Genomic DNA, 53,064 nt, shown 5'->3' with positions numbered 1-53,064 from the left:
ATTGCTGAGTGGACCGCATCTGCCATTTCCAATCGAGGCGGTCATCGAAGTGTGCCTCGAGGAGCGGGTTCCAGTCCTCTTGACCTTTTGGGGCGATCCGACTCCCTTTGTAGGCCCAGCCCAAGCGGCAGGGGTGAAACTGATCGACCAAGTCGGCTCGGTTGCCCACGCGCGAAGAGCTGCTCATGCCGGGGTCGATGCCATCGTTGCTCAGGGTGTGGAAGCCGGTGGCCACCTGGCTGGCGATATTACAACAATGGCGCTGGTACCGCGGGTCGTCGACGCGGTGGCTCCAGTTCCCGTCATTGCAGCCGGAGGCATTGCGGATGCGCGGGGCTTCGCCGCCGCTCTCGCTCTCGGAGCGCAGGGCGTGATGATCGGAACGAGGCTGATCGCTACGACAGAAGCCTACGCGCATACGGTCTATAAACAGAAGGTTATCGATGCAGCGGAAGATTACACGGTGCGGACGACGCTTTTCGGTCACGGCTGGCCCAATGCCCCTCATCGCACACTGCGCACGCCCTTTGTCGAACGCTGGCTGCCAGATGAGGCGCGCGGCAGTGAGCAGCGGGCCGATGAGCCGCAGATTGGCGAGACGAAAGTCGGTGGCCGGGCGACGCCACTCTTGCGCTTCATGGGCTTTCCACCGACGCCAGACGCCTCGGGCGACCTGGACTCGATGGATTTTCTAGCGGGACAGGGCGTCGGCTTAGTGAATGAAATTAAGCCTGCAGCGGATGTCGTCCAAGAACTGGTCGATGGCGCCCGGCGGCTGGTTTTTCAGCTCGCTCAGTCAACTCGAGCACCAGACGAGTGACTGCTTTGGGGGTCAAAAGCGGCGTTGAGGCAGGCGTCGTTGCGCGTCCGGTCTACCGCCGTAGTTGCGTTCGGAAAATGGTTCTGCCTGCTATAGCTAAGGGCTAATCGCGCCGCTCTGCTCCTGATTGCGGGACTTTCGGGTTACCGCCGAGTGCGGACATGAAGCTCTCCTAACCCAGTGATGTCGCCAGTGACCGTCAATGACAGCCAGTCCTCGCGCCGCTGGGTCGCCCGAGCGTTCGGACGTCCCGGCCGTCGTCACTAAGCCGGCTGTGGCCGTCATCGAATTGATGGCGGCCTTTGGGCGTGAGATCGAGCCACATGAAGGCACCCATCAAATTTTCAATGCCACGGGAATATGCCGAGTACGTGTGGAAGATCTCGCCAGCCTCGTTTTTGGCAAATATGCTGGCGCCCATCATGTCTTCGCTGCTCTTGAGCGGGATCGTGTCGTAATTGAACTTGGCTGTGCCAGCGGCCAGGTCCTCCTTTTTGAATGACACCCCGAAATCAAAGTTGAAGTCGCTGCCATAGGATGACACCCACGGAAAGGTCCAGCCCAAAGCGCGTTTCACTTGCTCGATTCGCTCGATTGGCGCGCGTGAAATCACAGCAAATGACAGGTCGGCATCATGGAAGTGCTTGCGCGCGGCGTCGAAATGATCGGCGACGAACGAGCATCCTTTGCAAACGTGATCGGAGCCCGGGGTCAGCATGAAGTGATAGACGGCGAGTTGGCCGCGACCATTGAACAGATCGGCAAGCGTGTACTCGCCATCCGGTCCCTGGAAGACGTAGGGCTTCTCGATTTTTACCCACGGCAAATGGCGTCGCTTTTCTCTAAGTTCGTCGAGCTTGTGCGTCATCTCCTTCTCTTCGACGAACAATGCCCTACGTGCGGAAAGCCATTCCTCACGCGAGACGACTTTGGGTGGAGCGAGGGTGCCTGCTGCCATAGTCAAGACTCCTCTGATTGTGGGTTCTAAAACGTAGGTCCTCGCCGATCGGTTCCTTGCTTGCCTGGCCATTGCGCCGCCGGCTAAGCTGCCCCCCCCAGCGTCCGAGATGGCTGCTGGACGACCTGCATGTCCGAGTCGGGTCAATCGGGTCGATGAGCCGACAAATTGGCGGCGGCTCGGAGCACCTGTTCGATCTCAAATGTCAGCACGACCTCGTAGGATTGGGCCGAAATCATCGCGGACCGGGCCAATAGGAAACGTAACAGATGTGCGGTAGAATTATAAAGAGGCCACCAACTGAGGCGAGCTCAATTCAAGTGACGGCGATACTTCTTGATGATCTCGCGAAGGTCAGGACGGAAGAAGCGCGATGCGCGGTCGGCCCAGTACCTTTTCCATCCACCCGCCACGCTATATGGCCCGGTCGGAGCAAAGAGATTTCCCGTCGTCGGTGAGTCATGATCATCCTCGAATTGGAGCGCAGGTGCGGCGCGCGCAACGATGCGTTCGACCAGCATGGGTGCGAGTCGAAATCGTCTTGCACCGCACGGCCGGACTATACAGGGGTCACAACCGGCCGATCACGACCAAGCAACGTGACATCCGGTTCATCCTCCGAAGCTGACGCTGACGGCTACACACCCCACCTACGCCGCCTTCAACACCGGCGGCTGCGACGGCCGGATCAGCGCGAACGCGACCTGCACGATGCCGCCGGCGAGGCCGAGCGCGACGCCGATGCGCCAGGCCATGGTGTATGAGCCGAGCGCGTCGTAGAGCACCCCTCCTCCGTAGGCGCCGAGGAAGCTGCCGATCTGGTGGCTCATGAAGGCGAGGCCCTGGATCATGGCCTGCCAGCGCAGGCCGAACATCTCGGCGACGGCGCCCGCAACCAGCGGGCCGACGCCCATCCAGAGAAAGCCCATGATCGCGCCGAACAGTAGCGTCGAGAATGGCGTTGCCGGCAGCATGAAATACCAGGCGAGCGCCAGCGAGCGCAGGATGTAGATCGCGCCCAGCAGCGCCAGCTTGTTCCAGCGTTGGCCGGCCCAGCCGAAGAACAGCGAGCCCAGCACGTTGAAGCCGCCGATCATGCCGAGCGTCTGTGCGCTCAGCATCGGATCGAGACCGCAGATCGCCAGATACGACGGCAGATGCGTGGTGAGGAACACCAGCTGCATGCCGCAGACGAGATAGGCGCAGGTCATCACCACGAAAGACGCGTTACCGAACGCGGTCCTCGCCGCAGCCATGGCATTGGCATCGCTGATGTCATCGGCCGCGGGCTTGGGCAGCGGGATCTGGTCGACGCGTCCGGCATACCACGCCGCCGGTATCATCAGTACCGACATGATGACGAAGCCGGCAAGGCCAATGCGCCAGCCAAAGCTCTCGTTGAGCATCTGCCCGATCGGCGCCGACAACAGCGCGCCGAGCGAGCCCGCACCGGAGACGATGCCGAGCACCGTCGAGCGCACGGTTTCGGGCACAGCACGCGCCGCTACCGACATCGCGATCGCCGCCGCGGTGCAGGCCAGCGAAGTCCCGATCAGGACGCCGCCGCCAATCATCACGCTGACGAGCCCATTGGCCGTCGCCATCAGAGAGAGGCCCACGATGTACATCAGCGCGCCCACGATCATGATGGGACGGAAGCCGTAACGCACCGTCATCGCGCCGGCCAGCGGCTGGAGAAAGCCCCAGGCGAGGTTTTGCACAGCCAGCGCCAACGTGAAATCCGACACCGAGATGTGGATGTCATGCGTCAGCGGTTGCAGGAAGATGCCGAGCGACTGCCGCAGCCCCATGCTCAGGGTCAGCATGATCGAGGCGCCGATCAGGATCGGCAATGTCGGACGCAGAACCTGCAACAGGGGCATTTTTCTTCTCCCTTTTGGGCACGGCGCGAACGCCGCCGTCTGCTTTTGCCGTTGATTTTGGTTACACAGACCTGTGTACTTAGGCTATAAAGGGCCGGTGCTGTCAAGCGAACAGGACGCGCGCTACCGCATGGCTCCCCCGCCCGCCCCACAGACGATGAAAGAGCGGATCCTCGAGACCGCCGATAAGCTGTTCTACCTGCAAGGCATTCGCGCCATCGGCGTCGACACCATTGCAGCCGAGATCGGCATCTCCAAGCGCACGCTCTACAACCACTTCCCCTCCAAGAACGCGCTGATCGCGGCTTACCTCGAGCGCCGCTTCGTGCACGCGCGCGCGTCCGACAAACCGCCGGCCGAGCAGATCCTTGCGACGTTCGATTCGCTGGAGCGGCGGTTTGCGGCCAAGGATTTTCGCGGCTGCCCGTTCGTGAATGCGGTGGCCGAGCTCGGGCCACAGGACCGCGCCGTGAAGAAGATCGCGATCGCCTTCAAGGAGAGCCGCCGCGTCTGGTTTCGCGATCGCCTGAACGAGCTCGGCGTTGCGGACGCGGAGGCGCTGGCAACCCAGCTCGTGCTGCTGGTCGACGGCTCCATCGCGCAGGACCTCGTGCGCGACGATCCTGCGATGGCCAGGGCGGCGAAAGAAGCGGCGAAAGTGCTGCTGCGGAATGCAGGGGTGGATGTCGGTAGCGATGCGAAGAAACCAATGAAGGGGAGCAAGCGCGCGCCAGACTAGCTGCTGTCGCCATATCGCTTGCTGTCATCACCCGCGAAAGCGGGTGATCCAGTATTCAAGAGACACTGAGGCTAGAACCGAAAAGCCGCGGGCGTACAGGATTCCCCCGCTGGAGCCTGTCATCGGGCTCGCCGAAGGCACGACCCGTTGGCGGGGAATGACAGCGGAGTTTGTAGGATGTTCGGGATGATAGCAGAATGCGCCTGTTTTGCCCGACGTGTCAAACGGACTTGCTGTCGGCGTCAGCCGCTTTGCTACCCGCGTAGGCCATTGATCCGACTAGCGCCGGCTACTGTGCATGGGGTTGTTTTCGCAATTATTGTGTCGCAGTAGCCTTTACGCCGCCTGCGACACCACGCGGTTGCGACCGTCGTGCTTGGCGCGGTAGAGCGCGGTGTCGGCGCGCTTGAGGACGTCGCCGACCGCCTCGCCCTTCTGCTCCAGCGTAGTCAGGCCAATCGAGATCGTGACCTCGATGCGCTTCGTCCCTTTGTGGATCGCAAACGGCTCGCCCGCGATCGAGCGGCGCAGGCGCTCGGCGACCATGCCGGCGACGTGGAGATCGGTCTCCGGCATCACGATGACGAATTCCTCCCCGCCATAGCGGCAGGCAAGGTCGATGCCGCGGATCGACTTGCGCACCCGCACTGCGAATTCGCGCAGCACGTCGTCACCGGCATCGTGGCCGTAATTGTCGTTGATCGACTTGAAGTAGTCGATGTCCAGAATCATCAGCGCCAGCGGCTTGCCGCGGGTCGCGGCCTGCTCGGCGAGCGTGGCGAGATGGCTCTCCATGTAGCGGCGGTTGTGCAGGCCGGTGAGCGCGTCGGTGATCGCCATCTCGATCGAGTTCTGCACGTTGTCGCGCAAGTGATCGGTGTAGCGGCGGCGGCGAATCTGGGTGCGGGCCCGCGCCAAGAGTTCGGTCTTGTCGATCGGACGCAGCAGATAGTCGTTGACGCCGATCTCGAGGCCGCGGAGCAGCCGCGTCGAGTTCTCGGGGTCGGCGATCGCCAGGATCGGAACGTGGCGCGTGCGCTCCAGCGAGCGCGCTTGGCTGCAGAGCCGCAGGCCATCGAAATTGTTGAGATCGAGTGAGACGATCAAGAGGTCGTAATTGCCTTCCGCGGCGTGGAACAGCGCCTCCGTCGGGCTCGGCTCGACGTCGATGGTGTGCTCGGCGGCGAGGATCGTCCCCAGCCGCTCATAGGAGGATTCGCGGTCGTCGACCAGGAGGATGCGGCCGCCCCTGCCGGTGTCGGCCACGGCGCTGCGCTCCGGCGCCTGCATGCCGATCTCGAGCGAGGTGATGGCGCGCATGCGCAGCTCGTCCGTCATCATCTTCAGCCGCGTCAGCGAACGCACGCGCGCGATCAGCACGACGTCGGAGACGGGTTTGGTGAGGAAATCATCGGCGCCGGCTTCGAGCCCCCGGTTGCGGTCGGAGGGGCTGTCGAGCGCGGTGACCATCACGACAGGAATGTGGTGGGTGGCCGGATCGGTCTTCAGACGGCGGCAAACCTCGAAACCGTCCATATCGGGCATCATCACGTCGAGCAGGATGATATCGCATTCGGCGCGCCGGCTGATCGCCAGCGCCTCGGCGCCGTTCGCCGCGGTCATCACGTCGAAATATTCGGCGGACAGACGAGCTTCGAGGAGCTTCACGTTGGCAGGAACGTCATCGACAACCAGGATACGCGCGGACACTTTGAACTCACTTCCTATCCGATAAAACGCCGGACCGTCTCAATGAACTTGCCGACCGAGATCGGCTTGGACAAATAGGCCTCGCAGCCGCCCTCGCGGATACGCTCTTCGTCGCCCTTCATCGCGAACGCGGTGACCGCAACGACGGGAATGGCGCGCAACTCCGGATCGTCCTTGATCCACCGCGTCACCTCGAGTCCCGAGACCTGCGGCAATTGGATATCCATCAGCACGAGGTCCGGCCGCATCTTGCGAACGAGGTCAAGCGCCTCGTAGCCGTTGCTGGTGCCAGTGGTCTGGTAGCCGTGTGCCTCCAACAGGTCGCGGAAGAGCTTCATGTTAAGCTCGTTGTCTTCCACAATCAGGACGGTCTTAGCCATCCCGCCCTCCTGTTTGGTCCGCAGACCCATACATGTGACGCCTCAGGCGCCGCTCCCCGGCGCTTCGAAAACTGGATTCAAACTAGCCTCAGATTCGCTCTAGTTTCGTTAAACCCGAGGGCCGACTTTCTGCGATTTGGTTTCCAGTTGCTTGTCGGGGGTCGCAAGACTCGAGGCGAAGACTCGGGCATGATGATTCCAAAGTAGACACTGAAAGTTAACGGAAAGGCAAACCGGCCGCGTGAAAAAGCCTGTTCACAACCCCCGCGAAGTCGCTGAAATCGTTGCGATTCAAGCACTGTCCTTCGTCGCCGGCGAGCCCGAGCGGCTGGGCCTGTTCCTGGCTGAGACAGGGGTCGGTCCGGAGACCCTGCGCAATGCTGCCTCGGACCCCAATTTTCTCCTCAGCGTGCTCGATTTCGTGCTGCGCGATGACGAGACCGTGAAGGCCTTTGCGAAGGCCGCGGAACTACATCCGACCAACGTTGCCGCAGCACGGCAGGTGCTGGGCGACGCGCTCGGCGACCCCACCTGGGAGCGCGACGTGCCGTGACCGAACCCGATCCGGCAGGGCCCCGCTGCTTCTGCCGGGATTGTCTGGCCGATCTGGACACGGGCGTGCGGCGCTGTTCCGCTTGCGGGTCCCCTCGCCTGGTCCGCCACCGCGCGCTATCGAGCCTGACCATCGCCCACATCGACTGCGATGCCTTCTATGCGACGGTCGAGAAGCGCGACAATCCTGATATCGCCGATAAGCCCGTCATCATCGGCGGGGGCAAGCGCGGCGTGGTGTCGGCCGCCTGCTACATCGCCCGCACCTATGGCGTCCGCTCGGCCATGCCGATGTTCAAGGCCCTGGAGGCCTGCCCGCATGCGACCGTGATCCGGCCGGATATGGCGAAATATGTCCGGATCGGCCGCGAGGTGCGCCAGGCCATGCAGGCGCTGACCCCGCTGGTCGAGCCGCTGTCGATCGACGAGGCCTTCCTTGATCTGTCCGGCACCGAGCGGGTTCACGGCACGATCCCGGCAAAGGTGCTGGCGCGCTTCGCGCGCGACGTCGAGCGCGATATCGGCATCACCGTCTCCGTCGGCCTGTCCTGCAACAAGTTTTTGGCCAAGATCGCCTCCGATCTCGACAAGCCGCGCGGCTTTGCCGCGCTCGATCAGGACGAAGCGCGCTTGATGCTGTCGGAGAAGCCCGTCGGCTTCATCTTTGGCGTCGGACCAGCCACGCAGGAGCGCCTCGCGCAGCGTGGCTTCCGCATCATCGCCGACCTGCAGAAGGCCGACGAGATCGAGATGATGCGGCAGTTTCCGAGCGACGGCCGCCGGCTGTGGCGGCTCGCGCGCGGCATCGACGAACGCCGCGTGGAGCCCGATCGCGGCGCCAAGACGATTTCCAGCGAAACCACGTTCGAGACCGACATCCGCGATTTCGCGGCGCTGGAGAAGATCTTGTGGCGGCTGTGCGAGAAGACGTCGTCGCGTCTCAAGAGCGGCGAGCTCGCCGGCTCGACTGTCACGTTGAAACTGAAGACCGCCGATTTCCGCCAGCGCACGCGCTCGCAGTCGATCGCCGCCCCGACGCAGCTCGCCGCAAAGATCTTCTCGATCTGCCGCGAGATGCTGGCAAAAGAGATCGACGGCACCGCCTTCCGCCTGATGGGCGCCGGCGTCAGCGCGCTGCGTGACGGTTCGGTCTTGGACGACACCGACATGCTCGACCGCCGCGCCGCGCACGCCGAGCGCGCGGTGGACAGTCTGCGCAAGAAGTTCGGCAGCGCTGCGGTGATCCGCGGCATTGCGTATGAGGGGCCGGAGAAGGCGCAGGAGTGATCAAGTCCTGCTCAACTCAGTCGCGTTCAAATATCCGTGCACCCGGATAGGCGCGCCGGGCATACTGAACTACCAATTGCCGATCCTGAGTTTCCACGAACGGCGTTCGGATCTGACAAGACCCGACGATGAGGTGCCACAGGCCGTTGAGCTTTCGAATGACAACGTTCATTTGAGCCTCTCCCCGCAGTGACCCGAGTGGACTCAAATTGTAAGAATCTCCCGCCGTCGCTCAATTCTACCAGTGTAAGCTCAGCGCATGAGAAGGATTAGAGGAGATATACAAAGGTATGTTGACCATTGCTCCCACAGCCTCTGTCGCCGACTCTGGCGGCAATCACGGCGCGTCTTGCCGAAGCGGGGATCAACGTGAATGCGGTTTCGGCCTTCCATCACGATCACCTCTTCGTGCCGGCGGACCGAGCCAACGAGACGATGGCTGTTTTGCAAGAGATGGCCAAAGGCAAGTCGGATAGGTAGAGCGAAGCGACACCCATCAAGCTCCATCCGCACAACAAGGGCGATGGGTTTCGCTCCGCTCTAACCATCCTACCAGTCACCTCAATCCGCGACTGCCACCGCTTCGATCTCGATCAGCCACTCCGGCGCGGCCAGCGCGGAGACGCCGACGAGCGTAGAGGCCGGCGGCTCCATGCCTTCGAAGAAGACGGAGCGGGCCTTGCCGATGATGGGGCGCAGCTCCGGCTTGTAGTTCACGACGAAGGTCGTGATCTTGACGATGTTGGCGTAGCTCGCCCCCGCCGCCTTCAGCGCGTGGCCGAGATTCTGCATCACCTGCGTCGTCTGCGCGGCAATATCGCCCTCGCCGACGATCCGCCCCTCCTCGTCCACCGACACCTGGCCGGAGATGTAGATGGTGCGCGCACCGGTCGCCGTCACGACGTGGGAATAAGCCGGATTGTGATGCAGGCCGCTGGGGCGGAGATGGTCGAGCTTGGGCATGGTGCTGGCCTCCCGAAGTTTATGGTTGGGAGGAGCCTAGCCGGAGAGGACGCCGAGGACCAGCCCAGTCATTGCGAGGAGCTTTTGCGACGAAACAACCCAGACTGCCACCGTGGAAACAGTCTGGATTGCTTCGCTGCGCTTGCGATGACACGGAGGAGACCACGCCCTCAATTACAGGGCTTGCTGTCCTTCACGTCGAACTTGCCCATCGCGCCCGAAATCACGAAATCGTTGTAGTCGAGCACGAGCTGGCGCGAGACGCCGTTTTCGTAGAGCTCGAACGCCATCGCGTAGACCGGCGTCTGCTCGCCTTCCTTCTGCTGGGCGTCGCGATCGAAATAACTGACGGTGACGGGCCAGCGCTTCAGCGCTTTCATATGCTCGTCGGAGGTCGACGGATCGGACGAGGTAGCACGGTCGGCGGGGATCGGCTGGCCGATCACGGTGAGCGTGTTGTAGACCTTCTGGCCGTCGTCGGAGCCGTCATAGACGGAGAGCTCTAGCAGCGACTTGCCCTCCTTGGCGGCGGCGATGATGCGCTGGATCTGCTCGGTCGGGAATACGATCTTGCCGTCGAGGGTGAATGTCTTCGGCGCCGGCAGCTTCAGCTTGACGTTGATGTGGTCACCGTCGCGCTCGGCCGAGCCGTCGACACGGCCGGCATCCGCCTCGTTCATGCGCGTCTCGATCTTGAAGTGGTAGCTTTTTCCGGCGGCGTCCTCCCAGGAATTGGAGCGGAGGTCGCTCAGCGTGACCTTGCCCTCGCCGCTGTCGAGCTCGGAGACCTGGCGGAATTCGGAGGTGTAGCCCTCGCAAGCGTTGCCCGTGAAATTGTAGAGGATGCGGCCGCGCGCACTGTTCACCGAGTTGGAGCGCGATTTCACGAGGCTGAGGTCATAAAGCGCCTGGTGCGCGAGGAACGGACCGTTGGCGGCCTGGGCGCCACCGCCAAAGCCGACAATGGCCGCCGCGAGCGCCATTACACCGAGCGAAATCCGGAAAAGGTGCACCATGTCTGTTCCTTGAGGACGCGTCCTTGGGGAAGCGCAGATTCGACATTTTAATGACCGTTCCATTGCGTCGCAACTGAGGCCGTTTCACGTAAAGTTGCCCCGCCCGCGTTGAACCTGCTCCCCTGCCTCAACAAAGTACATCCCCCTCCAGTTGCTTGCATGTGGCGGCACGATGGGCGAAACAGGGCGCGCCCGGCCTCCCACAGACGTGCCGGGGACGAATGGAATCCTGGACATCGAGGTCGAGACATGGCGGGCACGGTCGAGCAGAAACTGGCGGAACAGGGCATCAAGCTGCACGAGGCCCCCACCCCCGTTGCCAATTACGTGCCGTTCGTGCGCACCGGCAATTTGCTGTTCGTCTCCGGCCAGGTCTGCTTCGACCCGGCCGGCAAGCTGATTGCCAAGGGCAAGCTGGGTGCCGGGGTCTCGATCGAAGACGGCGCTGCGGCCGCTCGCGGCTGCGCAGTGAACCTGCTGGCCCAGGTCAAGGCGGCCCTCGGCGATCTCGACAAGGTGGTGCGCGTGGTCCGCCTCGGCGGCTTCATCAACTCGGCGCCTGACTTCCTGGACGGGCCCAAGGTGCTGAACGGCGCCTCCGACCTGATGGTCGCGGCCTTCGGTGACAAGGGCCGTCATGCCCGCACCACCGTCGGGGTCGCCTCGCTGCCCGCGGACGCCGCGGTCGAGGTCGATGGCGTGTTCGAGGTCGCCTGACGCGAATGCGCGCTCCGGATTGGCTGACAGCCCGGCCGGTCGCCCATCGCGGCCTGCATAACATTTCACGGGGCATCGTGGAAAACATGCCAGGCGCGGTGCAGGCCGCGATCGCAGGCAATTTTTCGGTCGAGGTCGATATTCAACTCTCCGCCGACGGCGAGGCCATGGTGCATCACGACCATGCGCTCGGCCGCCTCACCGAAGCGACCGGAGAGGTGATCGACAAGACCGCCGCCGAGCTGAAATCCGTCAAGTTCAACGACACACCGGAGCGGATGATGTCGCTCGGCGACCTCTGCGCCCTGGTCGCCGGCCGGGTACCGCTGGTGATCGAGCTGAAGAGCCATTTTGGCGGCGACCGCAAGCTGGTGAAGCGGATGGTCGAAGTGCTGGCGTCCTATGACGGTCCCGCCGTCGGTATGTCCTTCGATCCTGACCAGGTGCTGGCGCTGCGCGAGCTGCTGCCCTCCCGTCCGCGCGGCATCGTCGCGCAGCGGACCTATGAGGACGAGTACTGGGCCAAGCTCACGCAGGAGCAGCGCGACAGCATGCTGTACCTCCGCCACGGCTTCCAGACCCAGCCCCACTTCGTCGCTTTCAGAGTCGACGATCTCCCCGCCCCCGCCCCTTGGCTTGCTCGCAACCTGTTCGGCTGCGCCCTGCTCGGCTGGACCGTGCGCACGCCGCAGCAGCGGACGCGGGTCGGGCGATATGCGGACCAGATGATCTTTGAAGGGTTTGTGCCGTAAGGGCACGGCACCTCTCGTGTCCCGGACAAGCCGCGACGCCTTTAGCGTTGCGGCGCAGAGCCGGGACCATCCCGCCGCGAACGCGCTGCCCGTGGGCCCCGCTCTGCAAGCGCACCGTTAGAAGAGCGCTGCGCTGCGTCAGGCATGCGAGCGCGTTCCCGACCTCTTGAAGTCGCTGCTGCAATGCACGATCTTGGGCATGATGGCATCATCGGAAATCACGCTCGAGGCCGTACCTTCGATTGGCGAAGTGACACCGGAGGATTGGGACGCCTGCGCCAATCCCGGCAAAGCTTGTAATGGGCATGGCAAGGGAACCTCATCCGCTTTTCCAGGCGATTCCGCCGGCCTCTTAAGCTCGGCCTATAACCCGTTCGTCTCACACGCATTTCTCTCCGCCGTCGAGAAATCGGGTTCGGCGACGATCCGCACCGGCTGGGGACCGCGGCATCTCGTGGCCAAGCTCGACGGCCGCGTCGCGGGAATCGTGCCCTGTTATCTGAAATCGCACTCGCAGGGCGAATACGTTTTCGACCGCGGCTGGGCGGATGCCTATGAGCGTGCCGGCGGGCGGTACTATCCGAAGCTCCAGGTCTCGGTTCCCTTCACCCCGGCAACGGGGCCGCGCCTGCTGGTCCGCGACGGTGTCGACCGCGAGCAGATCACCGAGGCCCTGGCGAGCGGGCTGGTGGCGCTGTGCGGGGTCAGCAAGGCCTCTTCGGTGCACGTCACCTTCGCGCGCGAGGCCGAGTGGAAGCTACTCGCCAGGCACGGCTTCCTTCAGCGTACCGATCAGCAGTTCCACTGGCACAATGAGGGGTTTGCGAGTTTCGACGACTTCCTGGCGACGCTGAACTCGCGCCACCGCAAGTCGATCAAGCGCGAGCGACGCGATGCGCTCGCCGCCGGCATCACCATCCACTGGCTGACGGGCAAGGACATCACCGAGGATGCCTGGGACGCATTTTTCGAATTTTACATGGAGACCGGGTCGCGCAAATGGGGCCGGCCATATCTGACGCGCGAGTTCTTCTCGCTGATCGGCGAGACCATGAGCGAGGACGTGCTGCTGGTAATGGCCCGCCGCAACAATCGTTGGATCGCGGGCGCGATTAACTTCATCGGCTCGGACACGCTGTTCGGCCGCAACTGGGGCGCGGTCGAGCATCACCCGTTCCTGCATTTCGAGGTCTGCTACTATCAGGCGATTGATTTCGCCATCAAGCGCGGCCTCCGGCACGTCGAGGCCGGCGCGCAGGGCGAGCACAAGATCGCACGCGGCTACCTGCCGACGACGACCTATTCCGCGCACTTCATTGCCGACCCGGGCCTGCGGCGCGCCATCGACGACTATCTTAAGCGCGAGCGCGCTTATGTTGCGGAAGCCGGACGTGAGCTCGCCGAACTCGGCCCGTTCCGCAAAGGGGCCGACGAGGCGTCTTGACGGTTTGCCGTGGCTGGTGACAGTAAGCGCAAAATCTCGAGGACCCACCAATGACCGCCTACGACACCAACAACATCTTCGCAAAGATCCTGCGCGGCGAGCTGCCCTGCTACAAGGTGTACGAGGACGAGCACGTCTTCGCCTTCCTCGACATCATGCCGCGCGTGCCAGGCCACACGCTGGTGATCCCGAAGGCCCCTGCCCGCAACATCCTCGACATCAAGCCTGACGACTTCGCCCATGTCGCCCGCGGCGCGCACAAGATCGCGGTGGCCGCGATGAGGGCATTCAACGCCGACGGCATCACGGTGCAGCAGTTCAACGAGCCCGCCGGCGGACAGGTGGTGTTTCACTTGCACATGCACGTGATGCCGCGCCACGACGGCGTCGCGATGCTGCCGCCCGCCAGCCGCAAGGAAGACGCCAAGGTGCTGGAAGAGCACGCGTCCAAGCTGATCGCGGCGCTGCAAGCGGCGTAGGTCTTTCCACATCGTCATTGCGAGGAGCCCTTGCGACGAAGCAATCCAGACTGTCTCTGCGGAAGCAGCCTGGATTGCTTCGCTTCGCTCGCAATGACGAAGGGGTCACAGTGCGCCCCTCACTCCGTTTCGAAATCTCCCGCTTGCGGCGCCGCCAACGGCGTGAACTCGCAACGGTCCGGCTTGATGTCGATCAGTGGCGTGTTGTCGAGGCAATCGAGCCCGCGCACCAGGATCGCATTGCCTTCGATGCCGACCAGCTTCACGACCGAGGTGCCGATCGGATTGGGCCTCACCGGCGAGCGCAGCGAAAACGTGCCGCGGGTTTTCTCGTTATTCTTCGGGCTTTGCAGGATGATATCGCGGCGCGACTTGTCGAGCCAGTACAGCACTTCGAGATTGCTGTAGAAGTCGACGCCCTTGATCGCCGGCACGAACGGCTCGAAGATCTCAAGCCGGCAGACCGGGCCGTCATGCCGCCCTTGCCGCGGCGTCTCCAGCCGCGACGTCCAGGGGGTGCGGATGCGCCCGATGAAGACGAGACCGGCATCTTGCGTCGGTGGCAGCTCGATGGCGACCTCGCCCTCGCGGAGCTCCTGTTCGCGAACCATATTTCCTGTTTCCTTGCTGTTCGCCGGTGGTTTTAGCCCAACCACCACTTGCCGGCCAGCATGAAGACTTCGCCCGTGACCACGCCGGCAAAGATCGAGCGACGGGTCAGCAGGAAGACGACGAGCCCGGCCCCGACCGCGCCATAGCGTAAGGCACCGGGGACGCTGGCAAGCGCGCCCGGCGGCTCGACCACGATCTGGGCGATGACGCCGGCCAGGATCGCGGTGGCGACTGCCCGCACCCAGACCAGCAGCTCGGAGCCCTCGTCGATGCCGCCGCCGAACCACAGGCCCAGCATGCGCCATATCTGGTTTGGAACGACGCCGGCGACGAACAGAACGGCGAGCGCGTGCCAGTCGCCAATGAGGTGCGAAAAGCTCATGCGCGCACCGCCCGCCACCAATGCACGCCATAGGCGATCGTACCGGCCACCACGCCGCTGACGAGGATGTCCACGCCGGAGTTCATATTCGCGGCCAGCGGATAGAGCAATATGCCGAGCACGAGCGCGACGACATCGGCGATCTCGCGGCTGTTGCGCGCAGTCGAGAACAGGAACGACAGCGGCGTCAGCAACAGGATCGCAGCTCCAAGCGTCTGCGTCAGGTTGGCGGCGAGGAAATAGCCGACCGTGTTGGCACAGAGGCACACCGACACAAGGCCGCAGCCGAGCCCGTGAACGAAGGCGATGCGCCGCTCGCGCGGCACAAGCGGTAGGAAGCGATGGCACTCGACCCACAGCGTCACGGCCGTGAGATGCGCGGCGAAGACCAACTCGCGTCGCTTGGTCGTCCGTGTGCGCATCAGCGGTAGCACCGAGACCACCATCGGAAACAGACGGATCGCGCTGACGGTCACCGCGAGCGCGGATTGGATGACGGTCGCGCCCGAGCCGAGCGTGGTGATCAGGATGATCTGCGCGGGACCGGCCCAGACGAACAATGTCGAGCAAAGCGCCCAGAGCAGGCTGAAATGGGTGTCGTGGGCGAGCGCGCCGATGCCGAGATAGGTCACGAACAGCACGATGGTGAGGATGGTCTGCGTAATCGAACGCAGCCCCCACGCAAATGCGCGCAAGGGGCTTTGCCATTGAGATGAATCAAGCGGAGGAAGCGCCACGGAAGCTTTGGCCGAGGAGAGGAATCGTGCCTGCATAACGGGCGACGCAGCGGCTCGCGTCAAGGAAGCCCGCGGCGGGGCTGGCATGCGCGCATCCCCTACCCGCTCACACCGCGGTTCTTCAGCACAAAGCACGCACCGCCCGCCTTGCGGATGCGGTTGCACAGATCATCCGCTTCGCTGCGCGTGTCGGCGCCGATGCGCACTTGATAGAAGGCGCGCGTGCCGCGGCTGCGCATCACGGAAGACAGCAAGCTCGGATCGCGATCACCGATCACGGTGCTCAGCCGCGTGACCGCGCGGGAATACATCGCCAGCGCCCTATTGCGGTCGAAGCCAGCGGCGAGCTGTACGCCCCAGACCTTTGCGGCGGCAAGCTCGACATGCTGCTCGAGTTCGGCCACGAACGGATTGGGAGCGCGCTTGAGCAACGCCATGAGATCGCGGCAGCCCGTCGGCGGCGCGCTCGGCGGGCCGCTTCCGGTCGCGCCGGCCTTGGCCCACGTCTCCACTGTCGCACCGGTAATGGCGAGAACGTAGTTGCGGGTCTGCTCCGGCATTGAACCGGTGCCCGCGAGCCATTCCTGCACCCGCCGCGGGCCGGCGTTGTAGGCGGCAGCCGCGAGGCCGAGATTGCCGAACTGGTTGCGCAGCTCATTGAGGAATTCGGCCGACTTGGGCAGCGCCTGCACCGGATTGAAGGGATCAAGCAGCCCGCGCTCGCCGGCGGTGCCTGGCATGAACTGTGCGATGCCCTGCGCGCGTTCGCCGTTGCGGGTCACCGGTCCGACGGCGTCGGACTGGAAGCGGCTCTCCTGCCAGATCACGCGGGCGAAGAACTCCAGCGGCAGATTGGCCTGGCGCGCGGCCGCCTCGATGATCAGGCAGAGCGACTCCCGCGTGTCGCTCTCGCGGGCATCTTTCGGTTTCTCCGCCGGTTTCTCTGGTTCCTGGGCATTCGGTGACACGACGGGCCCAGGCGCCTCCTCCGCCAGCGCCGGCGACAGCACGAGGGTCTGGCACAAGACAGCGATGATCCGAGCTATTCGCATGGCATTGCCGCTATGGGACAATTCAGACCTTGACTTGGAACCCCAGCCCTCTAGCAACGAGCAGCAATATCAATGCAGGTCGCGCCCTGATGGTGACAATCTTTTTTGATCTCGACGGCACACTGACCAACCCAAAGCCCGGGATCACCCGCTCGATCCAGTACGCGCTGGAACGGCTCGGCGTTTCGGTGCCGAGCGAGGACGAACTGACCTGGTGCATCGGCCCACCGCTGCATGCCAGCCTCAAGAAGCTCACCGGGACCGATGAACTCGCTGACCGTGCGCTCCTGCTCTATCGCGAGCGCTTCAGCGACATCGGCCTGTTCGAGAATGAGGCTTACAGCGGAATTACGGACACATTGTCGAGGCTCGCAGCGACACGTCAGCGCATGTTCGTGGCAACCAGCAAGCCTGCCGTCTACGCCACGCGCATCGTCGATCATTTCGCCCTGAAGCCCTATTTCGAGCGCGTGTTCGGCTCCGAGCTCGACGGCACGCGCGTCGACAAGCGCGACCTGCTCCGCTACGCGCTCGAGGAAGCCAGGGTTGATCCGCAGCACGCGGTCATGATCGGCGATCGCAGCCATGACGTGGTCGGCGCCCGCGCCAACGGCATAACCGCCATCGGCGTGCTCTACGGCTACGGCAGCGAGGCCGAGCTGCTCGACGCCGGCGCTCATCACATCTGCGCCGCACATCCCGAGCTGCTCCGCCACTGCGTGACCTAGCCGATCAGGCGCGGACGGCCTACACCGCCGCCAGCATGCCCGTCTTCGGATGACAGTTCAGATATTCGAAGAACTGCTCGTCGGCGGCAGCCACCGTGACTTCGTGATAGAGCCGCAACTTGGCTGACGGCCCGAGCGTCGACAGATATTTCATCGCGGCGCCGAAAATCTTGAGGTGGGTCGGATGCGACTCCGCCCAGCGTTCGAGCGCAGCGAGACTCTTCCACCAGCTCTGGCCATAGGACTTTTCGCTGACGCTGCCGTCAGCCGCGAGCATCCGCATGTAGCGATGGGCGTAACAGCCGATGCCAAGGCCGTCGTCGCGCAGGAAATCCATGCCCTGGCGCAGCACCGGCTCGACGTCGTCGAGATAGAGCTTGCGCTCGGACGTCTCGGTATCGCTCCAGTCCTGCCCAGAGCGGATCAGGCAGAGATTGTCGTGCGCCACGACGCGCAGCCGCGCGCCAGCGCGGATCAGCTCCGGTGCGCCGCCTGGCGTCATCGCATCCGTTTGGGACAGCGGAATGCGATCACGCATGCCGCCCCAATACGCGTGCTCCTGCACCTCGCCGCTCATGTCGGCGGCGATTGCGGCGACACCTTCGGGCCGGTCAGGCGAGGAGAACAGCGTCTCGTGCCGCGCCACAATGGGTCGCAGCACCTCGATGAAGGTGCCGATATCGTCTCGCTGACTTCCGGTCCACGCCTCTCGCGCAGGTGCGAACCAGGCATCGAAGCGTGCGACGTCGTCCCAATAACCGACGGAGACAACGTTCTCATGGCCGAACTGGTCGACATAATGCGCGCGGTCCCAGTGGGACGGACCGTTCTCTGCAGCGAAGAGCTCCGCAATTTCTATCAAAGCGTCCGTCGCCGCCGGTGCCACACCGCGATACTGGACACCGAGATAGGCCATCACGACGCGGTTCACGGCTGGCTTGTAGCGCGCCACGAACGACGGATATGGCGGCTGGTAGTCGTCCGGCACGCGCTTGTGGCGCGTGCGCTGGGTTTCGAGATGCAGAGGAATTGCGGATTCCATGATCATGCTTTCCCGTGGTCCCGGCGATCAGCTCGCCGCGGCGGCGATGTCCGTGGGCTCGACCATATCGACCGGCAGCGCAAACTGCTCGACCCGCTTGTACGGCTTGTTGTTGAGCAGGAGCCGCGTCACGTCGGGCCGCGAATAATGCCCGGCGGGATCGGCGGCGTTCTTTGCAACACCGATGGCGCCGAGGTCGATCTCGGCAATCAGGAGACCCTCCTGGTCCGGCGCCAGCTTCTCGCCGATCTGGCTGCCGTCGGGGCCATAGATCGCGGCAAAGCCGCCGCCGGCATGCAGCAGAGCATGCTTGTCGGGCCGGTCGCAAAGCTCGTCGATCATTCCTTGCGACACCGTCGCGCAAGGCGCGAGCACGAAGCAGGAGCCTTCCACCGCGTAAACGCGCGAAGCCGCATTGTTGACCTCGGCGCCGAGCGCCGGCGCGAAGGGATCGTAGAGCGAGAAGCTCGGCCAGGCGGCGACATGCACCTGCTCGTTCTGGGCGTACATCGCGTATTTCGACAGCGGCTGGAGATGCTCCCAGCAGCACAGTGCGCCGAGGCGGCCGATGTCGGCTCTCGCATGCACGGCAAGGTCGCTGCCGTCGCCCTCGCCATAGACGGTGCGCTCGGCATGGGTCGGCCGCAGCTTGCGGCGCTTTGCGATGGTCTCGCCGCCGGGCCCGATCAGCCATTGCGCCAGATAGAGGCTGCCGCCGTCGCGCTCGGACAGGCCGATCACGGCGGTGAGCTTTGCCTTGCGCACGGCCTCGCGCAGCTTTTCAGCCTGCGGGCTGTCATAGGACAGTGAATTGTCGAAATAGCGCTGCACGAAGCCGCGGCCGATCGCCCATGCCGGCGAGTCCATCCAGATATGCCAGGGGTAACCGGGGATGAACGCCTCAGGAAAGGCGACCAGCTTGGCGCCCTTTTCCGCGGCCTCCGTGATCAACGCGATCGACTTGGCGATCGAGGCGTCGAGGTCGAGCCAGGCCGGCGCCGCCTGTACCACTGCCACCTTGTATTTCGGATGTTCGATGCCCATTCCCGCCTCCATCGCCGGTTGATCGGAAGCCACGTCCGATGCAGTCTATTTGGCCAAGCCGGACGGCCGGGCGCTCGACCAGGGCGGAACAAAAACTCGACTGGACGCGCCCGCCAACCGGTACGGGATTTGCCTCCGGGCAGGCTGGATCCGCCAACAGGCGATTTTTGCAGGGTGTGAAAGGGAGGCTCCTCAGATGCCAATCCAGTTCACGACGGACGGCAGCCCCGGCTACCGGCGGCTGGCCCTCTGGCAGGACATTGTCTGCGACGTCTTCGTCGGGCTCGACTGCAAGTCGGACGTTGGTAGCGCCTTTCACGGCTCGGTCACGCAGGCTTCGCTCGGCAGGGCCGTGTGCTCCGAGGTCTGCTCCGACCGCCAGCATGTCTTCCGCACGCCCTCGCGCATCGCGCGCTCTGATCAGGATTTCGTCCTGGTCGCGCTCGGCAATCGCGGGAACGGCGGCGTGGTGCAGGATGGCCGCGAGACCGTGATCCATCCCGGCGAATTCGCGCTGTATGACACCACGCGGCCGTATGAGCTGAAGTTCAACGACAGCTTCACGCAGACCATCTTCAAGGTGCCGCGTGAGATGCTGCAGCGCCGGCTCGGCGGCACCGAGGCACTGACCGCGATTGCGTTCGGCGCCGATGTGCCGCTCGAACGGCTCGCCTATGATTTCATTGTCAGGCTCTGCCAGAGCGCGGACCAACTTGCTCCAAACAACGCGGCCGCACTGTCGGAGCAGGCGGTCGATCTCCTTGCGATGGCGCTCGGCGAGCGGCTCGGCAAGACGTCGCTGCCGTCCTCGACCCATCGCTCCGCCCTGCTCTACCGGCTAAAGGCGCACATCCGCGCGCATCTTGCTGATCCCGACCTCTCGCTCGCGGAGGCCGCGGCCGCGCTCGGCATCTCGCCGCGCTATGTCAACGATCTCCTCGCCGACGAGGACACCTCGTTCCAGCGCCATGTCCTCGCCGAACGCCTCGCCCAATGCAGGCGCGACCTCGCCTCGCCCGTGCTCGCCCATCGCCACATTAGCGAGATCGCCTTCGCCTGGGGCTTCAACGACCTCTCGCATTTCGGCCGCGTCTTCCGCGACCATTTCGGCATGTCGCCGCGCGACTTCCGGCAGAGCCAGTCGCGGCACTGACAGTCCAGTCAGCGATCACCTCGAGCCTTCGCTTCGAGCGAAGGCAGCGCTCGCCAATTCCAAATTGTCTTGCCTGCTGACCTGCCTCAAGCTGGCACGCATGAGGACCGACGCCACCATAAGCGGAACGGAGCTATTGCTTGGTGTGATCGCCATCCGGCTCGCGCTGCTCGTCCTGGTAGGCTGGGGGTTGACGCTCCTGCCGCGGCAGCCGGGTGACTACCAGCTCGCCTGCTTCTCCTCGTCCGCAACGACGATCGAAATCCAGCCCGAGGCGAAAGCGATCGACCCGCGCGTTGCCGACGCGGCCTTCGCTGACATGCTGCGGCACGACTAGGGCATTGCCAAGCCATGCCGGGCTCTCGCGAAAGCGCTCCCGACTCCTTTCTTTTCATGGCGGAAGCCCGGCTCCCGGCAGGGGAACTGTCCGTGTCCTGACGGGTTGCTGTCGATCCGGCAATTTCCTATTCGGAGATGAATCACGGCTCGAATCAACCGCGCCTCCATCATGTCATCCGCCCCGATCGAGCATGCCGACGGCCTGCCGCAGCCGCAGCGCAGCCAGGCGGTGCTGACCATTGCGCTTGGCATCATCATGGCGGTGGTCGACAGCGCCATCGCCAATGTGGCGCTGCCGACGATCGCGGCCGACCTCGATGCGAGCCCGGCCTTCTCGATCTGGATCGTCAACGGTTACCAGCTCGCGATCACGATCTCGCTGCTGCCGCTGGCTTCGCTTGGCGAGATCGTCGGCTATCGTCGCGTCTATCTGGTCGGGCTCGCACTGTTCACGCTCGCATCCGCGTTGTGCGCGCTGGCACACACGCTGCCGCTCCTGACAATCGCGCGCATCATCCAGGGCTTTGGCGCGGCCGGAATCATGAGCGTCAACGCGGCGCTGGTGCGCTTCACCTATCCGCGCAGCCAGCTCGGCCGCGGCATCGGGCTCAACGCGCTCGTGGTCGCCTTCTCGGCCGCGGTTGGCCCGACGCTCGCCGCCGGGATTCTCGCGATCGGAAGCTGGCCCTGGCTGTTCGCCATCAACCTCCCGCTCGGTGCGGTGACATTGCTGATCGGCTTGCGCAGCCTGCCGCACACCAGGCCCGCAAGCCGTTCCTTCGATTGGCAGAGCGCGGGGCTCTCCGCGATCACGTTCGGCGTCGGCATCGCCGCCGTCGACAGCGTCGGCCATGGCGAGGCGGCGGTCACCTGCCTCGTGCAGTTCGCCATCGCCATCGTCGCCGGCGCGCTGCTGATCTATCGCGAAACCCACATGACCTCGCCGCTGTTGCCGATCGATCTGTTGCGCATCCCGGTGTTCGCGCTGTCGATTGCGACCTCGATCGCATCGTTCTGCGGACAGATGCTGGCCTTCGTCGCGATCCCCTTTTATCTGCAGAGCCGCTTCGGCTATTCCGCCGTGCACATGGGCCTCTTGATCACGCCCTGGCCGATCGCGGTGGTTTTCGCCGCGCCCCTCGCTGGCCGCCTTGTCGAGCATTATCCCGCCGGCCTGCTCGGTGGTATCGGGCTCACGCTGTTCGCCTGCGGCCTCGGCGCGCTCGCCTTGCTGCCTGCAACGCCCGCGCCGTTCGACGTGATCTGGCGCATGGCGCTGGCCGGCGCCGGCTTCGGCCTGTTCCAGACCCCCAACAACCGCACCATGATCGCGGCCGCCCCGCGCGAGCGCGCCGGCGGCGCCAGCGGCATGCTGGGAACGGCCCGCCTGCTCGGCCAGACCACCGGCGCGGCACTGGTGGCGCTGTTCCTCGGCCGCTATCCGGTCGAAGGAACCCGGCTGGCGCTCCTCGCCGGTGTCGGCTTTGCACTCTGCGGCGCGGTGCTGAGCATGCTGCGACTGTCGCCCCCGGGCGCGCGCGGCGCCGAGCACGTTCGCGTGCAGGACGACCAGCGCCTGCGGGGTGAATGACGCCGCTACGGTGATGCGAGCAACAAAAAGACCGGCTTTTCAGCCGGCCTTTTCAACTCATCGCGTGCAAATCAGACTTTGACCAGTGGCCCTTTCGAGGTCGGCCCCTTGGAGCCGCCGGGACCGCCCGGCTTGGACTTGCCTGGCGGACGCTTGCGGGCGCCGGGCAGCTTCTCCTGCTTCGGCGTGACCGGGCCCTCAACGAACTCGAAGCCGATCTTCTCCTTGGTCTCGTCGGCCTCGTCCTTGACGAGAACGACACGAACATGGCCGCCGCCCTTGAGCTTGCCGAACAGCACCTCGTCCGCCAGCGGCTTCTTGATGTGCTCCTGGATCACGCGGGCCATGGGACGTGCACCCATCTGCTCGTCGTAACCGTGCTGGACCAGCCAGGTCTTGGCCGGCTCGGACAGCTCGATGGTGACGTCGCGATCGCCAAGCTGCGCCTCGAGCTGAAGCACGAACTTCTCGACGACGGTGCCGATCACCTCGACGCTGAGATGGCTGAACGAGACGATGGCATCGAGGCGGTTGCGGAATTCCGGCGCGAACTGCCGGTTAATCGCCTCGTGGTCGTCGCCTTCCCGCTTCGAACGGGTGAAGCCGAACGCCTGCTTGGCGAGATCCGCCGCGCCCGCATTCGTGGTCATGATCAGGATCACGTTGCGGAAATTGACCTGCTTGCCGTTGTGGTCGGTAAGCCGGCCGTGATCCATGATCTGGAGCAGCACGTTGTAGAGATCGGGATGCGCCTTCTCGATCTCGTCCAGCAGCACCACGCAATGCGGATGCTGGTCGACGCCGTCGGTGAGCAGGCCGCCCTGGTCAAAGCCGACATAGCCGGGAGGCGCGCCGATCAGGCGCGACACGGTGTGCCGCTCCATGTACTCCGACATGTCGAAGCGCAGCAGCTCGACGCCGAGCGTCGCCGCGAGCTGCTTTGCGACCTCGGTCTTGCCGACGCCGGTCGGACCCGAGAACAGGTAGCAGCCGATCGGCTTCTCCGGCTCGCGCAGGCCAGCACGCGCCAGCTTGATCGAAGCGGCGAGCGACTCGATTGCCCTATCCTGGCCGAAAACGGTGCGCTTTAAGGTCTGCTCGAGATGCTTGAGCACCTCGGCATCGTCCTTCGACACGCTCTTCGGAGGAATCCGCGCCATCGAGGCGATCGTGGTCTCGATCTCCTTGATGCCGATGGTCTTCTTGCGCTTGTTCTCGGAGACCAGCATCTGTGCCGCACCGGATTCGTCGATCACGTCGATCGCCTTGTCCGGCAGCTTGCGGTCGTGGATGTAGCGCGAGGAGAGCTGGACGGCGGCCTCGATCGCCTCGTTGGTGTATTTCAGCCGGTGGTAGTCCTCGAAATACGGCTTGAGGCCCTTGAGGATCGCGATCGCATCCTCGACCGTCGGCTCGTTGATGTCGATCTTCTGGAAGCGCCGCACCAGCGCACGGTCCTTCTCGAAGTGCTGACGGTATTCCTTGTAGGTGGTCGAGCCCATGCAGCGGATGGTGCCCGAGGCCAGCGCCGGCTTGAGCAGGTTCGATGCGTCCATCGCCCCGCCCGACGTCGCACCCGCACCGATCACGGTGTGGATCTCGTCGATGAACAGGATGGCGTTGGGGTGCGCCTCGAGCTCCTTCAGCACCTGCTTCAGGCGCTCTTCGAAGTCGCCGCGATAACGCGTGCCGGCGAGCAGCGTGCCCATGTCGAGCGAGAACACCGTCGCGGCCGCCAGCACCTCCGGCACCTCGCTGTCGACGATGCGCTTGGCGAGGCCTTCCGCGATCGCGGTCTTGCCGACGCCGGCTTCGCCGACGAACAGCGGGTTGTTCTTCTGCCGGCGGCACAGCACCTGGATCGCGCGGTTGATCTCGGAATTGCGTCCGATCACCGGGTCGATCTTGCCGTCGCGGGCCTTCTTGTTGAGGTTGACGCAATAGGTCTCGAGCGCCTCGCCCTTCTTCTTGGCGTCCTCGTTGCCCTTGGCCTCCGTCTCCTCGTCGACGCCGCGCACGGGCCGCGCTTCGGAGACGCCTGGCCGCTTGGCGATGCCGTGGCTGATGTAGTTGACCGCGTCATAGCGCGTCATGTCCTGCTCCTGCAGGAAATACGCGGCATGGCTCTCGCGCTCGGCGAAGATTGCGATCAGCACGTTGGCGCCGGTCACCTCTTCGCGACCGGACGACTGCACGTGGATCACCGCGCGCTGGATCACGCGCTGGAAGCCGGCGGTCGGCTTGGCGTCGTCGGCGCCATCCGTCACCAGGTTCTCGAATTCGGTCTCAAGATAGTTGACGAGACTCGTGCGGAGCTTGTCGAGATCGACGCTACAGGCGCGCATGACGGCGGCTGCATCGGAGTCGTCGATCAAAGAGAGCAATAGATGCTCGAGCGTCGCGTATTGGTGATGACGCTCGTTTGCGATCGCCAGTGCACGATGCAGGGATTGTTCAAGGCTTTGGGAAAAAGTCGGCATTCGCGTCCTCTATGGCCCCCACCATCATGATCGTCATCGCCCGGTCAGGCAACAACAACCTTTCTCACATATAGTTATACAAGAGCGCGGCGAAAGACCGGTTCCGCGACTCAGGCGGCTGCACACAAGGCCGGCATTTTCGATGCAAGACCCGTTCCGATTTGGGCGGGATCGGCGCCGGCACAGAATTCCGTAGTTCTGCCGGCTGCAGCGGATGCCGCGCGCAGACCTCGCGCGACGATCACACCGCCACTACGCAAGAGCCGGCTTCAAGCGCGCCGTGAGGCATCTTACTTCTTTTCCATCACGCATTGCAGCGGATGCTGGTGCTTGCGGGCGAAGTCCATCACCTGCGTCACCTTGGTCTCGGCAATCTCGTAGGTGAATACGCCGCACTCGCCGATGCCGTGATGATGGACGTGCAGCATGATCTTGGTCGCAGCCTCGACGTCCTTTTGGAAGAATTTCTCCAGTACATGGACGACGAATTCCATCGGCGTGTAGTCATCGTTGAGGATCAGCACACGATACAAGTTCGGCCGTTTGGTCTTCGGCTTGACCTTTGTAATGACCGACGTGTTCGGCCCGGAAGGGCCGCCCGAACGGTTTTCGTCGTTGCTCATCCGGGGAGCGGAGGCGGCGGTGACCGCTGGCAGGTCCAGTCTGGAAGTCAGTTGCGGCATGGCACAGGCGTTCAAATTCCCCAGGGAAGCGAATGACGGTCTGCGGCGCAGCTCAGTACCTCGGAGCCTCGCACAAGCGCGCCGCCTTTCCGGATCGCCGCTTCCGAGCGGTCCGGTCCGAACCGGATCGTTCGCTAGCAATATGGCCCTGCCCCCGGCTCGCCGCAAGCGTGCAAAGGTTTGGCCGATGCGGCCGCGGCGGTCCCGATTCCCGGCCCGGCGATCCCAACCAAGGTTAATCAATCCGGATCGATTTGACAAAAATTTCCACTGTGACTGTTTGGACCTGTTGACCAGGAACCCGGCCGTTAGCGCGACTGCGACGGTTTCGACGGGATATCTCCGGCTTTCTACGGTCCCATTTACCGACCCTTCAAGGGCCTGGGGCGAAATCGGGCAAACCACAGATTTCGGGGGTCGTCATGCTTCACCTGCCCGTTGTCCGCCGCATTGGTCGACAGCTCGCCAGCTTCGGGAAGGCCGAGCAAGGCAACATCGCGGTGATCTTCGCCATCGCGCTCGTCCCAGTGCTGACCTTCGTCGGTGCCGCGATCGATTACAGCCGGGCCACCCGCGCGCGATCGTCAATGCAGGCCGCCCTGGATTCGACCGCGCTGATGCTGTCGAGGGACCTGACAGCCGGTACCATCTCCCAGTCCCAGATCAGCCAGAAAGCGGCAGACTATTTCAAGGGCCTGTTCGCCGGTAGCGAAGCCGCGGACACGGCAGCAAAGACAAGGGTTCAGCTAACGGCAACCTACACTGCGGCGACCACAAGCGCGGCAGCGAAGATCCTTCTGGAAGGCTCCAGCTACATCGATTCCATGTTCATGCAGATCGCCGGCTATCCGACGCTCGGCTTCAATACCACGTCGACCGCAACCTGGGGCAACGCGAAGATGCGCGTGGCGCTCGCGCTCGACAACACGGGGTCGATGGCTCAGAACGGAAAAATGACGGCATTGAGGAATGCAGTGGCCGGAAGCGGCGGCCTGATCGACCAGCTCAGCGCGCTCAGCAAGAACGATGGCGACGTCTACATTTCACTCGTTCCTTTTGCCAAAACCGTCAATGTCGGAGCAAGCAATTACGGCCAGAGCTGGATTGACTGGACGGACTGGCTCAATCCGCCCACCGCACAGCCGGCGAACGTGGTCGGGAATTACCAGGCGAGTCTTCCGATGAATTGGCACGCAGTGGGACCCGGGGCGCGCTGCCCCTGGTCAAACAACAGCGGCGGCTTCTACTGCACGAGCGGAGCGACCAACAACAGCTCGAAATACACGGTCAGTGGCGTCAACGTTGTTCCCCCGAGCGGCTACATCTGCCCGGGCGTCGACGCCAATTCCCACACCATGTACAACGGCTGCTGGGAGAGCAAGTCTGCGGGCAATGGAACGTTCTGCTCCGGCAGCTCAAGCTGCAGCTGCCCGCTCGATGCCTCGGGCAACAGCGTCTCCGGTTGCAGTTGCACCGGCAGCGGCAACGGAAAATCGTGCACCGGCCAGCTCTATACCCACGATTGGACACAGCCTGGGCCGAACGACCTCACCCATAACCTGAATCAGCCGCGGGTGAGCGCCGTCGTCGGCTTCGCCAACAACAAATGGACTGCCAGCAACCCGACCCCCACCGTTCAGAACAATTGGCAGCAGGCATCCACCAACCCGATCAACACATGGACGGGCTGTATCGCTGATCGCACCCAGCCCAACGACGCAACCGGTACGTCCCCTTCGTCGTCCAATACCGCAACGCTGTTCCCGGCCAACCAATATTTCGAAAACAGCACCGCCTATTGCAGCGACAGCTCTTCGCCCCAGCTCAAGCCGATCATGCCGCTCACCTACAATTGGAGCGCATTGAAGACGGCGGTCAACGCCATGCAACCCACCGGCGGCACAAATCAGGCGGTCGGCCTGGCTTGGGCCTGGCAATCTCTGCTGCAGGGCAATCCCCTGAACGCGCCCGCAGAGACTGGAACCGTCAACACCACTTACAATCGGGTGATCATCCTGTTGTCTGACGGTCTCAATACCGAGGACCGCTGGCCGGCATATGGCAACGGCAGCAATCAGACCACCACCTACGGCAACAGCACCTTCCCCGGCTCGATTGACGCCCGACAGCAAGTCCTGTGCGACAACCTGCACAACGCCAAGGATTCCAATGGCGCATCGATGTACACGATTTACGCAATCCAGGTGAACACCAGCGGCGACCCGACTTCGGCCATCCTCAAATATTGCGCGAGCAGCCCGGACAAGTTCTACGAGATCAAGAGCTCGACCGAGATCGCGACCATTTTCAATACGATCGGAACCGCGCTGAGCAAGCTGCGCCTGGCGAGGTGATCAACGTTTCCCACCGGCAAAAAAAGCCCGGCTGATCAGCCGGGCTTTTCGATTCCAAGACGTCCCGGAAAGCTCAGTTCGCAGCCGGGGTGAACTTCGACACAATGGTCTCGACCGGCTTGAGCGCCTGCTTGGCGAGGTCGCTGTAGAGACCGGCGATCTTCTGCGATTCCGCAACGAAGGTCTCGTAGGCGGAACGGGCGAAATCGGTCTGCGCTTCCATCGCCTTGTCCAGCGACTTCACGCCCGAGAGCTTTTCGACGAAGGACTTGGTGTCTTCGAACGACTTCTTGGTGTAGTCGCCATAAGCGCTCGCGATCGCCTGAAGGCCGTGCTGCACGGAGGTCGCGGAGGCGACGCACTGCTCGAACTGCTCTTTCCCGTAGTTCTGAAAGTCTTCAACCTTGAACATGTCGGAATCCTTTTCCCTGGCTCTCGTCGGGAAGCCCCGGCTCCCTGACTTTGCCTACAATTAGTGCAGCGCACAAAAAAGTCAAGAATCTTGTGCGTCGCACAAAAGCAGATTTAAATCGCGAAGATTCCCGGGGTTTTCCGCAAGGGTTCCTTAAGCTTTTGGAAACCGCGGCCCCCTACCCTGATTCCCTGGACGTGTTCACTTTCGCAGGCGGCCAAAGCCGTTTGAGAACATCACCTTAGCCAGAACAGCGGCTCAGGTCCAAACGTCCCCCGCGGTGAACATCAGCGGAGGGACAGCCTGAGCAGGTAATGATCCCGGGTCGATTGGGCACAATTTTGCCTCACGAGCCGGTGATCAAGTCAGAAACGGGGACGGGGTTCCATGCTTCGTAACAACTTGTCTGCCTCGCGCTTGGCGCGGGTTGGCGTTTTCGGGCTTCTTACGGTCACCACCGTAATCATCGTCACCACCGACGCTGCCGAAGCACGGCGCCACCGGCGCCATTACGCGCACCATCGGGTGCAGCGCGAGGTGTCCGAGAGCTCCAGCTCAAAATTTGCGTCCATCATTGTCGACGGCAATTCCGGCACGGTGCTCCAGTCGACCAGCCCCGACGCACTGCGTCACCCCGCCTCGCTCACCAAGATCATGACGCTCTACTTGCTGTTCGAGCGCCTCGAATCCGGCAAGCTGAAGCTCGACAGCGAGATGCCGGTGTCGCAGCATGCCGCCGACCAAGATCCGACCAAGCTCAACCTCCGCCCCGGCCAGACCATCCGCGTCGAGGACGCGATCAAGGGCCTCGTGACGCGTTCCGCCAATGACGCCGCCGTGGTGATCGCAGAAACGATCGGCGGCGACGAGAGCGATTTCGCCCAGATGATGACGCGCAAGGCACGCGCGCTCGGCATGTCCAAGACCGTCTATCGCAACGCTTCGGGCCTGCCGAACGACGAGCAGGTGACGACCGCACGCGACCAGGCCACGCTCGGCCGCGCCATCCAGGAGCGCTTCCCGCGCTACTATCGCTACTTCGCGACCGCCTCGTTCAACTGGCGCGGACAGTCGATCCGGAACCACAATCACCTGCTCGGCAATGTCGAGGGCGTGGACGGCATCAAGACCGGCTACACCCGCGCTTCCGGTTTCAACCTCGTCACCTCGATGCGCCGCGGCAATCGCCATCTGATCGGCGTTGTGCTCGGCGGCCGCAGCGGCAGCTCCCGCGACGCGATCATGCGCAATCTGCTCGCGGAGAATCTCGAGAAGGGCGCGACCACCCACACCGTCGCCGCCGTCACCGAGCGCAACGGCGCCGACGCCAGTGCCGAGGTCGCCGACGCCTCGGATGCTCCACGCTCTGCCCCGCAGGTCCAGGCCGCGGCGGCCCCTGCTCCCGAGGCCGCCTCGTCCCGCCTTGCCGCGCGTCTGTCGACGCTGGCGGCTGCGACTGCCGCGATGCCGCCGGCTCAGGCCAAGCCTGAAGTTCGCCCGGCTGAAGCCAAGATCGAGCCGGCGCCGCTCACCAATGGCGTGATCTCAAGCCAGCCGCTGTCCATCATCCCCGGCTCGTCCGAACCGATGAAGCCGGTCCGGGTCAAGACCGTTCAGGTCAAGGCCGGCGCCGTGAAAGTCGCCTCCGCTGCCCCGGCGCAGGTGTCGCCACCGGTCACGAACACCATTCCGTCCCGGTCCGATGTCCCGGAAACGTCCGGCGCCGTCGTCGCCCGGGCCGATCTCATCAACAGGCCCGAAATCCCGAGCCAGCCGGAAGCGCCGAAGTCCGAGATCGCCCGCACCGAGCTGCCACGGCAGCCGGCGGGCTTCGGCACCGGCAACGGCATCCTCGGCGTGCTGCCAGCCGCACCCGCCGCCGCTCCCGCCCCGGCCGCTCCGAAGCTTGCTTCCGCCGATCCGGCGCCGCGGCCAATCCAGATGAGCGCCACGACCAAGCCAGTCGTCACCCACAGCGGCTGGATCGTCCAGGTCGGTGCGCTCGAGAGCGAGAGCGAAGCCCAGCAACGCATCGACGCCGCCCGCAGCTCGGCCCGCGGCCTGCTCAGCAAGGCCGACCCGTTCACCGAGCCGGTCGTCGCCAAGGACAATCGCAAGCTCTACCGTGCCCGCTTCGCCGGGCTCGAGCGCGACCAGGCCGAAGCGGTCTGCCGCACCCTGAAGCGCGCCGAAATCTCCTGCATCACCGTGCGCAACTGATCTCTCGAGTCTCTCAAAGCAAATGCCCGCCTTGCGCGGGCATTTTCGTTTTGGGGTGACGCCGAGGCTGTTCCGCGACAACCTCTCGTCAACAATTTACGGTTAAAACTTTCCTCAAGGGATCGACCACGCCGACAATGGCGGGCATCGGGGCGACGGCAGACAGAGCAAGCGGAGCTCACGCGGTACGGGCGTTTGTAGCGTGGTGCCGGAGTTAGCCGTTATGCGTACGAAGCAGAGTATCCTTGGCCTCGTTTACACGGGCAGCGAGATACGTCGAGCCCCCCTGGTCGGGATGGAGTTTCTTCATCAGGGACTTGTGAGCCCTGCTGATGTCGTCACGCCCCGCGCCCGGCTGCAAGCCAAGGATCTGATAGGCCTCCTCCGCCGTCATTTTGCCGCTCGCCGCCGTGCGACGCTGCCGCCCTGCCGCATCGCCCTGCGCGTTCTGACGCCAAGCGGGAAACCGGCGGTCCAGATAGCTTTCAAGTAAGGCCACACTCTCGGCATCGAACGCCGGCACCATCGCCAGCAGGCCGGCAAGATCGAACTCGCCGAGATCGCGCCCGGCATGAGGTCCGGCAACGATCCGGCCTGTCAGCTGGCCGGTGTCGTGGTCGAGCCGCATGTCGAGGAATTGCGAACGCACGCGCGAGGCCTGTCCGGAGGCGCGCGTCGCGCCGCCGCCGAACAGCCCTCCGACATTGCCGAAGCCGGCGTTGGCCAAGGGTGTCCAGCCGAGCAGCCCGGCGCCGAAGATGCCGAGCGGAATCGCGACCGCCAGTTCTCCCCGCAGACCCGTGAACGCTGCGACCGCCAGCGCCACCACGCCGCCACCGAGCTTGATGGTGCGCGCCAGCACCGCCGGATTGGCGGAGCGGAACATCTGGAGCAGCAGATAAAGCGTGATAACGGCGACAGCGCCGGCGAGCAGGGTCATGGGCGGAATATAGTCGCGCTCTCGGCAAAATGCATCGCGTTCAGCTTCCGCAGCCGGTCGCCAGCCTGATCGCTACCTCATCTGGCCGATCAGCTTCGCCGCAGCGCTCGCGCTCTTCGCCAATTCCAGCAGCGCTTCACGGCCGCCGGCGGCGTAAGCCGCGGCCGCCCGCAACAGCTCGCGCAACTGCGCCGCCGCGCCAGGATCGAACCGGCACCAGGCACCGCCGGTCAGGCGCGCGATCTCGCGAAAGGTCCGCTCGGCCACGGCGTCATGGCCTTCCTGAAACACAAACACCGGCACCTTGAGCATGCCAAGCTCGCCGGCCCTGGCGCAGAGTTCGTCGGCGTTCTCCTCCATGGCATCGCCAACGAAGACGACGGCCCGCACGCCGGACGCGACGGCCTCGCGCCGGGCCTCGCTCAGCACCTTGCCGATCTGGGTGTCGCCGCCGCGGCAATCGATCTTGCTCATCAGCGTCGCAAGCCTGGCGCTGTCGGAGATCCACGCCGTCGCACGGCATTCGTTGAAGCCGCGATAGTAGACGAGCCGGACGTCGAGGCTGCCGAGCGCCGCAGTCTCGCGAAACATGTCGGCTTGGAGCGCGCAGGCCATGTCCCAGGTCGGCTGCCGGCTCATCGTCGCATCCAGCGCGAAGATCAGCCGCCCCCTCGCGCCGGGCGCATGCGGTGACAACGCACGCGCCTTGGCGACAAAGGCGGCAATGTCATCCGAGGTGGACGTTCCGGCCTGCGGCACTGCGCCGCCGGCTTTCGTCGAGACGGCATCGCCGCGCGGTTTGATGGGGTCGCCCGACATCGCTGCTCAACCATGCGTGGGCGATTAATGTGGTGGGCGCGGACAGCCCGGTCAATGTGCAAAGCCTCCGCGGACGTAAGCCGGCGGAGGCTTCGAGATCGGTATCAATGAGGGAGGCGTCAGCTCTTGGCAGGCGCCATCAATGCAACTGGACCCGGCTCGAGAATCTTGGGCGGAGACGATTGCGTGTCGACCGGTCCGACGTCGCTGTCGGTGGCGCTCAGGAACCTGTCGAGCATGCTCTGGATCGAGTTCTTGGCCGCATCCGGACCGGTGTCGCGCATGTCATTATGTTGGAACTCGGTCTTCACGACCTGAATGCCCGCCTTCTCGCACTCCTCGTCCGTGGGGATCACGCCCGCATCGGCCTTGAACTGGGGATCGGTGGAACGGAACGACAGGATCTTGAATTTGCCGGCCGTGACGAAGGGAACGCGCAGATTGTCGAGCGTGACGACCTTCTTGACCTCATCCGGATACTGCTTGGCGAAATACATCGTGATGTCGCCGCCCATGGAGTGACCGACCATGGTCACCTTGTCGTAGTCGGCATTCGGCTGGACCTTCTTCATCTCCTGCATGGCGAGATGAATGTTGGCGACGCCGCGCAGGATCTGCGGCAGCCGGCCGACATAGAGCTCGCCCGGCTTGGTCACCATCGGAGGGTCGGTCGGCAAATCATGCTGCGGGCTCACGACCATGTAGCCGCGCGCAGCGAAGATGTTGGCGAGGAAGCCGTACTCGGTGTTCTTGACGGTGTTGCCATGATTGATCACGGCGACAGGCAACTTAATCATGCCGGCGTTGGCCTGCATTTCCTTGTCGCGGCGCACCGCGATGTGGACGGGCACCGGGCGATTGTCGCGCGAAGCGTCGTAGAAGGTGATGGTCTCGTGCTTGATGGCCCACTTGCTCGCCGTGAAATAGGCGATGCCGCAGAGAGCACTGACCGAAACCAGAACGGCAATTCCACGCTTCATCTTCGTCCTCAGCCGCAGGCTCTTGCGGCCTGATCCCTGTTGAAAATCGTGTTCTCCGGGGCTCTTTGTCCCCTTGTCGCCTATTCCCTAATATATGTCACAGCAGCGTGACAGGAAGGCTAAATATTGTGAACCGGCAGCCCTTTCATTGTGCGTCGCACACGTTTGTTGGGCACCCTTTGTCATAAGGCTTCGTCAGGGTGCAGGTCACCATCCGACGCAACCGGGCCCGATCGGGTTCAATTCGTAGTCAACGTGAGATGAAAACGCGCGGAGCGCGGACCGAGTTCCCGCGGCAACTGGCTCGGATTTGACGGAAAGTAGCAATATACCGCGGCCTCAGGCGCCGAGGATGTCGTGGACCTCGAGCGGCTTGTCGACCTGATTGAACCATTCGGCACGGTTGGCGGCGCGGCGGCGGCCGCGCTCATCGAGCGGCAGCTTGAGCTGGCGGAGCAGGCTGGTCACCTCCTCCCGCGCGGTGAGATGGCCGAGATTGGGCCGCATGCCGAGCGTGGCCTCGTCGATCTCGTCGAGGGCGGTCAGGCCACGCGGGAAGAATTCGCGATAGACGACACGTTCGGCGAAGCCGTCGACGTAGCGGAAGCCGAGCCGCAGCGACAAATCCTTCAACCCCTCGGCGACGAGCTGCTTGTTGCGGGAGCCGAGCATCGACAGGCGGTTGCGCACCACGATCCAGTCGGTGGTCGCGCCGTCGAGCTGGCGGCGCTTGCGCCTGACGTCGCGCACCATCTCCGCGTAATGGCTCTCCCCCGTGACCGCGTAGTTGGCGGCATCGACGGTGCCGAGCACGTCGAAATCGAGAAAGCTGTCGTTGATCGGCGTCACCAGCGTGTCGGCCATCGAATGCGCCAGCCGCATCAGGTAGCTGTCGGTGCCGGGCGTATCGATGACGATGAAGTCGAAGCTGCTTTCGACTGCCGAGACCGCCTCCATGAATTGCAGGAACTCGGCATTCTCGTTCTCGGCGATCTGCATGGTCTCGCCGAGCTTGATGCAGCGATGCACCGGCAGCTCGAGGTCGAGCTTGGTGCGGCGCGCCCAGGCTGAACGGTTGCTGATGTAGCGGGTAAAGCTCTGCTGGCGGCAGTCGAGATCGATGGTGGCGACGCGCTGGCCGGCCTTCAGGAGCGCAACCGCGATGTGCAGGGCGGTCGTCGATTTTCCGGAGCCGCCTTTCTCATTGCCGAGCACGACCACATGCGCCGAGCCGGATTGGCCTTGGCTAGCCTGCACAAGCATGGCGATCCTCAATACCCCTAACGAATATCTTCGAGTTGACCGCATCGGCGGTCAAGTGAAATGCGTGACAGGTAATGCAAATTGCAATGCGCCGTTCTTCGTTATGAATTGCGGCGGCATCTTTTCGTCTGTGGTCCAGCCCACAATGTCGCGACATTCTGCGCAGCCTTGGCCGGGATGCTGTGCCGCATCCGGATGCATGGTGTCCATGATCGCCGCTTGTTAAGGTTAGCCGGTCGCGCGCCGGCCGCACCCGCACTGATTCCCAACCCTATCGAGTCCTGATGTCATCAAGTCCCTTGATCGCCCGCACGGTCCCTGCCCTGCGGCGCGCCGTCGACACTCTCCGCAAGCGAAAGGCCACGATCGCACTGGTCCCGACCATGGGGGCACTCCATGATGGGCATGTGTCGCTGGTTCGCCTCGCCAAGCGACGCGCGAGCCGCGTCGTGGTGTCGATCTTCGTCAACCCCACTCAGTTCGCCCCGACCGAGGATTTTGGCGCCTATCCGCGCACCTGGAAGGCCGACATCGCCAAGCTCGCGGCCGAGGACGTCGATGTAGTCTGGCACCCCGGCGTCGAGGCCATGTATCCGGAGGGCTTTGCCACCCGCATCGTGCCGGAGGGGCCGGCGCTGGCCGGGCTCGAGGACCGCTTCCGCCCGCATTTCTTCGGCGGCGTCGCCACCGTCGTCGGCAAGCTGTTCACGCAATGCCGGCCCGACTTTGCGATCTTCGGCGAGAAGGATTTTCAGCAGCTGCGGGTGGTGGCGCAGATGGCGCGGGATCTCGACCTCGGCGTCAAGGTCATCGGCTCCCGCACCGTGCGCGAGCGCGACGGGCTCGCGATGTCCTCGCGCAACGTCTATTTGTCACCACAGGAGCGGCAGACCGCAATCACGCTTTACCGCGCCATGAAGGAGAGCGCCGGGCGCATCCGTGCAGGCGATGCGATCGCGCCCGCCATGGCCGGCGGCGCCGAGATGATCAAGGCGGCCGGTTTCGCCCTCGACTATTTCGAAGCCCGCCATGCCGCGACGCTGGCGCCGGTCACCTCGCGCAAGGACGGACCCTTGCGGATCCTGGTCGCGGCCAAGCTCGGCACCACCCGGCTGATCGACAATATCGCGGTTTAGAGCAATCCGAGATCACGCAGCTCGCGCCGCATCGGCTCCGGCATCGCCGCGATCGAGCCGGCGGCGGACTTGCCGAGATCGGCGGGCACCGAATCATCGGTCAGATAGCGCCAGCCCTGGAACGGGCGCATCGGCCGCGGCGACACCGAGATCACCTTCGGCTGCATCACGATCCGGCAGCGCCCGATGCCGTCCTTATCACGGAACGGCTCGATCCCGATGATCTTCTCCCGCGCGGCGATCTCGCCCTTGATGACCCAATAGAGCGAACCGCCCGAGAGGATCTCGGCGTCGCGCTTGGGCACCATGCGGGTGATGTGGATGTGACGTTGCGGCAGACCCTTCTTCTTGGCGGTCTGCATCCGTTCGGCGATCCACTCCTTCAATTCCTTGACGGAGTCGCAGCCGACAGCGAGCTTGATCAGGTGTAGCGGCATGCCCCAGCATTAGCCGGGCAGCCGCGCATTTGGAATGCCGATCTACTCGTTATCCGCAGCCGCTGGAGCAGCCGCCGAGGCTGGCGGGGGCGCGAGCGGAACCGGCGCTGCGGGAGAACGCGCTGCCTTTGGAGCAGGCGGCTTCTTCGCGGCCGATGCAGTTGGTGCCGCAGGCGCTGCGGCCTGTGCCGAGGCCGCTGCCGGCGCGCGCGCTGCCGGCGCTGCGTTTGCGGCCGGTGCCGCCTGGCGCGTCGCCGCGGTCGGCGGCTCCGGATTCATGATGCTGACCGGCGGCGTCGACGAGGCGCTCGGGAACTCGGCATTGGTCGGCTTGCCCGTCGGCATCGACGGCGGCAATCCGGAAAGCGCGCCGGTAGCCGGCATCGCCAGCGCCGTTGCGGGCGCGTTCCAGGTCGGCGCATAGCGCGCAACCAGCGTGTCGTAGCGATGGGAATCCATGTTGGCGGCGACCTGCTGCTGGTCGGTCAGCGAGCGGAACGCAGCGCAATCGAACTGCGTGCAGCCGTCGCGCGCGACCAGCACATGGGCGACGAGGCCGTAGCGATCACGCTCCAGCGATTTGCGCAGCACCTTCAGGTCCAGCGTCAGGCTCTTCTCGGCCGTGGCGACGTCGCCGAGCGCGGTCAGCCGGTCGATCCTGGCGGCGGTATAGGAGACGGCGGCAGCCGCTGCCTCAGGCGCGCCGAACAGCGCCTTCTCGCAGCCAACGGCCACGGCATCGCCGGCGAGATCGTCGAGGCAGGACAGCGCCGGCAGGCTCGCCGTTACCGCCTGCGCGCGCGCTTCGGCCGGGGTGGCCTGCCCCTCTGAACCATAGACGCGCACCGTGGCCGCCCCGGCGATCGCAATGGACAGCAGCGTGATCACGGTCAACGCGCCGTTGGCGACCGACCTGTCGGCGCGCAGCAGCGTGATCAGCAGGATCAGCCCGAAGAATCCGGCAGCCAGCAGCGTCATCCACATCGGGAAGGCCGGCCAGCGCCAAATTTGGTCGAGCGACCAGGTCATACGCGACGTCCTCTCACGCGAGCAAAGAGCGAATGGTCAAGCGAGCACCGCGAGTCGGCAACTGCCCCCGCCCCACCTTGCGAAGCCGAAGCGGGCCTTTTGACGGCGAGAGGATACAATTCCGGGAGGCGCCAATGCGCAGGGTAGCGTCCGTCTTCAGGAGAGCGCGAGCTGGCTTTCCTTGGCGACGCGCTCGAAGGCTTCGGTCGAGCTCTTGATCCGGTACTGGCAGTCGTCGCCATCGGTCGGCAGCAGACGGATGATCTCATACGCGCCGCTGGCAGCCGGACGCGCCACATTGCTGGCCGTGAACAACACGCGCGTTCCCACGGGGAATTTGTGCTTCAACACCCTCTCCATCACTCAAACAGCGCCTGCCTCGCCCAGTGTCCCACTGCGATGGCCGGCCGGAAACCCGGGCCGTCGTATAGCACGAGCCCCGCCCGTTTGGCCAGCGTCATGCCGGCATGACAACCGCGCCAATTTGACAGTCTTTTCAGAACGATAGAGATGGACCGGCGGGCCGATGATACCGCCGGAGCAGCCCCGTCCGGCGGCATGTCGCAGCCGGATGTCGCAGCGTGGGGAATCACGGCGGTGGCAGGAGCGCCGCCAGCCGGCGCGCGGGCCGGCCTTCCCGTCCGGACCAGCGGTCAGGCGTCCTCGAACTTCTCGATGCGAAGCGTTTCGGCGAGCCCGTCCCGGGTCCATTCCTGGAACGCCGGCAGCGCCTGCATCGTGTCCATGTAGGCCTTGGTCTCGGGCGTGACCTCGATCGCATAGGTGCGGAAGCGGTGCACGACCGGCGCGTACATCGCATCCGCCGCGCCGAAGCGGCCGAACAGGAACGGTCCCTTGGCGCCATACCGGGTCCGGCACTCGCGCCAGATCTCCTGCACGCGCGCGATATTGGCCTTGGCGTCCGCCGACAACGTCACCGGGCGCACGGGGCGGTGCAGGTTCATGCCGCATTCGTTACGTAAGGCCATGAAGCCGGAATGCATCTCGGCGCACACCGACCGGGCATAAGCGCGCGCGGCGACATCGTCGGGCCACAGCTTTTTCTCCGGGTAGCGCTCGGCGATGTATTCGATGATGCTGAGCGAGTCCCACACCGTGATGTCGCCATCGACCAACACCGGCACCTTGCCGGCGCGGCTGAAGGACAGGATCTGCTCCTTGTCGGCGGGATTGTCGGTGTAGAGCGGGATGACGGTCTCCACGAAGGGGATGTCGCTGGCGCGCAGTGCAAGCCAAGGCCGCATCGACCATGACGAGTAGTTCTTGTTGCCGATCGCGAGTTTCAGCGCAGCCATGTCGTCAATCCTCCCCGAGACGTCCTGAAGCGAGCTGCTTTTAACGCCATAGCCTGCCCCCAATCAATCGTTGCCGCGCCTTGCCATGCGTGGCAATCGTTGCCGCCCGCGAGGAGACGGACATGAGCAGGCACTGGGTCGACATTACCGCCGTCGGCTTCTTCATCATCGAATGGCTGGTCTACGCGCTGACGCTGGAGCATTCGGCCTATGGCCGCGACAGCCTGTCGGCGCGCATGAATCGCTACCGCGAGGTCTGGGTGCGCCAGCTGCTCGAGCGCGACACGCGCATGGTCGACATGCAGATCATGGCCTCGCTCCAGAACGGCACCGCCTTCTTCGCCTCCACCAGCCTGTTCGCGCTGGGCGGCGCGCTGGCGCGGCTGCACGCCACCAACGACGCCATCACGATCCTGAGCAAGCTGCCGATCGACCTCAGCCCCTCGCCCGCACTGTGGGAGCTGAAATGCGTCGGCCTCGTGCTGATCTGCGTCTACGCCTTCTTCAAGTTCGCCTGGGCCTATCGCCTGTTCAACTATGTCGCGATCCTGTTCGGCGGCATGCCGCCAGCGTCCCAGCGCGACACGGTGGAGGCGGAAGCCCATGTCATCCGCACCACGCGCCTGTTCGAATCCGCAGGCCGCCATTTCAACCGCGGCCAGCGCGCTTTCTTCTTCGCGCTCGGCTATCTCGGCTGGTTCGTCAGCCCCTGGCTGCTGTTCGCGACCACGGCGGCCGTGGTGGTCGTGACCTGGCGACGGCAATTCGCGTCCAGTGCCTGGGCGGCGATGGCGCCGGAGGTGGTGGCGGCTGACGAGGAGAAGAAGCGCGGTCATTGATGCACTGCCGTGCCGGACACGGCGCGGCACGAAGTGACGCGACGCAGAGCCGGGACCCGGCCCACACGGGAAGGCGCTGCGATATAGGCCCCGGCTCTGCAGCGCATCGCTGAAGGGCGCTGCGCTGCGTCCGGGGCACGAGAGGAGAGTGAGGCATGCTCTCTCAACGTCATTGCGAGCGCAGCGAAGCAATCCAGAATCCCTCCGCGGAAAGACTCTGGATTTGCTTCGCTGCGCTCGCAATGACGGAGCATGGTGAACCAACGTCATTCTCCAACACACATTCAACGTGCAGACACGCCTTCGCATTCTCGCGGCGCGTTTCGCCCGAGCTTTGCTTGATCTCTCCACCCTCAAAGCCGGAGGGCGCAGGAAAGGCCGGGTGCCGGCTGGCACCCACGGTCCGCTGTGCGAAAGGCACACGCAGAAGAACTGCACAGCGGCATACAGGTGAAGCCCAACACACGGCCTTCCCTGCGCAGTGGTTTGACGGCTTATGCCGCGCTCTCCCGGGAGCCGAGTTCGTTCTGGCCTCCCTCACTCCAGCGAAAGTCACGGACACCGCGCCGGTTGACGCCCATGCCGCATCCGCCAGGGCTTGACCGTAGCAACGACGGCCAGGACCACACGGTTTTGCCGTACGCGCGGCTCGCCTGCGCCGCAGGGTTCGACGGCGTTGTGCACCTTGCCATCGACATGCTGGCGCGACGAACCTGACAGCGCCGTCCGTCTGCGCGAAGCTTAAGGGCTCACGGAGAGCAATCCGCCCTGCCCTTGGCCTCTCGCGCCCGACGCTGCCGCGTCCACCGCAAGCCCGGCTCCGCGATCATCACGACACATGATCGCCCCTCTCGGATGAACCGGGGTGGGCGATACATACGTCATTTCCGAATTTCGGTAAAGGAGAATATTTTGCGCAATCGGGATTGACAGAGCCGCGACACAGGCGCGGCGACGGATCGAGCGCGGCGCGATCGGGGAAAGTGTCAATGGCGAGCAATCACCCGGATTACGCTGCGCTCCGTTCGGGCTACACGACTATGTCCTAGCCCCCGCCGAAATCCCGCGGGCTGAACGGCAAATCCAGCACCTTCCATTCCCCGTATTTGTCGGCCGGCAGCATCTTGTAGGGCTGGCAATTCTGGAGTGCGCTCATTGCGGACTTGACGATGGCGACGCCCTTCGCGGACGGCGGGGCTTCCATCAGGATCGGCTCGCGTGCCAGCGTGCCGTCGGTGGCGAACACCGTGCGCAGCTTGATATAGACGTTGTCGGTCGGCGCGACCCCGGACGGCAGCTTGGCGCAGTTTTTCAGGTGACGGCGCAGCTCGGCGATGACCTCGGACGGCAGCTTGGCGGCGATCGAATCCTTGGCGTCGCCGCCGTCGTTCTTGGGGGCGTCTTTCGGCAGCTCCGTCAATTCAGGTGGCAGGCCCAGCATGACGCCGTACTTGACGGTGACGTCGGGCTCCGGAGCCTGATAGGCCGGCGGCGGTGCGGCCTGGGGCTGCTGCATCACCTGTGATGGCGGCGTCGGAGGCAGCGGCATGCCCTGAGGCGGCGGTTGCGGCATCGGCTGCGGCAGGGCTTGCTGCGGAGGCTGTTGCGGCTGTGCATTGACCTCGCGCGGGTTCGGCGGCGAAGGCTGTTTCTGCAATTGTTGCTGCTGCGCAGAACGTTGCGGCTCGGGCGAAGCCTGCGGTGAGGGCGATGGCGCGGTTTGCTGCTTGGCCGTCGCATCCGACTTGTCGGCGAAATCCAGCTTCGGCAGCTTCAGGTCGGGTTTCGGCTCCGGCGGCTTCTCCCTCGCCTCTTCCTGGGCCTTCTCCTCGGCTTTGGCCTCCTCCTTCACCTGCTCCGGCGTGACGATGTCGACCGTAACAGTCTCGGGTGGCGCGGCGTGGAACGGATGGACTTCGCTGATCAGGATGATCAGCGCCACCAGCGTCAGATGCGCGATTGCCGACGCCGCCAGGTCCGTCCGTATGATCTTCCGCAGTTCCATCGATTGACTTCAGGTTGCCGCGCTGGTCCTAGCATAATGGAAGCCCCCCTCAATCCCATTTCGGCGCGAAGCCGAAGTCGGTCAGGCGTCCCCTGGGATTGGCGAGCGCGGCGATCCGGCCCATCTCGTCCTCCGACAGTTCGAAATCGAAGATCTCGATGTTTTCCGACAGACGCTCGACGCGCGAGGTGCGCGGGATCGCGGCGACATTCTGCTGCATCAGCCAGCGCAGGCACACCTGCGCCGGGCTCTTGCGATGGACGCGGCCGATCTCCGCGAGCGTCTGGTCGGACTTGATGCGGCCCTTGGCGATGGGACTGTAGGCGACGAGAGCAAGACCATGCTGGTCGCAGGCCGCCCTCACCTTCGCCTGATCCAGATAAGGGTGATATTCGACCTGATTGCAGACAAGCGGCTCGGGCGATAACGCCACCGCCTGCTCGATCAGCGCCACCGTGAAATTGGAAACGCCGATGTGGCGGGTCAGGCCCATGCGCTTCGCATGCGACAGCGCTCCAAGCGTCTCCGCCAGCGGCACATGCGAATTCGGCCAGTGCAGCAGCAACAGATCGACGGAGGGAAGTCGCAGGCGGGCGAGGCTCTCCTTGACCGAGCGTTCGAGATCGTGGGGCGCGAAATGGTTGGTCCAGACTTTCGTCGTGAGGAAGATGTCGTCGCGGCGCACGCCCGAGGACCGCAAGCCGTCGCCGACCTCGCGCTCGTTGTCATAGGCCTGCGCGGTATCGATGTGGCGATAGCCGAGCCGCAGCGCCTGCTCGACAATGCGAGCGCATGGCCGGCCGCCCAATTCCCAGGTCCCGAGCCCGATCGCCGGGATCCTTGCACCATTGGCCTCGACGAACAGCATGAGGAATCCTCTCTGTTGCGGCAGCCCCAAATCATCCGGCCGTCATTATGGACCCGGCCCATGACGCTGCCAACGGACGCCGCGACAGTTCGGCCGGATATTCAACGCAATGCTAACGGCAGGTTCGCGCGAGCTCTTGGCGTTCCGTCCTTAGCGTCAAACTTTGGCGAGCGCCTGGAAGACCGTATCCGGCGCATGCGCGATCACGGCGAGCAGCGCGCGGGCCGGTCCGCGCGGGGCGCGCTTGCCCTGCTCCCAGTTGCGAATGGTCTCGACTGGGACGCCGAGTTTTGCGGCGAACTCCATCTGCGTGAGGCAGGCGCGGCGGCGCAAATCGCGCACCGCGAGCGGGCCGGCATCGCCCGGCGCGACATTGGCCGCCGGCTGGACCGGAAATTCCTGTCCGTCCCGCAATTCGACGATCCGTCCGTCCGCCTTCAGCCGCAACCGCATGCTCATTCCCCCAAGCGGGGCGATGATGCGGCAGGTCGCTTAAGTTCGGATTAAGAGAGCGGTCTCGTGCCCCGGACGCAGCGCAGCACTTCTTCAGCGTTGCGCTGCAGTGTCGGGGCCCATCTCGTGGGTCTCGTCCCTATCGCTTTTTGGGTCCCGGTTCTGCGCAGCAACGCTAAGGGCGTTGCTGCGCGCCCGGGACACGAGAGTGAGGTTGCCGCACGTCCGTCCTACTTCAACCCGAACCAGAGCGTCGCGATGCCGAGGAAGGAGAAGAAGCCGACGACGTCGGTCACGGTGGTGACGAAGGTGCCGGACGCCACCGCGGGATCGGCCCTGACACGGTCGAGCGCCATCGGGATCAGGATTCCGCCGAGCGCGCCGGCAATGAGGTTGCAGATCATCGCAAGCCCGATGACGATGCCGAGGCCGGGGATCTTGAACCAGGCCACGGCCGCGATGCCGGTGATCACGGCGAAGGCGAGACCGTTGACGAGGCCGACCAGGCTCTCGCGCATCACCACGCGCCAGGCGTTGGAGGAGCCGAGCTCGCGCGTCGCCAGCGCCCGCACCGCGACCGTCATGGTCTGGGTCGCGGCATTGCCGCCCTGGCTCGCCACGATCGGCGCCAGCACGGCGAGCGCCACCATCTTCTCGAGCTGGCCTTCGAACAGGCCGAGCACGGAGGACGCCAGGAAGGCGGTGGCGAGATTGACCAGCAGCCAGTTGAAGCGGCCGCGCGCAATGGTGAGAAAAGTGTCCGACAGCTCCTCGTCGCTGGTGACGCCGCCGAGCGCCTTGAGGTCCTCGTCCGCCTCCTCCTCGATGACGTCGACGACATCGTCGACGGTGATGACGCCGACCAGGCGATCCTGGGTGTCGAGCACAGGCGCTGCGACGAGATTGTACTTGCCGAACATGCGGGCCACCTCCTCCTGGTCCTCCAGGACGGAGACGCGGCGGCGATCCTCGTCGGTCAGCTCGGTGAGCGGCACCGGACGGCGCGCCCGCAGCAGCACGTCGAGCGGCACCGCACCCTGCCAGTGCTGGTCCTTGTCGACGACGTAGATCTCATAAAAGCGGTCGGGCAGGTCCGGCGTCTCGCGCATGTAGTCGATCGCCTGGCCCACGGTGAAGTCCTGGGGCACCGCGATGAATTCGGTCTGCATCCGCCGGCCGGCGGAATTCTCCGGATAGAGCAGGCTGCGCTCGAGCGCGACGCGCTCCTTCAGCGGCAGCTTCTCGAGGATCTCCTCCTGTTCCTCGGCATCGAGCGTTTCCAGGAGCTCGACCGCGTCGTCGGATTCGAGCTCGCGGACACCTTCAGCGACGGTCTCCGGCGGCAGTTCCTCGAGGATCTCCTCGCGCACGGCCTCGTCGACCTCGTTCAGCGCGGAGAAGTCGAAGTCGCGCCCGGTCAGCTCGACCAGGCGGACGCGGTCGTCGGGCTGCAACGCGCCGATCAGGTCGCCCAGGTCGGCCTCGTGCAGCTCGGCGACGATCGCGCGCAGCTGTGCCGAGTCTGCGGCCTCGATCGCATGCGCGATCTCCTCGACGAATTCGTGACGAATTTCGCCGTCTTCATTGCGCATCGGTACGTGGTCGAGTACCGAATCCGCGGCGGGAGCGGCAACGTCCAGATGTTCATCCATGGCGCGCCTCGCCGTTTGACAGGTTGGATCAGATGGTCTGGGCTGACGGTTCAGGCAATACCCACAAGCGAACAGCGAGCGCAATGACAAAGATGCAATGCCCGGAATGGACGCCGATGGCGCTGGGCGCGGTGCTGGCCGGCCTCGTCGGCGCGACCTCGCTTGAAGCCGCCGAGTGCCCGCGCAAGGACGCGCTCGGCACTGCGCGCGTTCTGAGTGTCGACGTCAAGGCCACCCCGCGCGTGGGCCTGAAGAGCTTTCCGCAGACGCTGCCACTCGCCGATCGCGAGGTCGTGCTGACCTTCGATGACGGCCCACATCCACCGACCACGTCGAAGGTGCTGGCGGCGCTGGCGCAGGAATGCGTACGTGCGACCTTTTTCCTGATCGGCCTGCACGCCTCCGAACATCCGGACATGGTCAAGCGCATCGCCAGCGAGGGCCACACCATCGGCCACCACACTTTCTCGCACCCGTTCATGGCGCGGATCCCGTTCGACAAGGCCAAGAGCGAGATCGACCGCGGCATCGCGGCCGACGAGATGGCGCTGCGCGGGGTTTCGACCACGACGCCCTCGACGCCGTTCTTCCGCTTCCCCTATTTCGAGTCCACGCCCGCACAGCTCGACCTGCTCCAGGCGCGCGGCATCGTGGTGTTCGGGGCTGACCTCTGGGCCAGCGACTGGAACGAGATCACGCCGGAGCAGGAATTGAAGCTCGTGACCGAGCGCCTCGCCGCGAGCGGCAAGGGCATCATCCTGTTCCACGACCCCAAGGCGCGCACGGCCGCGATCATGCCGGCCTTCCTGCGGTATCTGAGGGAGAACGGGTATCGAGTTGTTCACATCGTTCCGGCAGGCCCAGCGCAGAAGAATGCCGATGCGCATTGATGCCGGAATGTCACGCCGGCGCAAAATGGGTGATTTGGGGCCAATTAATACTCTGTTCATGCTACCCCATGCAAAGTTGAGGGCGGCTCCGGCTGAACCGTTTTGGGGCATCTCCGACCTATTAAGGCGGCAATCTCATGGGGGCAGACGAGGTTCATGATCGGAAGTAGCGTTGGTTTGCGGACGCGATCGTGGACGGCCCTTGGCCTGTTGCTGGGATTGCTGACGACCGCTTCGCCGGCGGCGCTCGCGGCCGACTGTCCCGGCCATCCCGACGCGCTCGGGACGTCCCGTACCCTCGTGGTCGATCCGCGCGAGCATCCGCTGATCGGCACCATGCAATATCGCGAGACGCTGCCCCTGAAGGACCATGAAGTGGTCCTGACCTTCGACGACGGTCCGCTGCCGAAATATTCCAACCAGGTGCTCCAGATCTTAGCCGACGAGTGCATCAAGGCGACCTTCTTCATCATCGGCAACCAGGCCAAGGCCAACCCGGAAGGGGTGCGCAAGCTGGTGGCGGCGGGCCACACCGTCGGCACGCACAGCATGGACCATCCGCTGACGTTCGATCGCATGCCGATCGAGAAGGCCGAGGCCGAGATCAACGGCGGCATCGAATGGACCGCGGCCGCAATGACGGATCCGACCAAGCTTGCGCCGTTCTTCCGCATTCCCGGCCTGATGCGCGCCGAAGGCGTGGAGAACCATCTGATCTCGCGCGGCATCCAGGTCTGGAGCGCCGATTTTCCGGCCGACGATTGGCGCCATGTGTCGTCGGATCGCGTCTATCAGCTCGCGATCCAGCGCCTCGAGGCCAAGGGCAAGGGCATCCTGCTGCTGCACGACATCCAGGCCCGCACGGTGGCGGCGCTGCCGAAGATCATCCGTGACCTCAAGGCGCGGGGCTATCGTATCGTCCATGTGGTGCCCGCGACCGCCGATCGGCCGGCGACGCCGACCACGCCGGTGGAATGGCTGCTGCATTCGCCGACCGAGACGACGCCGATCGCGCGCTGGCCGCGCGTGCCGAATTTCGTGTTCGCGCAGACCCGGATGCTGCCGGCGCCCGCCCTTGCCGATCTCAATGCGCAGACCGAGCACCAGCCGCTGCTGCCGCGCCGGACCATGGCGCAGGCGAATGTCGAGGCTACCCTGCCCGTGCCGGGCCGCGATCTGTTTGCGATCCCCGAGGGCTCGGTCGAGGTGCTGCTGTCGACGTCCTTGTCGCGGCGCGCGACGCGGCTGGCCATGGCAGCCCAGACGCCGCACGCGGCCAAGGACAAGGCAGCCAGGGGCAAGGCAGCGAGATCGCAAGGACGGCGCACCGCGCAGGCAGCGCCAGCCGCGCCGAAGCCCGCCGCGCAGACCAAGAGCGCTGCCCCACACCCGACCGGCGTCGCCAGCCTGAAGAAGCGTGCTTAAGGTCCTACTGCCGCATGATCGCGGCGACGCAGAGCAGCACGATCAGCGCCAGGAAGAACAGGTCCATATAGGACTTGAGCTCGCCGTCGCGCCGCAGCCGCGCAACGTCGGCGACGACCTGCTTGCGTGCCGAGCTTCCGCCCGAGCCATCATTGATGGGAGCCTGAAGGCGCCGCGTCTCGGCTTCCAGCTTCTCGATCTTCTGGAAGAAGTAGAACGCGCGCAGCGTCGAGGCGGCGCGCATGGCGGCATAGACCAGCACCAGGATCGCCAGGATCGCCCGGTTCGGATACTTCTCCATGAAGTTCAGGCTGAAATAGACCACCGCCAGGAAAGCGAAATTGGTGATGAAGCGGTAGACGAAGCTAAGAAAGACCATGCTGGCTCGAGCCTTGAGGGATGCGCAACCGGATCGTTGCGCATACGGAATCAGGGGGCCGGACGGAGCAGCCGGCCTGGAGACCGTGCAGGTCCGTCTACGCCAAATTTGTTTCAACAAAGATACTATCGCCTCGCAGTTCGCCGCCATTTAGCCACACGCGGCCATAATGCAAGACGGAGCATGCCGTCGGTCCATTGCACGCCGGTAGCCCGCAACGGTTCAATGGCGATTTGGCGGAAGTCGCGATAGACTATCGACCGCCACCAGATGTGGGGTCTGCCGATGTCGAAGAAGGGAATCACGGGCCACGACGACTGGGTTCTGACCGAGGCCCTCGCGACCGCGCTGGTCGCACTGGAGCAACTCGAGCCCAAGCACCGGCCGAACGCACATATGGACGACATCCGCAAGATGCTCTCGAATGGCAAGGAGCCGGCCGCGGTAAGCCTGCACCTGGCCCAGGCCAAATGCCGCCTGTTCCCCGACCTCGATCCGCTGGAGATCTACCGGGAATACGGCATCGGAGAGGAATACGGCTAAGGGGCGGTCGACGATCGAGCTAAGGGCCGCCGGCAACCGATCCCGCGATCACCATGACCAGCGCGCCAAGGTCGACCTTGCCGTTGACGTTCAGCTCCTCCGAGCGTTCGGCATCATCCGCGCCTTGAACCCTAAGCGCTTGCGGCCGCTCGGCGGCCTGTCTTTGCAGCTCGCCGATGATGGCTTCCTTGAGTTTCTCTTCCAGCATGGGGCGTCGTCCTTCAGGCCGCCATCGCGCGGCAGGATTGGGCGCAGGAGCGGCACATCGCGACGCATTCGTCCATGCCGCCGATCCGCTCGCAATCCTCGGCGCATTCGGCGCAAATTTCAGCGCATTCGCTGCAGGTGTGCCTGTGATGGGGCGTGTTGATCAGCATGAAATGCGCCGCCGTCCGGCAGATCTCGGCGCAGGCCATCATCAGGCGGAAGTGCTTTGGCTCCACGTGCTTGCCGCCGGTCTCGAGGCAGTGATTCATCGCCGTGCCGAGGCATGTCTGATAGCAGCTCATGCAGAGCCCGATGCAGCGGGTCATGTCTTCGGATTGGGCCATCCGTTCTCTCCCATCGCGCGCCTCACTCCGCTCGACCAAAGCGGGGCAACGCGCTTCGTTCCAGGTTCCGCTCGATTGTGTGGCTCTGCCAGGCCCGGCCGCGTCATGCCAAGAGCCGCGGCAGGCTGTTATGGATCGTGCAGGCGGCAATTGCGGCGTGGCCGAAGGCGACCGAGATCTGGTGCAGGTCGGTGACGATATCGCCGATGCCGTAGAGCCCATCGATCGACGTGCGCTGATGGTCGTCGACCTTCAAATAGCCTTCGGCGGTATGTTCGGCGCCCAGCACCATCGCGAGCTGCGAGCGGACCTCCGCGCCCATCGCGGGATAGACTATGTCGAATTGCGCCGTCCGGCCGTCCGCGAAGGCGGCTTCGACGCCGTTGTCGCGTCGCCGCAAGTGCAGGTCGGGCGCGAACACGAGCCTCACACCCGCTTCAGACAGCTCTGACGCTGCTGCCTTCCCGTCGTCCGGACCGGTTGCGAGCAGCGTCACGTCGCGCGAGTAGCCGCGCAGGAACAACGCCTTGCCGGCAGCGCGGTGAAGAGGGCCGACGACGCCGGTGCGGCGGCCGGCGGCCTCGAAGGCGTCGCAGACGGGACAATAGCGCAACAGCCCGTCCGCGACCGCCGCGCGCCATTCCACGAACGGCGGATGGGTGTCGACGATGCCGCAGGCGAGAACGACGGTGACGGCCTGATGTGCGCGACCGTTCCAGCTCGCTTCAAAGCCATGCGCGTGCCGCTGCAATGTGGTGACCTCGGCGTCGACCCGCGTAACGGCGAGCTCGTCCAGTTGCGCCGACATGCGCGCGATCAATTCGGTGCCGGACAGACCGTGGACGAAGCCGGGGACGTTGTGACTGCGCGGGATCAGCGCCGCCCGGCTCGCGCCGGCGTCCACGACACAGACGCTGCGGCGAAATCGCGCCAGATAGATTGCGGCCATTAGTCCGGCCGGGCCGCCGCCGACGATCAAGCAATCGAGTGGCGCGCTGGTCATTTGGGGTTTGGGTCCTGAACACCAGCACCGGGGTCCTGGAGCCGCCCGCTCCGCGCCAGCCGGACCGCGTTGCCGAGCGCGCGCGCCGCATTCCGCACCTGCTGCTGGAATTCGTCGTCTTCGTCGAGCTCGCGATGCGAATTGGCGTATGGCTCCATATAGCCGACATAACCGTCGAGCTCGGCGTAACGGCCCGCCGAGATCAGCTGCATGTCGGTAAGCCAGTCGGACAAGGCGCGGCGCACCCCCTCGGCGCCGACCGCATCGCCGTGAACGACGACGCCGTAATGACGGCCGGCGAGATGACGCGGATAAGGCCAGCCCTTCAGCTCGATCGCCTTGGCTTCAGCGGCCCTCTTGCCATGGGTCGAGCTCGGATCGGGATTGCCGCCGTCGGCGCAGACCATCCGGTCCATCATCGCTTTCAGTCCGGCGGGCACGTGATACCAGTTCACCGGCGCCACGATCAGGATGCCGTGGGCGGCGACCCAGAGCGGATAGATCTCGTTCATCCAGTCGCCCACCTGCCCCAGCGAATAGTTCGGATAGCAGCTGCATGGCCAGTGGCAGAGCGGCATCGCGGTTGCGACGCAGGATTTGCAGGGATGGATATTCTTGCCGAATTCCGAAGCGAGGCGCGAGAGATCGAGGATGTCGACGGCAAATCCCATCTCGGTGAAGACCGGCTCGGCCAACTTGACCAGGCGCCAGGTCTTGGACATCTCGCCGGGACAGGTGTGCTCGCTGCGGGCCGAGCCGTTGATGATCAGGATCCGCAGCGTCTCACTGGCATCGTCATGCCGTCGCTGCGCCGCAAGCACGGCGGCACGCGCCTCCAGCCAATCGACGGCAATGTCGTAATCGGGATCGGCGAAGCCTGCTCCCGCCTTGCGCGTCAGCGGCGCCTTGCGCGAATGGCTGTAAGCGTCCCAGGCGGCGCCGACGATGGCATCAAGCTCGCGTTGCAGGGGGGCAAAGGCAGGATCGACGAACTGGCTCCTGTAACGGCTCTCGAATTCTTCGCGCGACAGCCTGACGGGCGGCATCCCCTTGCGAATGTCGGCTTCCGTCATGCTGGCTCCTGGCAAAGTCGGGCGCGTTCGACCAACCCGGGGCGCAGCGGCTAGTTCCCGAATGCCTGTTGGCGAACGGCTTCCTGAGCCAGATCGAAATGCGCGATCCGCCGGTCCAGCCGCCATAGCTCGATGCGATGGACCAGCACGAGCGCGGCGGCCTCGCGTTTGGCCTGCTCGTCATCGCCGCAGACGAGATTGATGCATCCGAACACATGACCGTCGCGATCGATCTGGAAAGCGCGATAGTGCTTCATGCCCGGCATCGTCATCGATCTCGCCTGGGATGGGCGGGCGCGCTCAGCCAGTCCGTCAGGTTCGAGGTCACCTCGTTCTGCTTGGCCCGTTGCAGCAGCATCTCGCGCTCCCTACCGGGCGGCAGGCTGCGCGCACGTGCGCGGGCGTTTTCGGCGAATGCAGCCAGCCGCTCCTGGAGCGATTGGGTCTGTTTCCTGCGGTTGCGTTTGGCGGTCATTGTCGTTTCACAAATCATTTGGATGGAAGGAAATTGGCCCCGGCGGGAGGTCGGGCACCGGGGCCCAGGTTTCGTACCGGCTGGGGCGGCCCAGCCCGGCGATGTTTGTAGCTTCCGCCGCATCAGCGGGTTCCGGCATTTCAATAAGTTAACAATGCGTGATTTTGCTCGCGGCTACGCAGCAGGTTTGCGTCGCAGCGCAATTCGACTGCGCCGGAACCGAAATTCTGATTCGCATGTTCATGGGGGACTTGAAGGAGGATCATCATGGCGAAAGCAGCATGGAAACGGCCGGGCTCACCGATCGGCCGCAAAGGACCACGCAAGGCGCATCCCGCCTACAAGCGCCGCGCGCGCGAGCCGTGGACGCCTGCGGACGTGAGCAAGCTGAAGCAGCTCGCGAAAGGCAACACGCCAACCGGCGTCATGAGCATTAAGCTTCAGCGTCCGGCCGCAGCCATCCGCAGCAAGGCGCAGCGTGAAGGGATTTCGTTGAGGCCCACCAATCGCTCGCCGTATAACAGGCGAACCAAAGCCGCGAAGCGGCGTTGACGGAAGGCACCGCCGGGTGACAACCGGACGCAACGGGGACGATGGACGTGGTGCTCATTTTTCCGGTTTCTGCCCACGACACCAGCGCATCGGTACGCGCCGACATCTAACCTGTTCCCGGTGCGTGCAGCCCGGACCCGCGTCGCATTATTTGCGCCGCGGCCTTGCGCGCCAGTCTGCGCATGCCTCTGCGTGGTTCTAGTCGGGCGGCTGCAAGCCTGGTGATCGAAGCCATTCGCTCATCTGAGAGCCGGTCTCCGCTTGCCTCGCCTTGCGCAACATCTCGTCCCGTGCCGCTCCCGGCGGCAGCGCCTTGGCTTCTTCGCGCAGCCGCTGCGCTTCAGCGGCGAGGCGTATCTCCAGCGGATCCGTCTGCTTCGATCGATGCCGCATCAACATGAGGCGTTCTCCCTGATGATCGGGCAGAGCGCGCCGTTGCGTTCCCCATGGTCAGGCGCTAGCCACACCCAAACGGCGTGGGCGAACCATCAACGCTCCAGAAGCGGAGCGGTTGCCGGGTTCCGCAAAAAACCTGGCAGCAGATCGCCTAACCGGCACTCGATGTGAACTCGTCTTCCCGATTGTCACGATGAGCCTTCACCTCGGTGAGGACCATGGCGCTCTCCATGAGCGCAAGGCGCAGTTCACCCGCGGCCTGGCGGTGCTCGGCCGCAAGCAGTCGATGCTGCTCCCGCAGAGCGCGGCTGATGTCTATCGTGCCGGCTGCGCGGCAAAGGAGGGGATCGCGCATCGGTCCATGATAGGACGCCAGCGTGAAAGTGCCTTTTACGCAAGTTACTCAAAATGCGCCGCCGGCTCAAAATTCATGCAGGCACTAACTTGGATTAAGATCTTAACGGCGTTGCCGTGCCTGTCGAAATGAGCCGCTCGGAAGCGGGACGATCGACGCTTGGTTCGTGGAAGTTTGCGAAAGCCCGCGCGCTCACCAGTCGCAGACAGGACGGCGCCCCTACTTCTTGAGGACCGCCCCGGCGAGCTGCCATTCCAATTGATCACGGGCGAGATGTAGCTGCTTCCTGATCTCAGCGTTGAGAGCCCGCAGGCGGACACTCTCCTCAATTACGCGATCAGCGCGCTCTAGCAGGTCTTGGGTTTCAAAGGCGAAAGGATCGTCGTCCATAGCATGCTCCCGATCAATGCAGGCGGGAGCACGCGATCTCTCAGCCACCGGCGCCTACGGGCAAAGCCTTGGCCGGTGATGCAGGCACAATACTCCAGATTGCTTCCACTTCATAGTGAGATAGATCGCAGCGAATCCAACGGTAGCACACGGCCCAAGCTGGCCCTCGGCAGAGAAACGACTCTGGAACTGGCTCAGCGGCTCGCCGGCATCCGAAATTTCAGCCGCGCCGATAGAGCTGCAGATAGCTCGGCGAGAACAGGGCAGCGTTCTTGAGCGCGCCGAGATCGTTGATGGTCAGCGTGCGCTCGCGCAGCACGATGAGGCCGGAGGCGCGCAGCTCCTGGAGCGTGCGATTGAGATGGACCACCGAGAGCCCGGTGGCGTCCGCAAGGTCCGTCTGCGTGATCGGCATGACACAAGAATTGCCGTCGACCATGCCGACGGGACGAAGCCGCTCGATGATCTCGCAGAACAGATGCGCGACGCGCTCCAGGGCGACGCGACGGCCGAGATTGATGGCCCATTCGCGCTGAATCGCGGCGTTGACGAGGGTCTCGCACAGGAACGCTTCGGCGAGCGAGCGGTGGTTGGCCACCAGGCTCTCGAAGTGTGCACGCTTGATCTCGGCGTATACGACGGGCGTCATCGTCGCGATGGAATGGTCGATGGCCGGCATCAGGAATGCGTGCGCGTCGCAGCTCTCGCCCGGAAAAATGAAGTTGACGATCTGGCGCCGGCCATCCTCAAGGGTTTTGTAGCGGCA

At 64.3% G+C, this 53,064-nt stretch carries 61 protein-coding genes and 1 pseudogene (2 of these 62 only partly in view); 22 read left to right on the top strand and 40 right to left on the bottom strand.

The window, feature by feature from the left end:
- Positions 1-820, top strand: the 3' portion of a protein-coding gene (locus IVA96_RS28365) for a nitronate monooxygenase (RefSeq protein ID WP_247420633.1). It extends 212 nt beyond the left edge of the window; only the last 820 of its 1,032 coding nucleotides appear in the window; the start codon falls outside the window, past its left edge; it ends in the stop codon at positions 818-820.
- Positions 821-1,019: 199 nt separating this feature from the next.
- Here the strand turns inward: IVA96_RS28365 and IVA96_RS28360 are convergent, their stop codons facing one another.
- The 3 genes from IVA96_RS28360 to IVA96_RS28350 form a co-directional block, all read right to left on the bottom strand.
- Positions 1,020-1,778 carry a DUF899 family protein gene (locus tag IVA96_RS28360; protein WP_247275782.1) on the bottom strand — a complete coding sequence of 253 codons (759 nt, stop codon included), beginning with the start codon at positions 1,776-1,778 and terminating at the stop codon, positions 1,020-1,022.
- A gap of 311 nt (positions 1,779-2,089) precedes the next feature.
- Positions 2,090-2,299: a hypothetical protein gene (locus IVA96_RS28355; RefSeq protein WP_247275781.1), complete on the bottom strand. Its 210-nt coding sequence runs from the start codon at positions 2,297-2,299 to the stop codon at positions 2,090-2,092.
- A gap of 129 nt (positions 2,300-2,428) precedes the next feature.
- The gene (locus tag IVA96_RS28350) at positions 2,429-3,661 is read right to left on the bottom strand and encodes an MFS transporter (protein WP_247275780.1); all 1,233 of its coding nucleotides are present in this window, start codon (positions 3,659-3,661) and stop codon (positions 2,429-2,431) included.
- A 130-nt stretch (positions 3,662-3,791) separates the two neighbouring features.
- Between IVA96_RS28350 and IVA96_RS28345 the strand changes: the two genes are divergently transcribed.
- Entirely contained in the window at positions 3,792-4,400 is a 609-nt protein-coding gene (locus tag IVA96_RS28345) for a TetR/AcrR family transcriptional regulator (RefSeq protein WP_247275779.1), read from the top strand.
- 336 nt (positions 4,401-4,736) lie between these two features.
- Here the strand turns inward: IVA96_RS28345 and IVA96_RS28340 are convergent, their stop codons facing one another.
- Both IVA96_RS28340 and IVA96_RS28335 read right to left on the bottom strand, forming a co-directional pair.
- The gene (locus IVA96_RS28340) at positions 4,737-6,110 is read right to left on the bottom strand and encodes a PleD family two-component system response regulator (RefSeq protein ID WP_247275778.1); all 1,374 of its coding nucleotides are present in this window, start codon (positions 6,108-6,110) and stop codon (positions 4,737-4,739) included.
- 14 nt (positions 6,111-6,124) lie between these two features.
- The gene (locus IVA96_RS28335; protein WP_027547216.1) at positions 6,125-6,490 is read right to left on the bottom strand and encodes a response regulator; all 366 of its coding nucleotides are present in this window, start codon (positions 6,488-6,490) and stop codon (positions 6,125-6,127) included.
- 241 nt (positions 6,491-6,731) lie between these two features.
- Between IVA96_RS28335 and IVA96_RS28330 the strand changes: the two genes are divergently transcribed.
- Positions 6,732-7,043 carry a DUF3572 domain-containing protein gene (locus IVA96_RS28330; RefSeq protein ID WP_247275777.1) on the top strand — a complete coding sequence of 104 codons (312 nt, stop codon included), beginning with the start codon at positions 6,732-6,734 and terminating at the stop codon, positions 7,041-7,043.
- A complete protein-coding gene (locus IVA96_RS28325; RefSeq protein WP_247275776.1) occupies positions 7,040-8,329 on the top strand; it encodes a DNA polymerase IV in 1,290 nt (429 codons plus the stop codon). Before IVA96_RS28330 ends, IVA96_RS28325 begins: the two co-directional genes overlap by 4 nt.
- 16 nt (positions 8,330-8,345) lie before the next feature.
- On the opposite strand, the gene IVA96_RS28320 is transcribed toward IVA96_RS28325, so the two are convergent.
- The gene (locus IVA96_RS28320) at positions 8,346-8,501 is read right to left on the bottom strand and encodes a hypothetical protein (RefSeq protein WP_247275775.1); all 156 of its coding nucleotides are present in this window, start codon (positions 8,499-8,501) and stop codon (positions 8,346-8,348) included.
- Between the two features lie 155 nt (positions 8,502-8,656).
- Between IVA96_RS28320 and IVA96_RS28315 the strand changes: the two are divergent.
- Positions 8,657-8,809 (top strand): annotated as a pseudogene (locus IVA96_RS28315) (ACT domain-containing protein); the annotation flags it as partial.
- Positions 8,810-8,890: 81 nt separating this feature from the next.
- Here the strand turns inward: IVA96_RS28315 and IVA96_RS28310 are convergent.
- Both IVA96_RS28310 and IVA96_RS28305 read right to left on the bottom strand, forming a co-directional pair.
- Positions 8,891-9,292 carry a RidA family protein gene (locus tag IVA96_RS28310; RefSeq protein ID WP_091899125.1) on the bottom strand — a complete coding sequence of 134 codons (402 nt, stop codon included), beginning with the start codon at positions 9,290-9,292 and terminating at the stop codon, positions 8,891-8,893.
- Positions 9,293-9,462: 170 nt separating this feature from the next.
- Positions 9,463-10,308, bottom strand: a complete 846-nt coding sequence (locus IVA96_RS28305; protein WP_247275774.1) for a cell envelope integrity EipB family protein — start codon at positions 10,306-10,308, stop codon at positions 9,463-9,465.
- Positions 10,309-10,557: 249 nt separating this feature from the next.
- Here IVA96_RS28305 and IVA96_RS28300 point away from each other — a divergent pair, with 249 nt between their 5' ends.
- From IVA96_RS28300 to IVA96_RS28285, 4 genes are all read left to right on the top strand, one after another.
- Positions 10,558-11,025 (top strand): RidA family protein, encoded by a 468-nt coding sequence (locus IVA96_RS28300; RefSeq protein WP_018321130.1) that lies wholly within the window; start codon positions 10,558-10,560, stop codon positions 11,023-11,025.
- Positions 11,026-11,030: 5 nt separating this feature from the next.
- The gene (locus tag IVA96_RS28295) at positions 11,031-11,777 is read left to right on the top strand and encodes a glycerophosphodiester phosphodiesterase (protein WP_247275773.1); all 747 of its coding nucleotides are present in this window, start codon (positions 11,031-11,033) and stop codon (positions 11,775-11,777) included.
- Positions 11,778-11,979: 202 nt separating this feature from the next.
- Positions 11,980-13,221 carry a GNAT family N-acetyltransferase gene (locus IVA96_RS28290; protein WP_247275786.1) on the top strand — a complete coding sequence of 414 codons (1,242 nt, stop codon included), beginning with the start codon at positions 11,980-11,982 and terminating at the stop codon, positions 13,219-13,221.
- A 50-nt stretch (positions 13,222-13,271) separates the two neighbouring features.
- Positions 13,272-13,700 carry an HIT family protein gene (locus IVA96_RS28285; protein ID WP_247275772.1) on the top strand — a complete coding sequence of 143 codons (429 nt, stop codon included), beginning with the start codon at positions 13,272-13,274 and terminating at the stop codon, positions 13,698-13,700.
- A 119-nt stretch (positions 13,701-13,819) separates the two neighbouring features.
- Here IVA96_RS28285 and tsaA read toward each other — a convergent pair whose 3' ends face one another.
- The 4 genes from tsaA to IVA96_RS28265 all read right to left on the bottom strand — a co-directional run bounded on the left by tsaA (position 13,820) and on the right by IVA96_RS28265 (position 16,483).
- Positions 13,820-14,311 (bottom strand): tRNA (N6-threonylcarbamoyladenosine(37)-N6)-methyltransferase TrmO, encoded by a 492-nt coding sequence (gene tsaA, locus IVA96_RS28280; protein WP_247275771.1) that lies wholly within the window; start codon positions 14,309-14,311, stop codon positions 13,820-13,822.
- A 32-nt stretch (positions 14,312-14,343) separates the two neighbouring features.
- Positions 14,344-14,694 (bottom strand): AzlD domain-containing protein, encoded by a 351-nt coding sequence (locus IVA96_RS28275; RefSeq protein WP_247275770.1) that lies wholly within the window; start codon positions 14,692-14,694, stop codon positions 14,344-14,346.
- A complete protein-coding gene (locus IVA96_RS28270; protein WP_247275769.1) occupies positions 14,691-15,431 on the bottom strand; it encodes an AzlC family ABC transporter permease in 741 nt (246 codons plus the stop codon). Before IVA96_RS28270 ends, IVA96_RS28275 begins: the two co-directional genes overlap by 4 nt.
- A gap of 98 nt (positions 15,432-15,529) precedes the next feature.
- Complete coding sequence (locus tag IVA96_RS28265; protein ID WP_247420624.1) at positions 15,530-16,483, bottom strand: lytic transglycosylase domain-containing protein; 954 nt, start codon at positions 16,481-16,483, stop codon at positions 15,530-15,532.
- A gap of 89 nt (positions 16,484-16,572) precedes the next feature.
- On the opposite strand from IVA96_RS28265, the gene IVA96_RS28260 reads away from it, so the two are divergent.
- Positions 16,573-17,211: an HAD family hydrolase gene (locus tag IVA96_RS28260; protein WP_247275767.1), complete on the top strand. Its 639-nt coding sequence runs from the start codon at positions 16,573-16,575 to the stop codon at positions 17,209-17,211.
- A 19-nt stretch (positions 17,212-17,230) separates the two neighbouring features.
- Here IVA96_RS28260 and IVA96_RS28255 read toward each other — a convergent pair whose 3' ends face one another.
- Positions 17,231-18,253, bottom strand: a complete 1,023-nt coding sequence (locus IVA96_RS28255; RefSeq protein ID WP_247275766.1) for a phenylacetaldoxime dehydratase family protein — start codon at positions 18,251-18,253, stop codon at positions 17,231-17,233.
- A 27-nt stretch (positions 18,254-18,280) separates the two neighbouring features.
- Positions 18,281-19,297, bottom strand: coding sequence for a carbon-nitrogen hydrolase family protein (locus IVA96_RS28250; protein WP_247275765.1), 1,017 nt, complete (start codon positions 19,295-19,297; stop codon positions 18,281-18,283).
- Between the two features lie 196 nt (positions 19,298-19,493).
- On the opposite strand from IVA96_RS28250, the gene IVA96_RS28245 reads away from it, so the two are divergent.
- The 3 genes from IVA96_RS28245 to IVA96_RS28235 all read left to right on the top strand — a co-directional run bounded on the left by IVA96_RS28245 (position 19,494) and on the right by IVA96_RS28235 (position 22,380).
- Positions 19,494-20,450 carry a helix-turn-helix domain-containing protein gene (locus IVA96_RS28245; RefSeq protein WP_247275764.1) on the top strand — a complete coding sequence of 319 codons (957 nt, stop codon included), beginning with the start codon at positions 19,494-19,496 and terminating at the stop codon, positions 20,448-20,450.
- 100 nt (positions 20,451-20,550) lie between these two features.
- Positions 20,551-20,787: a hypothetical protein gene (locus IVA96_RS28240; protein ID WP_247275763.1), complete on the top strand. Its 237-nt coding sequence runs from the start codon at positions 20,551-20,553 to the stop codon at positions 20,785-20,787.
- Between the two features lie 171 nt (positions 20,788-20,958).
- Entirely contained in the window at positions 20,959-22,380 is a 1,422-nt protein-coding gene (locus IVA96_RS28235; protein WP_247275762.1) for an MFS transporter, read from the top strand.
- A gap of 71 nt (positions 22,381-22,451) precedes the next feature.
- Here the strand turns inward: IVA96_RS28235 and clpA are convergent, their stop codons facing one another.
- A complete protein-coding gene (gene clpA, locus IVA96_RS28230; RefSeq protein WP_247275761.1) occupies positions 22,452-24,860 on the bottom strand; it encodes an ATP-dependent Clp protease ATP-binding subunit ClpA in 2,409 nt (802 codons plus the stop codon).
- A 290-nt stretch (positions 24,861-25,150) separates the two neighbouring features.
- Positions 25,151-25,483, bottom strand: a complete 333-nt coding sequence (gene clpS / locus IVA96_RS28225) for an ATP-dependent Clp protease adapter ClpS (RefSeq protein ID WP_164934959.1) — start codon at positions 25,481-25,483, stop codon at positions 25,151-25,153.
- A 482-nt stretch (positions 25,484-25,965) separates the two neighbouring features.
- Between clpS and IVA96_RS28220 the strand changes: the two genes are divergently transcribed.
- On the top strand, positions 25,966-27,897 hold the full coding sequence (locus IVA96_RS28220) for a pilus assembly protein (RefSeq protein WP_247275760.1): 1,932 nt from the start codon (positions 25,966-25,968) through the stop codon (positions 27,895-27,897).
- A gap of 73 nt (positions 27,898-27,970) precedes the next feature.
- Here IVA96_RS28220 and IVA96_RS28215 read toward each other — a convergent pair whose 3' ends face one another.
- Positions 27,971-28,309: a phasin family protein gene (locus IVA96_RS28215; protein ID WP_247275759.1), complete on the bottom strand. Its 339-nt coding sequence runs from the start codon at positions 28,307-28,309 to the stop codon at positions 27,971-27,973.
- A gap of 387 nt (positions 28,310-28,696) precedes the next feature.
- On the opposite strand from IVA96_RS28215, the gene IVA96_RS28210 reads away from it, so the two are divergent.
- Complete coding sequence (locus IVA96_RS28210) at positions 28,697-30,529, top strand: D-alanyl-D-alanine carboxypeptidase (RefSeq protein WP_247275758.1); 1,833 nt, start codon at positions 28,697-28,699, stop codon at positions 30,527-30,529.
- A 214-nt stretch (positions 30,530-30,743) separates the two neighbouring features.
- On the opposite strand, the gene IVA96_RS28205 is transcribed toward IVA96_RS28210, so the two are convergent.
- The 5 genes from IVA96_RS28205 to IVA96_RS28185 form a co-directional block, all read right to left on the bottom strand.
- A complete protein-coding gene (locus IVA96_RS28205; protein WP_247275757.1) occupies positions 30,744-31,469 on the bottom strand; it encodes a DnaJ domain-containing protein in 726 nt (241 codons plus the stop codon).
- 72 nt (positions 31,470-31,541) lie between these two features.
- A complete protein-coding gene (locus IVA96_RS28200) occupies positions 31,542-32,288 on the bottom strand; it encodes a VWA domain-containing protein (protein WP_247275756.1) in 747 nt (248 codons plus the stop codon).
- A gap of 119 nt (positions 32,289-32,407) precedes the next feature.
- The gene (locus IVA96_RS28195; RefSeq protein ID WP_247275755.1) at positions 32,408-33,268 is read right to left on the bottom strand and encodes an alpha/beta fold hydrolase; all 861 of its coding nucleotides are present in this window, start codon (positions 33,266-33,268) and stop codon (positions 32,408-32,410) included.
- 339 nt (positions 33,269-33,607) lie between these two features.
- Positions 33,608-34,531, bottom strand: coding sequence for a division plane positioning ATPase MipZ (locus IVA96_RS28190; protein WP_247275754.1), 924 nt, complete (start codon positions 34,529-34,531; stop codon positions 33,608-33,610).
- A 51-nt stretch (positions 34,532-34,582) separates the two neighbouring features.
- Positions 34,583-34,741: a hypothetical protein gene (locus IVA96_RS28185; RefSeq protein WP_247420618.1), complete on the bottom strand. Its 159-nt coding sequence runs from the start codon at positions 34,739-34,741 to the stop codon at positions 34,583-34,585.
- Positions 34,742-34,815: 74 nt separating this feature from the next.
- On the opposite strand from IVA96_RS28185, the gene panC reads away from it, so the two are divergent.
- Complete coding sequence (panC, locus tag IVA96_RS28180; protein WP_247420616.1) at positions 34,816-35,667, top strand: pantoate--beta-alanine ligase; 852 nt, start codon at positions 34,816-34,818, stop codon at positions 35,665-35,667.
- Here the strand turns inward: panC and IVA96_RS28175 are convergent.
- The 4 genes from IVA96_RS28175 to IVA96_RS28160 all read right to left on the bottom strand — a co-directional run bounded on the left by IVA96_RS28175 (position 35,664) and on the right by IVA96_RS28160 (position 38,449).
- Positions 35,664-36,104, bottom strand: coding sequence for a DUF1489 domain-containing protein (locus IVA96_RS28175; RefSeq protein ID WP_247275751.1), 441 nt, complete (start codon positions 36,102-36,104; stop codon positions 35,664-35,666). The two genes, panC and IVA96_RS28175, sit on opposite strands and share 4 nt — an antisense overlap.
- 42 nt (positions 36,105-36,146) lie before the next feature.
- Positions 36,147-37,133, bottom strand: a complete 987-nt coding sequence (locus IVA96_RS28170; RefSeq protein WP_247275750.1) for a hypothetical protein — start codon at positions 37,131-37,133, stop codon at positions 36,147-36,149.
- A 156-nt stretch (positions 37,134-37,289) separates the two neighbouring features.
- Positions 37,290-37,493 carry a hypothetical protein gene (locus tag IVA96_RS28165; RefSeq protein ID WP_247275749.1) on the bottom strand — a complete coding sequence of 68 codons (204 nt, stop codon included), beginning with the start codon at positions 37,491-37,493 and terminating at the stop codon, positions 37,290-37,292.
- A 293-nt stretch (positions 37,494-37,786) separates the two neighbouring features.
- Positions 37,787-38,449: a glutathione S-transferase family protein gene (locus IVA96_RS28160; protein WP_247275748.1), complete on the bottom strand. Its 663-nt coding sequence runs from the start codon at positions 38,447-38,449 to the stop codon at positions 37,787-37,789.
- A 122-nt stretch (positions 38,450-38,571) separates the two neighbouring features.
- On the opposite strand from IVA96_RS28160, the gene IVA96_RS28155 reads away from it, so the two are divergent.
- Entirely contained in the window at positions 38,572-39,288 is a 717-nt protein-coding gene (locus tag IVA96_RS28155) for a DUF599 domain-containing protein (RefSeq protein WP_247420612.1), read from the top strand.
- Between the two features lie 1,045 nt (positions 39,289-40,333).
- Here IVA96_RS28155 and IVA96_RS28150 read toward each other — a convergent pair.
- From IVA96_RS28150 to mgtE, 4 genes are all read right to left on the bottom strand, one after another.
- Positions 40,334-41,293 (bottom strand): hypothetical protein, encoded by a 960-nt coding sequence (locus tag IVA96_RS28150; protein WP_247420609.1) that lies wholly within the window; start codon positions 41,291-41,293, stop codon positions 40,334-40,336.
- A 49-nt stretch (positions 41,294-41,342) separates the two neighbouring features.
- A complete protein-coding gene (locus IVA96_RS28145; protein WP_247275745.1) occupies positions 41,343-42,161 on the bottom strand; it encodes an aldo/keto reductase in 819 nt (272 codons plus the stop codon).
- 156 nt (positions 42,162-42,317) lie between these two features.
- A complete protein-coding gene (locus IVA96_RS28140) occupies positions 42,318-42,620 on the bottom strand; it encodes a helix-turn-helix domain-containing protein (protein WP_247275744.1) in 303 nt (100 codons plus the stop codon).
- 224 nt (positions 42,621-42,844) lie between these two features.
- Positions 42,845-44,266, bottom strand: coding sequence for a magnesium transporter (gene mgtE / locus IVA96_RS28135; protein WP_247275743.1), 1,422 nt, complete (start codon positions 44,264-44,266; stop codon positions 42,845-42,847).
- A 116-nt stretch (positions 44,267-44,382) separates the two neighbouring features.
- Here mgtE and IVA96_RS28130 point away from each other — a divergent pair, with 116 nt between their 5' ends.
- Together IVA96_RS28130 and IVA96_RS28125 are read left to right on the top strand one after the other, a co-directional pair.
- On the top strand, positions 44,383-45,156 hold the full coding sequence (locus IVA96_RS28130; RefSeq protein WP_247275785.1) for a polysaccharide deacetylase family protein: 774 nt from the start codon (positions 44,383-44,385) through the stop codon (positions 45,154-45,156).
- A gap of 156 nt (positions 45,157-45,312) precedes the next feature.
- Positions 45,313-46,581: a polysaccharide deacetylase family protein gene (locus IVA96_RS28125; RefSeq protein ID WP_247420604.1), complete on the top strand. Its 1,269-nt coding sequence runs from the start codon at positions 45,313-45,315 to the stop codon at positions 46,579-46,581.
- A 4-nt stretch (positions 46,582-46,585) separates the two neighbouring features.
- Here IVA96_RS28125 and IVA96_RS28120 read toward each other — a convergent pair whose 3' ends face one another.
- On the bottom strand, positions 46,586-46,960 hold the full coding sequence (locus IVA96_RS28120) for a hypothetical protein (RefSeq protein ID WP_247275741.1): 375 nt from the start codon (positions 46,958-46,960) through the stop codon (positions 46,586-46,588).
- Positions 46,961-47,245: 285 nt separating this feature from the next.
- On the opposite strand from IVA96_RS28120, the gene IVA96_RS28115 reads away from it, so the two are divergent.
- Positions 47,246-47,503 (top strand): hypothetical protein, encoded by a 258-nt coding sequence (locus IVA96_RS28115; RefSeq protein ID WP_164940018.1) that lies wholly within the window; start codon positions 47,246-47,248, stop codon positions 47,501-47,503.
- Positions 47,504-47,522: 19 nt separating this feature from the next.
- Here the strand turns inward: IVA96_RS28115 and IVA96_RS28110 are convergent, their stop codons facing one another.
- The 6 genes from IVA96_RS28110 to IVA96_RS28085 form a co-directional block, all read right to left on the bottom strand.
- Entirely contained in the window at positions 47,523-47,711 is a 189-nt protein-coding gene (locus tag IVA96_RS28110; protein ID WP_247275740.1) for a hypothetical protein, read from the bottom strand.
- A 13-nt stretch (positions 47,712-47,724) separates the two neighbouring features.
- Positions 47,725-48,054: a four-helix bundle copper-binding protein gene (locus IVA96_RS28105; RefSeq protein ID WP_247275739.1), complete on the bottom strand. Its 330-nt coding sequence runs from the start codon at positions 48,052-48,054 to the stop codon at positions 47,725-47,727.
- A 103-nt stretch (positions 48,055-48,157) separates the two neighbouring features.
- On the bottom strand, positions 48,158-49,057 hold the full coding sequence (locus IVA96_RS28100; RefSeq protein WP_247420600.1) for an NAD(P)/FAD-dependent oxidoreductase: 900 nt from the start codon (positions 49,055-49,057) through the stop codon (positions 48,158-48,160).
- Complete coding sequence (locus tag IVA96_RS28095; protein WP_247420577.1) at positions 49,054-50,130, bottom strand: flavodoxin family protein; 1,077 nt, start codon at positions 50,128-50,130, stop codon at positions 49,054-49,056. Before IVA96_RS28095 ends, IVA96_RS28100 begins: the two co-directional genes overlap by 4 nt.
- 50 nt (positions 50,131-50,180) lie before the next feature.
- Positions 50,181-50,402: a hypothetical protein gene (locus IVA96_RS28090; RefSeq protein WP_247275736.1), complete on the bottom strand. Its 222-nt coding sequence runs from the start codon at positions 50,400-50,402 to the stop codon at positions 50,181-50,183.
- Entirely contained in the window at positions 50,399-50,605 is a 207-nt protein-coding gene (locus tag IVA96_RS28085; RefSeq protein WP_247275735.1) for a hypothetical protein, read from the bottom strand. Before IVA96_RS28085 ends, IVA96_RS28090 begins: the two co-directional genes overlap by 4 nt.
- A 267-nt stretch (positions 50,606-50,872) precedes the next feature.
- Between IVA96_RS28085 and IVA96_RS28080 the strand changes: the two genes are divergently transcribed.
- Entirely contained in the window at positions 50,873-51,157 is a 285-nt protein-coding gene (locus IVA96_RS28080) for a hypothetical protein (protein ID WP_247275734.1), read from the top strand.
- 198 nt (positions 51,158-51,355) lie between these two features.
- Here the strand turns inward: IVA96_RS28080 and IVA96_RS28075 are convergent, their stop codons facing one another.
- Positions 51,356-51,556 carry a hypothetical protein gene (locus IVA96_RS28075; protein WP_247275733.1) on the bottom strand — a complete coding sequence of 67 codons (201 nt, stop codon included), beginning with the start codon at positions 51,554-51,556 and terminating at the stop codon, positions 51,356-51,358.
- 190 nt (positions 51,557-51,746) lie between these two features.
- Here IVA96_RS28075 and IVA96_RS28070 point away from each other — a divergent pair, with 190 nt between their 5' ends.
- Positions 51,747-52,040, top strand: coding sequence for a hypothetical protein (locus tag IVA96_RS28070; protein WP_247275732.1), 294 nt, complete (start codon positions 51,747-51,749; stop codon positions 52,038-52,040).
- A gap of 87 nt (positions 52,041-52,127) precedes the next feature.
- Here IVA96_RS28070 and IVA96_RS28065 read toward each other — a convergent pair whose 3' ends face one another.
- Together IVA96_RS28065 and IVA96_RS28060 are read right to left on the bottom strand one after the other, a co-directional pair.
- Positions 52,128-52,298 (bottom strand): hypothetical protein, encoded by a 171-nt coding sequence (locus IVA96_RS28065; RefSeq protein WP_247275731.1) that lies wholly within the window; start codon positions 52,296-52,298, stop codon positions 52,128-52,130.
- Positions 52,299-52,518: 220 nt separating this feature from the next.
- On the bottom strand, positions 52,519-53,064 hold the 3' portion of the coding sequence (locus tag IVA96_RS28060) for a Crp/Fnr family transcriptional regulator (RefSeq protein ID WP_247275730.1). Its footprint extends 201 nt past the window's final position; 546 of the gene's 747 nt are visible here — the last part of the coding sequence; its start codon lies off the right edge, out of view — the gene reads right to left on this strand; its stop codon occupies positions 52,519-52,521.

The organism is Bradyrhizobium sp. 159, assembly GCF_023073795.1.
Classification (GTDB): domain Bacteria; phylum Pseudomonadota; class Alphaproteobacteria; order Rhizobiales; family Xanthobacteraceae; genus Bradyrhizobium.
Note: the sequence above shows the minus strand (reverse complement) of the source record. Positions and strands in the feature narration are given on the sequence as shown.

Excerpts from the sequence above, each read along its gene's own strand:
- clpA (WP_247275761.1), bottom strand. The coding sequence starts at position 24,860 with ATGCCGACTTTTTCCCAAAGCCTTGAACAATCCCTGCATCGTGCACTG.
- IVA96_RS28290 (WP_247275786.1), top strand. The coding sequence starts at position 11,980 with ATGGCATCATCGGAAATCACGCTCGAGGCCGTACCTTCGATTGGCGAA.
- IVA96_RS28095 (WP_247420577.1), bottom strand. The coding sequence starts at position 50,130 with ATGACGGAAGCCGACATTCGCAAGGGGATGCCGCCCGTCAGGCTGTCG.
- IVA96_RS28065 (WP_247275731.1), bottom strand. The coding sequence starts at position 52,298 with ATGGACGACGATCCTTTCGCCTTTGAAACCCAAGACCTGCTAGAGCGC.
- IVA96_RS28265 (WP_247420624.1), bottom strand. The coding sequence starts at position 16,483 with ATGCGAATAGCTCGGATCATCGCTGTCTTGTGCCAGACCCTCGTGCTG.
- IVA96_RS28205 (WP_247275757.1), bottom strand. The coding sequence starts at position 31,469 with ATGACCCTGCTCGCCGGCGCTGTCGCCGTTATCACGCTTTATCTGCTG.
- IVA96_RS28175 (WP_247275751.1), bottom strand. The coding sequence starts at position 36,104 with ATGCCGCTACACCTGATCAAGCTCGCTGTCGGCTGCGACTCCGTCAAG.
- IVA96_RS28310 (WP_091899125.1), bottom strand. The coding sequence starts at position 9,292 with ATGCCCAAGCTCGACCATCTCCGCCCCAGCGGCCTGCATCACAATCCG.
- IVA96_RS28250 (WP_247275765.1), bottom strand. The coding sequence starts at position 19,297 with ATGGGCATCGAACATCCGAAATACAAGGTGGCAGTGGTACAGGCGGCG.
- IVA96_RS28185 (WP_247420618.1), bottom strand. The coding sequence starts at position 34,741 with ATGGACACCATGCATCCGGATGCGGCACAGCATCCCGGCCAAGGCTGC.
- IVA96_RS28075 (WP_247275733.1), bottom strand. The coding sequence starts at position 51,556 with ATGTTGATGCGGCATCGATCGAAGCAGACGGATCCGCTGGAGATACGC.
- IVA96_RS28215 (WP_247275759.1), bottom strand. The coding sequence starts at position 28,309 with ATGTTCAAGGTTGAAGACTTTCAGAACTACGGGAAAGAGCAGTTCGAG.
- IVA96_RS28160 (WP_247275748.1), bottom strand. The coding sequence starts at position 38,449 with ATGGCTGCGCTGAAACTCGCGATCGGCAACAAGAACTACTCGTCATGG.
- IVA96_RS28115 (WP_164940018.1), top strand. The coding sequence starts at position 47,246 with ATGTCGAAGAAGGGAATCACGGGCCACGACGACTGGGTTCTGACCGAG.
- IVA96_RS28110 (WP_247275740.1), bottom strand. The coding sequence starts at position 47,711 with ATGCTGGAAGAGAAACTCAAGGAAGCCATCATCGGCGAGCTGCAAAGA.
- IVA96_RS28170 (WP_247275750.1), bottom strand. The coding sequence starts at position 37,133 with ATGACCTGGTCGCTCGACCAAATTTGGCGCTGGCCGGCCTTCCCGATG.
- IVA96_RS28195 (WP_247275755.1), bottom strand. The coding sequence starts at position 33,268 with ATGAAGCGTGGAATTGCCGTTCTGGTTTCGGTCAGTGCTCTCTGCGGC.
- IVA96_RS28190 (WP_247275754.1), bottom strand. The coding sequence starts at position 34,531 with ATGCTTGTGCAGGCTAGCCAAGGCCAATCCGGCTCGGCGCATGTGGTC.
- IVA96_RS28260 (WP_247275767.1), top strand. The coding sequence starts at position 16,573 with ATGGTGACAATCTTTTTTGATCTCGACGGCACACTGACCAACCCAAAG.
- IVA96_RS28090 (WP_247275736.1), bottom strand. The coding sequence starts at position 50,402 with ATGACGATGCCGGGCATGAAGCACTATCGCGCTTTCCAGATCGATCGC.
- IVA96_RS28345 (WP_247275779.1), top strand. The coding sequence starts at position 3,792 with ATGGCTCCCCCGCCCGCCCCACAGACGATGAAAGAGCGGATCCTCGAG.
- IVA96_RS28335 (WP_027547216.1), bottom strand. The coding sequence starts at position 6,490 with ATGGCTAAGACCGTCCTGATTGTGGAAGACAACGAGCTTAACATGAAG.
- IVA96_RS28285 (WP_247275772.1), top strand. The coding sequence starts at position 13,272 with ATGACCGCCTACGACACCAACAACATCTTCGCAAAGATCCTGCGCGGC.
- IVA96_RS28105 (WP_247275739.1), bottom strand. The coding sequence starts at position 48,054 with ATGGCCCAATCCGAAGACATGACCCGCTGCATCGGGCTCTGCATGAGC.
- mgtE (WP_247275743.1), bottom strand. The coding sequence starts at position 44,266 with ATGGATGAACATCTGGACGTTGCCGCTCCCGCCGCGGATTCGGTACTC.
- clpS (WP_164934959.1), bottom strand. The coding sequence starts at position 25,483 with ATGAGCAACGACGAAAACCGTTCGGGCGGCCCTTCCGGGCCGAACACG.
- IVA96_RS28070 (WP_247275732.1), top strand. The coding sequence starts at position 51,747 with ATGAGCCTTCACCTCGGTGAGGACCATGGCGCTCTCCATGAGCGCAAG.
- IVA96_RS28220 (WP_247275760.1), top strand. The coding sequence starts at position 25,966 with ATGCTTCACCTGCCCGTTGTCCGCCGCATTGGTCGACAGCTCGCCAGC.
- IVA96_RS28255 (WP_247275766.1), bottom strand. The coding sequence starts at position 18,253 with ATGGAATCCGCAATTCCTCTGCATCTCGAAACCCAGCGCACGCGCCAC.
- IVA96_RS28235 (WP_247275762.1), top strand. The coding sequence starts at position 20,959 with ATGTCATCCGCCCCGATCGAGCATGCCGACGGCCTGCCGCAGCCGCAG.
- tsaA (WP_247275771.1), bottom strand. The coding sequence starts at position 14,311 with ATGGTTCGCGAACAGGAGCTCCGCGAGGGCGAGGTCGCCATCGAGCTG.
- IVA96_RS28240 (WP_247275763.1), top strand. The coding sequence starts at position 20,551 with ATGAGGACCGACGCCACCATAAGCGGAACGGAGCTATTGCTTGGTGTG.
- IVA96_RS28140 (WP_247275744.1), bottom strand. The coding sequence starts at position 42,620 with ATGAGCATGCGGTTGCGGCTGAAGGCGGACGGACGGATCGTCGAATTG.
- IVA96_RS28130 (WP_247275785.1), top strand. The coding sequence starts at position 44,383 with ATGGCGCTGGGCGCGGTGCTGGCCGGCCTCGTCGGCGCGACCTCGCTT.
- IVA96_RS28200 (WP_247275756.1), bottom strand. The coding sequence starts at position 32,288 with ATGTCGGGCGACCCCATCAAACCGCGCGGCGATGCCGTCTCGACGAAA.
- IVA96_RS28155 (WP_247420612.1), top strand. The coding sequence starts at position 38,572 with ATGAGCAGGCACTGGGTCGACATTACCGCCGTCGGCTTCTTCATCATC.
- IVA96_RS28210 (WP_247275758.1), top strand. The coding sequence starts at position 28,697 with ATGCTTCGTAACAACTTGTCTGCCTCGCGCTTGGCGCGGGTTGGCGTT.
- IVA96_RS28320 (WP_247275775.1), bottom strand. The coding sequence starts at position 8,501 with ATGAACGTTGTCATTCGAAAGCTCAACGGCCTGTGGCACCTCATCGTC.
- IVA96_RS28100 (WP_247420600.1), bottom strand. The coding sequence starts at position 49,057 with ATGACCAGCGCGCCACTCGATTGCTTGATCGTCGGCGGCGGCCCGGCC.
- IVA96_RS28355 (WP_247275781.1), bottom strand. The coding sequence starts at position 2,299 with ATGCTGGTCGAACGCATCGTTGCGCGCGCCGCACCTGCGCTCCAATTC.
- IVA96_RS28165 (WP_247275749.1), bottom strand. The coding sequence starts at position 37,493 with ATGGAGAGGGTGTTGAAGCACAAATTCCCCGTGGGAACGCGCGTGTTG.
- IVA96_RS28245 (WP_247275764.1), top strand. The coding sequence starts at position 19,494 with ATGCCAATCCAGTTCACGACGGACGGCAGCCCCGGCTACCGGCGGCTG.
- IVA96_RS28145 (WP_247275745.1), bottom strand. The coding sequence starts at position 42,161 with ATGCTGTTCGTCGAGGCCAATGGTGCAAGGATCCCGGCGATCGGGCTC.
- IVA96_RS28295 (WP_247275773.1), top strand. The coding sequence starts at position 11,031 with ATGCGCGCTCCGGATTGGCTGACAGCCCGGCCGGTCGCCCATCGCGGC.
- IVA96_RS28120 (WP_247275741.1), bottom strand. The coding sequence starts at position 46,960 with ATGGTCTTTCTTAGCTTCGTCTACCGCTTCATCACCAATTTCGCTTTC.
- IVA96_RS28080 (WP_247275734.1), top strand. The coding sequence starts at position 50,873 with ATGGCGAAAGCAGCATGGAAACGGCCGGGCTCACCGATCGGCCGCAAA.
- IVA96_RS28360 (WP_247275782.1), bottom strand. The coding sequence starts at position 1,778 with ATGGCAGCAGGCACCCTCGCTCCACCCAAAGTCGTCTCGCGTGAGGAA.
- IVA96_RS28300 (WP_018321130.1), top strand. The coding sequence starts at position 10,558 with ATGGCGGGCACGGTCGAGCAGAAACTGGCGGAACAGGGCATCAAGCTG.
- IVA96_RS28275 (WP_247275770.1), bottom strand. The coding sequence starts at position 14,694 with ATGAGCTTTTCGCACCTCATTGGCGACTGGCACGCGCTCGCCGTTCTG.
- IVA96_RS28125 (WP_247420604.1), top strand. The coding sequence starts at position 45,313 with ATGATCGGAAGTAGCGTTGGTTTGCGGACGCGATCGTGGACGGCCCTT.
- IVA96_RS28350 (WP_247275780.1), bottom strand. The coding sequence starts at position 3,661 with ATGCCCCTGTTGCAGGTTCTGCGTCCGACATTGCCGATCCTGATCGGC.
- panC (WP_247420616.1), top strand. The coding sequence starts at position 34,816 with ATGTCATCAAGTCCCTTGATCGCCCGCACGGTCCCTGCCCTGCGGCGC.
- IVA96_RS28305 (WP_247275774.1), bottom strand. The coding sequence starts at position 10,308 with ATGGTGCACCTTTTCCGGATTTCGCTCGGTGTAATGGCGCTCGCGGCG.
- IVA96_RS28085 (WP_247275735.1), bottom strand. The coding sequence starts at position 50,605 with ATGACCGCCAAACGCAACCGCAGGAAACAGACCCAATCGCTCCAGGAG.
- IVA96_RS28150 (WP_247420609.1), bottom strand. The coding sequence starts at position 41,293 with ATGGAACTGCGGAAGATCATACGGACGGACCTGGCGGCGTCGGCAATC.